General features: G+C 63.1%; 58 protein-coding genes and 1 tRNA gene (2 of these 59 only partly in view). 19 read left to right on the top strand and 40 right to left on the bottom strand.

The window, feature by feature from the left end; genetic code table 11:
* On the bottom strand, positions 1-1768 hold the 5' portion of the coding sequence (gene dnaK / locus SAB01S_RS06960; protein ID WP_062732337.1) for a molecular chaperone DnaK. The gene continues 131 nt to the left of window position 1, outside the view; 1768 of the gene's 1899 nt are visible here — the first part of the coding sequence; it begins with the start codon at positions 1766-1768; its stop codon lies beyond the left edge, outside the window.
* Between the two features lie 176 nt (positions 1769-1944).
* On the opposite strand from dnaK, the gene SAB01S_RS06955 reads away from it, so the two are divergent.
* Complete coding sequence (locus SAB01S_RS06955; RefSeq protein WP_062732336.1) at positions 1945-2418, top strand: copper chaperone PCu(A)C; 474 nt, start codon at positions 1945-1947, stop codon at positions 2416-2418.
* On the top strand, positions 2415-2879 hold the full coding sequence (locus tag SAB01S_RS06950) for a hypothetical protein (RefSeq protein ID WP_062732335.1): 465 nt from the start codon (positions 2415-2417) through the stop codon (positions 2877-2879). Before SAB01S_RS06955 ends, SAB01S_RS06950 begins: the two co-directional genes overlap by 4 nt.
* Positions 2880-4076: 1197 nt before the next feature.
* Here SAB01S_RS06950 and SAB01S_RS06945 read toward each other — a convergent pair.
* From SAB01S_RS06945 to sdhC, 4 genes are all read right to left on the bottom strand, one after another.
* Complete coding sequence (locus SAB01S_RS06945) at positions 4077-4568, bottom strand: nucleoside deaminase (RefSeq protein ID WP_062732334.1); 492 nt, start codon at positions 4566-4568, stop codon at positions 4077-4079.
* 177 nt (positions 4569-4745) lie between these two features.
* Positions 4746-6548, bottom strand: a complete 1803-nt coding sequence (gene sdhA / locus SAB01S_RS06940; RefSeq protein ID WP_062732333.1) for a succinate dehydrogenase flavoprotein subunit — start codon at positions 6546-6548, stop codon at positions 4746-4748.
* Complete coding sequence (sdhD, locus tag SAB01S_RS06935) at positions 6548-6937, bottom strand: succinate dehydrogenase, hydrophobic membrane anchor protein (RefSeq protein ID WP_021226366.1); 390 nt, start codon at positions 6935-6937, stop codon at positions 6548-6550. The genes sdhA and sdhD overlap by 1 nt, the downstream gene beginning before the upstream one ends.
* Positions 6937-7335 (bottom strand): succinate dehydrogenase, cytochrome b556 subunit, encoded by a 399-nt coding sequence (sdhC, locus tag SAB01S_RS06930; protein WP_021226367.1) that lies wholly within the window; start codon positions 7333-7335, stop codon positions 6937-6939. The genes sdhD and sdhC overlap by 1 nt, the downstream gene beginning before the upstream one ends.
* 187 nt (positions 7336-7522) lie before the next feature.
* Between sdhC and SAB01S_RS06925 the strand changes: the two genes are divergently transcribed.
* The 3 genes from SAB01S_RS06925 to SAB01S_RS06915 are packed head-to-tail and all read left to right on the top strand — an operon-like array spanning position 7523 to position 10633.
* A complete protein-coding gene (locus SAB01S_RS06925) occupies positions 7523-8857 on the top strand; it encodes a methyl-accepting chemotaxis protein (protein ID WP_174525624.1) in 1335 nt (444 codons plus the stop codon).
* Positions 8858-8896: 39 nt separating this feature from the next.
* The gene (locus tag SAB01S_RS06920; protein WP_062732332.1) at positions 8897-9898 is read left to right on the top strand and encodes a 50S ribosomal protein L11 methyltransferase; all 1002 of its coding nucleotides are present in this window, start codon (positions 8897-8899) and stop codon (positions 9896-9898) included.
* An 18-nt stretch (positions 9899-9916) separates the two neighbouring features.
* Positions 9917-10633, top strand: coding sequence for a dienelactone hydrolase family protein (locus SAB01S_RS06915; protein ID WP_062732331.1), 717 nt, complete (start codon positions 9917-9919; stop codon positions 10631-10633).
* Positions 10634-10651: 18 nt separating this feature from the next.
* Here SAB01S_RS06915 and SAB01S_RS06910 read toward each other — a convergent pair whose 3' ends face one another.
* Together SAB01S_RS06910 and SAB01S_RS06905 are read right to left on the bottom strand one after the other, a co-directional pair.
* Positions 10652-11782 (bottom strand): M14 family metallopeptidase, encoded by a 1131-nt coding sequence (locus tag SAB01S_RS06910; RefSeq protein ID WP_062732330.1) that lies wholly within the window; start codon positions 11780-11782, stop codon positions 10652-10654.
* On the bottom strand, positions 11779-12372 hold the full coding sequence (locus SAB01S_RS06905) for a DUF4136 domain-containing protein (protein WP_062732329.1): 594 nt from the start codon (positions 12370-12372) through the stop codon (positions 11779-11781). Before SAB01S_RS06905 ends, SAB01S_RS06910 begins: the two co-directional genes overlap by 4 nt.
* Before the next feature lie 201 nt (positions 12373-12573).
* On the opposite strand from SAB01S_RS06905, the gene ykgO reads away from it, so the two are divergent.
* Positions 12574-12699, top strand: coding sequence for a type B 50S ribosomal protein L36 (gene ykgO / locus SAB01S_RS06900; protein ID WP_004210176.1), 126 nt, complete (start codon positions 12574-12576; stop codon positions 12697-12699).
* A 143-nt stretch (positions 12700-12842) separates the two neighbouring features.
* On the opposite strand, the gene pyk is transcribed toward ykgO, so the two are convergent.
* Positions 12843-14309 (bottom strand): pyruvate kinase, encoded by a 1467-nt coding sequence (pyk, locus tag SAB01S_RS06895; RefSeq protein ID WP_083951203.1) that lies wholly within the window; start codon positions 14307-14309, stop codon positions 12843-12845.
* Between the two features lie 116 nt (positions 14310-14425).
* Between pyk and SAB01S_RS06890 the strand changes: the two genes are divergently transcribed.
* From SAB01S_RS06890 to ruvC, 4 genes are all read left to right on the top strand, one after another.
* Complete coding sequence (locus SAB01S_RS06890; protein ID WP_062732380.1) at positions 14426-14725, top strand: DUF1244 domain-containing protein; 300 nt, start codon at positions 14426-14428, stop codon at positions 14723-14725.
* Between the two features lie 56 nt (positions 14726-14781).
* The gene (locus SAB01S_RS06885) at positions 14782-15024 is read left to right on the top strand and encodes a DUF2312 domain-containing protein (protein WP_062732328.1); all 243 of its coding nucleotides are present in this window, start codon (positions 14782-14784) and stop codon (positions 15022-15024) included.
* Between the two features lie 112 nt (positions 15025-15136).
* Positions 15137-15880 carry a YebC/PmpR family DNA-binding transcriptional regulator gene (locus SAB01S_RS06880; RefSeq protein ID WP_062732327.1) on the top strand — a complete coding sequence of 248 codons (744 nt, stop codon included), beginning with the start codon at positions 15137-15139 and terminating at the stop codon, positions 15878-15880.
* 40 nt (positions 15881-15920) lie between these two features.
* Positions 15921-16412: a crossover junction endodeoxyribonuclease RuvC gene (gene ruvC, locus SAB01S_RS06875; RefSeq protein ID WP_062732326.1), complete on the top strand. Its 492-nt coding sequence runs from the start codon at positions 15921-15923 to the stop codon at positions 16410-16412.
* Between the two features lie 33 nt (positions 16413-16445).
* Here the strand turns inward: ruvC and SAB01S_RS06870 are convergent, their stop codons facing one another.
* On the bottom strand, positions 16446-16724 hold the full coding sequence (locus SAB01S_RS06870) for a DUF2218 domain-containing protein (protein ID WP_062732325.1): 279 nt from the start codon (positions 16722-16724) through the stop codon (positions 16446-16448).
* Between the two features lie 3 nt (positions 16725-16727).
* Positions 16728-17393, bottom strand: coding sequence for a PadR family transcriptional regulator (locus SAB01S_RS06865; protein WP_062732324.1), 666 nt, complete (start codon positions 17391-17393; stop codon positions 16728-16730).
* 272 nt (positions 17394-17665) lie between these two features.
* Here SAB01S_RS06865 and SAB01S_RS06860 point away from each other — a divergent pair, with 272 nt between their 5' ends.
* Positions 17666-18922 (top strand): HD-GYP domain-containing protein, encoded by a 1257-nt coding sequence (locus SAB01S_RS06860; RefSeq protein ID WP_062732323.1) that lies wholly within the window; start codon positions 17666-17668, stop codon positions 18920-18922.
* Positions 18923-18976: 54 nt separating this feature from the next.
* Here the strand turns inward: SAB01S_RS06860 and grpE are convergent, their stop codons facing one another.
* The 3 genes from grpE to SAB01S_RS06845 are packed head-to-tail and all read right to left on the bottom strand — an operon-like array spanning position 18977 to position 21121.
* Entirely contained in the window at positions 18977-19531 is a 555-nt protein-coding gene (grpE, locus tag SAB01S_RS06855; RefSeq protein ID WP_021226380.1) for a nucleotide exchange factor GrpE, read from the bottom strand.
* Complete coding sequence (hrcA, locus tag SAB01S_RS06850) at positions 19528-20571, bottom strand: heat-inducible transcriptional repressor HrcA (protein WP_062732322.1); 1044 nt, start codon at positions 20569-20571, stop codon at positions 19528-19530. The genes grpE and hrcA overlap by 4 nt, the downstream gene beginning before the upstream one ends.
* Positions 20572-20611: 40 nt before the next feature.
* A complete protein-coding gene (locus SAB01S_RS06845) occupies positions 20612-21121 on the bottom strand; it encodes a DUF6438 domain-containing protein (RefSeq protein ID WP_062732321.1) in 510 nt (169 codons plus the stop codon).
* Positions 21122-21267: 146 nt separating this feature from the next.
* Between SAB01S_RS06845 and rph the strand changes: the two genes are divergently transcribed.
* Both rph and rdgB read left to right on the top strand, forming a co-directional pair.
* Positions 21268-21984 (top strand): ribonuclease PH, encoded by a 717-nt coding sequence (rph, locus tag SAB01S_RS06840; RefSeq protein WP_062732320.1) that lies wholly within the window; start codon positions 21268-21270, stop codon positions 21982-21984.
* 91 nt (positions 21985-22075) lie between these two features.
* The gene (rdgB, locus tag SAB01S_RS06835) at positions 22076-22705 is read left to right on the top strand and encodes an RdgB/HAM1 family non-canonical purine NTP pyrophosphatase (protein WP_062732319.1); all 630 of its coding nucleotides are present in this window, start codon (positions 22076-22078) and stop codon (positions 22703-22705) included.
* 4 nt (positions 22706-22709) lie between these two features.
* Here the strand turns inward: rdgB and SAB01S_RS06830 are convergent, their stop codons facing one another.
* Positions 22710-23516, bottom strand: coding sequence for a hypothetical protein (locus tag SAB01S_RS06830; RefSeq protein WP_062732318.1), 807 nt, complete (start codon positions 23514-23516; stop codon positions 22710-22712).
* A gap of 144 nt (positions 23517-23660) precedes the next feature.
* Between SAB01S_RS06830 and hemW the strand changes: the two genes are divergently transcribed.
* The gene (hemW, locus tag SAB01S_RS06825) at positions 23661-24842 is read left to right on the top strand and encodes a radical SAM family heme chaperone HemW (protein ID WP_083951201.1); all 1182 of its coding nucleotides are present in this window, start codon (positions 23661-23663) and stop codon (positions 24840-24842) included.
* A gap of 9 nt (positions 24843-24851) precedes the next feature.
* On the opposite strand, the gene SAB01S_RS06820 is transcribed toward hemW, so the two are convergent.
* The 11 genes from SAB01S_RS06820 to SAB01S_RS06770 form a co-directional block, all read right to left on the bottom strand.
* The gene (locus SAB01S_RS06820) at positions 24852-25370 is read right to left on the bottom strand and encodes a tetratricopeptide repeat protein (RefSeq protein WP_062732378.1); all 519 of its coding nucleotides are present in this window, start codon (positions 25368-25370) and stop codon (positions 24852-24854) included.
* A 92-nt stretch (positions 25371-25462) separates the two neighbouring features.
* Positions 25463-26638 carry an RsmB/NOP family class I SAM-dependent RNA methyltransferase gene (locus SAB01S_RS06815; RefSeq protein WP_062732316.1) on the bottom strand — a complete coding sequence of 392 codons (1176 nt, stop codon included), beginning with the start codon at positions 26636-26638 and terminating at the stop codon, positions 25463-25465.
* A gap of 46 nt (positions 26639-26684) precedes the next feature.
* Positions 26685-28142, bottom strand: a complete 1458-nt coding sequence (guaB, locus tag SAB01S_RS06810) for an IMP dehydrogenase (RefSeq protein WP_062732315.1) — start codon at positions 28140-28142, stop codon at positions 26685-26687.
* 200 nt (positions 28143-28342) lie between these two features.
* Positions 28343-29743: a dihydrolipoyl dehydrogenase gene (gene lpdA / locus SAB01S_RS06805; RefSeq protein ID WP_062732314.1), complete on the bottom strand. Its 1401-nt coding sequence runs from the start codon at positions 29741-29743 to the stop codon at positions 28343-28345.
* 140 nt (positions 29744-29883) lie between these two features.
* Complete coding sequence (odhB, locus tag SAB01S_RS06800; RefSeq protein WP_062732313.1) at positions 29884-31143, bottom strand: 2-oxoglutarate dehydrogenase complex dihydrolipoyllysine-residue succinyltransferase; 1260 nt, start codon at positions 31141-31143, stop codon at positions 29884-29886.
* A gap of 8 nt (positions 31144-31151) precedes the next feature.
* On the bottom strand, positions 31152-33947 hold the full coding sequence (locus SAB01S_RS06795) for a 2-oxoglutarate dehydrogenase E1 component (protein ID WP_062732377.1): 2796 nt from the start codon (positions 33945-33947) through the stop codon (positions 31152-31154).
* A 91-nt stretch (positions 33948-34038) separates the two neighbouring features.
* On the bottom strand, positions 34039-34923 hold the full coding sequence (gene sucD / locus SAB01S_RS06790; protein ID WP_021226393.1) for a succinate--CoA ligase subunit alpha: 885 nt from the start codon (positions 34921-34923) through the stop codon (positions 34039-34041).
* A gap of 95 nt (positions 34924-35018) precedes the next feature.
* Positions 35019-35981: a malate dehydrogenase gene (mdh, locus tag SAB01S_RS06785; protein WP_062732312.1), complete on the bottom strand. Its 963-nt coding sequence runs from the start codon at positions 35979-35981 to the stop codon at positions 35019-35021.
* Between the two features lie 316 nt (positions 35982-36297).
* Positions 36298-37410 carry a cell division protein ZapE gene (gene zapE / locus SAB01S_RS06780; RefSeq protein WP_062732311.1) on the bottom strand — a complete coding sequence of 371 codons (1113 nt, stop codon included), beginning with the start codon at positions 37408-37410 and terminating at the stop codon, positions 36298-36300.
* Complete coding sequence (locus tag SAB01S_RS06775) at positions 37407-37868, bottom strand: PaaI family thioesterase (protein WP_062732310.1); 462 nt, start codon at positions 37866-37868, stop codon at positions 37407-37409. The genes zapE and SAB01S_RS06775 overlap by 4 nt, the downstream gene beginning before the upstream one ends.
* Position 37869: 1 nt before the next feature.
* Positions 37870-38658: a succinate dehydrogenase iron-sulfur subunit gene (locus tag SAB01S_RS06770; RefSeq protein WP_062732309.1), complete on the bottom strand. Its 789-nt coding sequence runs from the start codon at positions 38656-38658 to the stop codon at positions 37870-37872.
* A gap of 221 nt (positions 38659-38879) precedes the next feature.
* Between SAB01S_RS06770 and SAB01S_RS06765 the strand changes: the two genes are divergently transcribed.
* From SAB01S_RS06765 to SAB01S_RS06755, 3 genes are read left to right on the top strand one after another with little or no spacing between them, the layout of a single operon-like run.
* Entirely contained in the window at positions 38880-39953 is a 1074-nt protein-coding gene (locus SAB01S_RS06765) for a CDP-glycerol glycerophosphotransferase family protein (protein ID WP_062732308.1), read from the top strand.
* Positions 39950-41053 (top strand): CDP-alcohol phosphatidyltransferase family protein, encoded by a 1104-nt coding sequence (locus SAB01S_RS06760; RefSeq protein ID WP_062732307.1) that lies wholly within the window; start codon positions 39950-39952, stop codon positions 41051-41053. Before SAB01S_RS06765 ends, SAB01S_RS06760 begins: the two co-directional genes overlap by 4 nt.
* Positions 41050-41475 carry an HIT family protein gene (locus tag SAB01S_RS06755; protein ID WP_062732306.1) on the top strand — a complete coding sequence of 142 codons (426 nt, stop codon included), beginning with the start codon at positions 41050-41052 and terminating at the stop codon, positions 41473-41475. Before SAB01S_RS06760 ends, SAB01S_RS06755 begins: the two co-directional genes overlap by 4 nt.
* A 22-nt stretch (positions 41476-41497) precedes the next feature.
* Here the strand turns inward: SAB01S_RS06755 and SAB01S_RS06750 are convergent, their stop codons facing one another.
* The 7 genes from SAB01S_RS06750 to SAB01S_RS06720 form a co-directional block, all read right to left on the bottom strand.
* The gene (locus SAB01S_RS06750; protein ID WP_157078290.1) at positions 41498-42334 is read right to left on the bottom strand and encodes an acyltransferase; all 837 of its coding nucleotides are present in this window, start codon (positions 42332-42334) and stop codon (positions 41498-41500) included.
* Positions 42335-42423: 89 nt separating this feature from the next.
* Positions 42424-43197 (bottom strand): sialate O-acetylesterase, encoded by a 774-nt coding sequence (locus SAB01S_RS18045; RefSeq protein WP_157078289.1) that lies wholly within the window; start codon positions 43195-43197, stop codon positions 42424-42426.
* Positions 43198-43303: 106 nt separating this feature from the next.
* Positions 43304-43380, bottom strand: a tRNA-Arg gene (locus SAB01S_RS06740).
* A 34-nt stretch (positions 43381-43414) separates the two neighbouring features.
* On the bottom strand, positions 43415-43885 hold the full coding sequence (locus SAB01S_RS06735) for a DUF1178 family protein (protein WP_062732303.1): 471 nt from the start codon (positions 43883-43885) through the stop codon (positions 43415-43417).
* Entirely contained in the window at positions 43882-44721 is an 840-nt protein-coding gene (locus SAB01S_RS06730) for a carbon-nitrogen hydrolase family protein (protein ID WP_083951197.1), read from the bottom strand. The genes SAB01S_RS06735 and SAB01S_RS06730 overlap by 4 nt, the downstream gene beginning before the upstream one ends.
* Positions 44718-44975, bottom strand: coding sequence for a glutaredoxin 3 (grxC, locus tag SAB01S_RS06725; protein ID WP_062732301.1), 258 nt, complete (start codon positions 44973-44975; stop codon positions 44718-44720). Before grxC ends, SAB01S_RS06730 begins: the two co-directional genes overlap by 4 nt.
* 48 nt (positions 44976-45023) lie before the next feature.
* On the bottom strand, positions 45024-45794 hold the full coding sequence (locus tag SAB01S_RS06720; protein ID WP_062732300.1) for a ComF family protein: 771 nt from the start codon (positions 45792-45794) through the stop codon (positions 45024-45026).
* A gap of 41 nt (positions 45795-45835) precedes the next feature.
* Between SAB01S_RS06720 and SAB01S_RS06715 the strand changes: the two genes are divergently transcribed.
* On the top strand, positions 45836-46687 hold the full coding sequence (locus tag SAB01S_RS06715) for a class I SAM-dependent methyltransferase (RefSeq protein ID WP_062732299.1): 852 nt from the start codon (positions 45836-45838) through the stop codon (positions 46685-46687).
* Positions 46688-46690: 3 nt separating this feature from the next.
* Here SAB01S_RS06715 and SAB01S_RS06710 read toward each other — a convergent pair whose 3' ends face one another.
* Both SAB01S_RS06710 and SAB01S_RS06705 read right to left on the bottom strand, forming a co-directional pair.
* On the bottom strand, positions 46691-47470 hold the full coding sequence (locus SAB01S_RS06710; protein ID WP_062732298.1) for an SDR family NAD(P)-dependent oxidoreductase: 780 nt from the start codon (positions 47468-47470) through the stop codon (positions 46691-46693).
* A gap of 37 nt (positions 47471-47507) precedes the next feature.
* The gene (locus SAB01S_RS06705; RefSeq protein WP_062732297.1) at positions 47508-48398 is read right to left on the bottom strand and encodes a metallophosphoesterase family protein; all 891 of its coding nucleotides are present in this window, start codon (positions 48396-48398) and stop codon (positions 47508-47510) included.
* Positions 48399-48468: 70 nt separating this feature from the next.
* Here SAB01S_RS06705 and SAB01S_RS06700 point away from each other — a divergent pair, with 70 nt between their 5' ends.
* A complete protein-coding gene (locus tag SAB01S_RS06700; protein ID WP_062732296.1) occupies positions 48469-49365 on the top strand; it encodes a diacylglycerol/lipid kinase family protein in 897 nt (298 codons plus the stop codon).
* 71 nt (positions 49366-49436) lie between these two features.
* Here SAB01S_RS06700 and rpmE read toward each other — a convergent pair whose 3' ends face one another.
* The 6 genes from rpmE to SAB01S_RS06670 all read right to left on the bottom strand — a co-directional run.
* Positions 49437-49661, bottom strand: a complete 225-nt coding sequence (gene rpmE / locus SAB01S_RS06695) for a 50S ribosomal protein L31 (protein WP_009822308.1) — start codon at positions 49659-49661, stop codon at positions 49437-49439.
* A gap of 112 nt (positions 49662-49773) precedes the next feature.
* The gene (gene fabZ, locus SAB01S_RS06690) at positions 49774-50214 is read right to left on the bottom strand and encodes a 3-hydroxyacyl-ACP dehydratase FabZ (protein ID WP_021225284.1); all 441 of its coding nucleotides are present in this window, start codon (positions 50212-50214) and stop codon (positions 49774-49776) included.
* A gap of 43 nt (positions 50215-50257) precedes the next feature.
* Positions 50258-50908, bottom strand: a complete 651-nt coding sequence (locus SAB01S_RS06685; protein ID WP_062732295.1) for an OmpH/Skp family outer membrane protein — start codon at positions 50906-50908, stop codon at positions 50258-50260.
* The gene (gene bamA / locus SAB01S_RS06680; RefSeq protein ID WP_062732294.1) at positions 50908-53550 is read right to left on the bottom strand and encodes an outer membrane protein assembly factor BamA; all 2643 of its coding nucleotides are present in this window, start codon (positions 53548-53550) and stop codon (positions 50908-50910) included. The genes SAB01S_RS06685 and bamA overlap by 1 nt, the downstream gene beginning before the upstream one ends.
* 86 nt (positions 53551-53636) lie before the next feature.
* On the bottom strand, positions 53637-54770 hold the full coding sequence (rseP, locus tag SAB01S_RS06675) for an RIP metalloprotease RseP (RefSeq protein WP_062732293.1): 1134 nt from the start codon (positions 54768-54770) through the stop codon (positions 53637-53639).
* Positions 54767-55419 carry the 3' portion of a 1-deoxy-D-xylulose-5-phosphate reductoisomerase gene (locus tag SAB01S_RS06670; protein WP_062732292.1) on the bottom strand. The gene runs 505 nt beyond the window's last position, so the window shows 653 of its 1158 coding nt (coding positions 506-1158); the start codon falls outside the window, past its right edge; its stop codon occupies positions 54767-54769. The genes rseP and SAB01S_RS06670 overlap by 4 nt, the downstream gene beginning before the upstream one ends.

Raw genomic sequence — 55419 nt, 5'->3', positions numbered from 1 at the left:
CAACCGTGGCGAGTTCCTGCGCCTTGGTCTTCATGGCTTCAGCGTCGCCGCTTTCGATCGCGGACTTGGCAGCGGCAATCGCGGTTTCGATCTCGCCTTTCAGGCTCGCGTCCACCTTGTCGCCATGCTCGACCAGCTGCGCCTCGGTCGTATGGACCAGGCTTTCGGCGTTATTCTTGGCCTCGGCTGCCTCGCGACGCTTCTTGTCCTCTTCGGCAAAACGCTCGGCATCCTTGACCATTTGGTCGATGTCCGCGTCCGACAGGCCACCCGACGCTTGGATGCGGATCTGCTGTTCCTTGCCGGTGCCCTTGTCCTTGGCGGACACATTGACCAGGCCGTTGGCGTCGATGTCGAAGGTGACTTCGATCTGCGGCACGCCGCGCGGCGCGGGCGGAATGCCGACCAGGTCGAACTGGCCCAGCAGCTTGTTGTCCGCCGCCATTTCACGCTCGCCTTGGAACACGCGGATCGTCACGGCCTGCTGATTGTCGTCGGCCGTCGAATAGGTCTGCGATTTCTTGGCGGGAATGGTGGTGTTGCGGTCGATCATGCGGGTGAATACGCCACCCAGCGTCTCGATGCCCAGCGACAGCGGCGTCACGTCGAGCAGCAGCACGTCCTTGACGTCGCCCTGCAACACGCCTGCCTGAATGGCCGCGCCCATGGCGACGACTTCGTCCGGGTTGACGCCGGTGTGCGGTTCCTTGCCGAAAAAGTCCTTCACGGCTTCGCGCACCTTGGGCATGCGGGTCATGCCGCCGACCAGCACCACTTCGCTGATCTCGCTCGCCGAAACGCCCGCATCCGCCAGCGCCTTCTTGCACGGCTCCATCGTCCGCTTGATGAGGTCGGCGACAAGGCGTTCAAGATCGGCGCGCGTCACCGTCTTGACAAGGTGCTTGGGACCATTCTGGTCGGCAGTAATGAAGGGCAGGTTGACCTCGGTCGTCTGCGCGCTCGACAGCTCGATCTTCGCCTTCTCGGCCGCTTCCTTCAGACGCTGGAGCGCCAGCTTGTCCTTGGTGAGGTCGATGCCTTCCGCCTTCTGGAAGTCGGCCGCCAGATATTCGACCAGCTTGGCGTCGAAGTCCTCGCCGCCCAGGAAGGTGTCGCCGTTGGTCGACTTCACCTCGAACACGCCATCGCCGATCTCCAGGATCGAGATGTCGAAGGTGCCGCCGCCAAGGTCATAGACCGCGATCGTCTTGCCGTCCTGCTTGTCGAGACCGTAGGCGAGCGCAGCAGCCGTCGGCTCGTTGATGATGCGCAGCACTTCAAGGCCCGCAATCTGGCCGGCGTCCTTGGTCGCCTGACGCTGGGCGTCGTTGAAATAGGCCGGCACGGTGATGACCGCCTGCGTGACCGTCTCGCCCAGATAGCTCTCGGCGGTTTCCTTCATCTTCTGGAGCGTGAAGGCGCTGATCTGCGACGGGCTATAATCCTGGCCGCCGGCCTTGACCCAGGCGTCGCCGTTCGGGCCTTTGGCGATCGAATAGGGGACGAGTTCCATGTCCTTCTTGGTCATGGGATCATCGAAGCGGCGGCCGATGAGGCGCTTCACCGCGAAAATCGTGTTGTCCGGGTTGGTGACCGCCTGGCGCTTGGCCGGCTGACCGATCAGACGCTCGCCATCCTTGGCGAAGGCGACGATCGAGGGCGTGGTCCGCGCCCCTTCCGCATTTTCGATAACCTTGGGCTTGCCGCCATCCATCACAGCCACGCAGCTGTTGGTCGTGCCAAGGTCGATCCCGATAACTTTTGCCATTTTTTCCTCTTTTAACCCCAAATCATGCGTTCAGCGGTTGAAGGCCAAATACCCCACGAAAGCGCCAAGGCAAGGCCGGTTTGCACGGGGGATATAGGCGTGCTTTCGCTTGGCACAAGGCGCAGGGGCGATTAGCTATGCAACCGACCTGAAACAAGACAGACATGGAGTGAGAGATGCGTGGTCCCCTTGCCCTTATCGCGCTGGCAGCGCCACTGGCCCTGACCGCCTGCGGAGACCCCGCCCCCACCTACATCGATCAGGCCTGGGTGCGCCTGTCGCCGAACAAGGATCGCCCGTCGGCCGGCTATTTCGTCGCCCATGGCGGCGACAGTGCGACCCGGCTGCGCGGCGTGCTCACCGATTATGCGCTGAAGGTCGAGATGCACGAAAGCGTCGAGGAAAATGGCGTCATGACGATGAAGCCGATCAACAGCGTCGACATTCCGGCCAAGGGCACGGTGACGTTCGCGCCGGGCGGCAAGCATCTGATGCTCTGGGGCGTCAACGACACCGCGATCAGCCGGGGCAAGATGCAACTGACCTTCCTGCTCGACAATGGCGACCGGCTGCTGGTCGATGCCGTGATCCGCAAGCCGGAGGGTGCGACCACCGCCACGCCGGCCCCGTCGGACAATAGCGCCAATTGACCAGCCGGCCGCTGACGCCGGGCGAAGTCGCGCTCGCCCGCCCACTGTTCGGCGCCGCGATCGACTATGCGCGCGTGCGCGTCCATGACCGCGCTTGGTGGCCGCTCCAGCCCCGGCGCGTCACCATGGCGCCCGATGGCGACCTGTGGTTCCACCCGCAAGGCGGCCTGTTCTGCGCCGATTTTCGCGACCAGCCCCTCCTTCTCCAGGCGCATTTCATCCACGAAATGACCCATGTCTGGCAAGCGCAACGATCGGGCAGATGGTGGCTGCCACTGATGCGCCACCCCTTTTGCCGCTATGATTATGCGATCGTGCCGGGCAAGCCCTTCGCGCGTTACGGCATCGAGCAACAGGCCGAAATCGTGAAGCACGCCTTCCTGCTGCGACAGGGCCGGGCGGTTAAGGACAAGCCGGGGCTGGACGTCTATGAGGCGCTGCTGCCGTTCGAGGCCGGGTGACGGCTTTTTATCGGGAGTACGCTCCCACCCCTGTCGTCACCCCCACGCTGCCGCCGTCATCCCCGCATTTCCACCGTCATCCCCGCGCAGGCGGGGATCCATCCTCTCAGCACGGCACGCGGGCTATAGTCGAGAGCTGGGTTCCCGCGTTCGCGGGAATGACGAAGAAGGGTGGATTGCGGAAAGGCGGCTTCTAAGATGTTCATATGGCAAAGCAGGTAATCGTCATGTATCACCGCTAGATGCATTCATGCACCTCTAGACGAGATGACCCCTCGCATTGGCGGATTGCTGTCGCATTTTTGGTAGCTCCGGCGCTTGCTGCTCTCTCGATCGCAATCGTCATGCTTCTGTATAGCGGGCTTCAATCAATGACAGAGCGGATTTGGAGGTCTGCTCTAGCATATGGCGTTTTTGGAGCTTACCCTCCCACAATTATATTCGGCATTCCGGCCTATTTTGCTCTTCGCAAGCATCTCAAACCGCACCTCATCAATTGTGCGGTTGCGGGTGCTTTCGTGGCTGCTCTCCCATGGGCACTACTGACGCTTTACAACTCCAGATCAGGCAAGCATTGGCGATCGGCCTACCGTGATTGATGGGTCGAAAACAGCCTTTGGATGGCTGATGGATGCACAAGCATTAGCACAAATTGCTCTGTGCGGCGCGTTGGGTGGCTTTCTATTTTGGGCCATAGCAATCGCCGGAAGTGGTGTAAAAAAGGTCGACCACGGAGAAAAGTAATTTAGCGATGCATCGTCCGCTTCTGGGTTGAACGATCGGCCTCCTGGACGACAAAAAGGGTCGGACTCCAGACCATCCTCCCCTGCAAGGGGAGGTGGCAATCCGAAGGATTGACGGAGGGGTGTCCCGCTCTCGCCAGGGTGACACCCCTCCACCACTTCGCGGTCACCCTCCCCTTGCAGGGGAGGATTTCACCGCCGCTCTTGGTCGATACCGGACGGACCCACAGCCACCCGTCTCCCGGCAAATATCTGTCCTATTCCCGTCTTTTCCGCTTCATCCTTGGCGATGCGCCCGCAGCCCATTCCACCCGTCAATCCCCTACATCAACGCCCTGTTGGATGTGTCGCTTCCTGGTCGCCTCACAGGCGCTTGGTGGTCGCCTCATGGTCGCTTCGAGCTGAAAAGGCCCGACGACACTGTGAACTTCGCACCCGTCACGCGGCGCGCCGATCAGATATTGCCCTGAAGCTCTTCGGGCACGTCATCGTCGGGACCAAAATAGAGCGAAGCGCACGCGTCTTTCAGGCATCCGCCCTCCAGCGTCAGGTCGTCGCGCCAGGCGTCGGCGATGAAGTCCATCGTATCAAGATGGCGGTCCTCGAAATACATGGCGTGGACGTCGTCGCGCCCCGCGCCATAGACGATGCGGCCAATCTTGGTCCAGATCGACGCCATGGTGCACATGCCGCACGGCTGGAGCGTCGAATAAAGCGTCGCCCCGCGCAAATCCATGTCGCCATGGACCTGCCCCGCCGCGCGGAACGCCATCATTTCGGCATGCGCGGTCGCATCGCACCGTTCCTCGGTTTCGTTGACGCCCTGCGCCAGCACCGCGCCATTCAATATGATGATCGCGGCGATCGGTGTGTCCTCGGGCGAACTGCCCTTGCTGCGCGCAAGGTCGATCGCGCGTTGCATCCATTTGCTGTCGGTTTCGTCCATGCCGGTCCCTTCCGCCCTGTGGCGCATTCCCGGCATGGACGTTTGGGACCGGCACGCGTTCCCCGCTTGCGGCGACAAGGCAAGAACGCCGCCCGGATCAACCGGCCTGCGCTTCCCCCAAACAAAAAGGGCGGACCCGCCGGCCCGCCCTTTTGCTTCGACCTGTCTTCGCGGTCTTTAGTAAACCCGCGCCTTGGGCTTGATATAATCCGCTTCGTCGGTGAGCGTGTAGTCGTGGACCGGACGATAATCGAGGCTAACCTTGCCGCCCTGACCACCCCAGCCGTCGAACCAGCTGATCGTGTGCTTCATCCAGTTTTCATCGTCGCGGTTGGGGAAATCCTCATGCGCATGCGCGCCACGGCTTTCCTTGCGGTTTTCCGCGCTGACCATGGTGCAGACCGCCGACGACATCAGATTGTCGAGTTCCAGCGTCTCGATGAGGTCGGTGTTCCAGATCAGCGAGCGGTCGGCGACGGACACGTCCTCCATCCGCTTGTTGACCTGCGCCATTTTCTGGACGCCTTCGGCCAGCAATTCGCTGTCGCGGAACACGGCGGCATGCTTCTGCATGGTGTGCTGCATTTCCAGACGGATCGCGGCGGTGGGCGATCCGCCCTTGGCATTGCGATATGTGTCGAGGCGCGACAGCGCGAGGTCGGCCGCATCCTTGGGCAACGGCTTGTGGCTGCCATTGGGCTTCAATGTGTCCTTGAGGTGCAGGCCGGTCGCGCGGCCGAACACGACAAGGTCAATGAGGCTGTTGGAGCCGAGGCGGTTCGCGCCATGCACCGACACGCAGGCCGCCTCGCCGACGGCATAGAGGCCGGGCACCACGACTTCGGGATCGTCGCCGACCTTCGTCACGACTTGGCCATGATAGTTACAGGGGATGCCGCCCATATTGTAGTGCACGGTCGGCGTCACCGGCAGCGGCTGGCGGGTGAGGTCGACGCCCGCGAAAATCTTGCCGCTTTCGGTGATGCCCGGCAGGCGTTCGGCCAGCACCTTGGGGTCGATATGATCGAGGTGCAGGAAGATATGGTCCTTGTTGGGACCAACGCCGCGCCCTTCACGCATTTCCATCGCCATGGAGCGCGACACGACGTCGCGGCTCGCCAGGTCCTTGGCCGACGGGGCATAGCGTTCCATGAAACGCTCGCCTTCGCTGTTGGTCAGGTAACCGCCCTCGCCGCGCGCGCCTTCGGTGATGAGCACGCCCGCGCCGTAGATGCCGGTCGGGTGGAACTGCACGAACTCCAGATCCTGGAGCGGCAGGCCGGCGCGCAGCACCATGCCGCCGCCATCGCCGGTGCAGCTATGCGCCGACGTGGCCGAGAAATAGGCGCGGCCATAGCCGCCCGTCGCCAGCACGACCGCATGCGCGCGGAAACGGTGGATGGAGCCATCCTCCATGCAAATGGCGATGACACCCCGGCATTCGCCATTTTCCATGATCAGGTCGATGGCGAAATATTCGATGTAGAAGTCCGCGTCATATTTCAGCGACTGCTGATACAGCGCGTGCAGCATGGCGTGGCCGGTGCGGTCGGCCGCGGCGCAGGTGCGCTGCACCGGCGGGCCTTCGCCCATATTCTGCATATGGCCGCCGAAGGGACGCTGGTAGATCGTCCCATTCTCGTTGCGGCTGAACGGCACGCCGGCATGTTCCAGCTCGATGACCGCGGCAGGCGCTTCGCGCACCATATATTCGATCGCGTCCTGGTCACCCAGCCAGTCAGACCCCTTGACGGTGTCGTACATGTGCCAGGTCCAGTGGTCCGGGCTGTTGTTGCCAAGGCTCGCCGCGATGCCGCCTTGCGCCGCGACCGTGTGGCTGCGGGTCGGGAACAACTTGGTGATGCAGGCGGTCTTCAGGCCCGCTTCGGCGCTGCCCATGGTGGCGCGCAGGCCCGAACCGCCCGCGCCGACCACCACAGTGTCATAGGTGTGATCGATGATCTTATAGGCTTCGGTCATTATTCGGCAGTCCCCGTGAAGGCGATCTTGGCGATGGCGAAGATGCCGGCGGCCGCGCCGCCAATGGCATAGAAGTTGAGGAGCAGGATGCAGAGGAAATTGAGGCCCTTGTCATGGACATAATCCTCCAGCATCACCTGCATGCCCAAGCGCAGGTGCCAGAAAATGCTGACCAGCATCAGCATCATCGGCACCGCGACCAGCGGGTTCGCGATCCAGCCGACCACACTGTCATAATCCAGGCCCGGCAGGCTGATGAGGCTGAACAGCAGCCACAGCACCAGCAACAGATTGCCGACGGCGGTATAGCGCTGTGCCAGCCAGTGATGCGCGCCTTCCTTGGCGGAGCCGAGACCGCGAACGCGGCCGATACCAGTGCCCGTGCCCATCAGAACGCCTTTCCAAAGAAGATATAGGACCAGAAGAGGATGGTCAGGACCGCGCCAGCCAGGAACACGCCGATCGACCAGCTCTTGTTGGTGCGCAGTTCATAACCCGCCCCCATGTCGAGGACGAAATGCCGCAAGCCGGAGCAAAGATGCTGAAAGAAGAACCAGCTAAGCCCGATCATCACCAGATAGCCGATGGGGGATGTCGCGCAATTGACGAAGGTCGCATAGGCTTCCGGGCCGATCGCGGCGGCCATCAGCCACCAGACCAGGCCCAGCGCGCCGACCGTAGCGAGGCCATTGCCCGTCACGCGGTGCATGATGGAAACGGCCATGTGCGGGCCCCATTTCCAGATCGTCAAATGCGGCGAGAGCGGCCGGCTGGTGGTTCGCGCCATGTCTACCCTTGTCCCTGATCTTGTGCTCGAGTCCCGTCCCCTTAAGAGCGAAGCGCGACAAGGGCAAGCCGCGCCAGCGCGCGAAAGCCTGCACTTTGGGGGCGGTCTGTCATAAGAAGTGATTAACCAAAGGCGGCTAAGAGTGATGCCAGTTCATCCTTCACCAGACCAGCAAGGGCACTCATCCATGCCGTCGACCGTATCTGCTGCTACCCTGAACCCCGAACTGATGGCGGAAATCGACGCCAGCGGTGACGTGGCGCGCGCCGCGCAGGAAATCGGCCAGCTGATCGAGGCGGACATACCCAAGGTCGGTGCGGCCTTTTTCACCTCCTACATGCGCGACACCGGGCTGGATCAGCGACTGGGCAGCACGATCGTGGAGCGGATCCGGACCGAAGCGCGGCACTATGTCGAACAGAAGCTGCTGCATTTTCAGCAGGGCGACTGGGCGCGATCGGCCGCCAACTGCGTGCGCCATGCGCGCAAGCATGACGTGTCGGTTCGGGCGGTCATCACCGCAGTCGCCAGCGCCAACGAAACCATCCTGGATCTCCTGTGGGAGCGGTGCGCCGACGATCCGGCTCGCGCGCGCCGGTTGCAGCGGGCGATGTTGCAGATTGCGATGCTCGATTCGGGCGTCATGAGCAATGTGCTGGCCAATGATCAGGCCGAAGCGCAGAAATCCGAACGGCAACGCTATGGCCTGTTGTTCGAACAGCGGATCATGGGCGAAATCGACGGCGCGACGAAGCTGGGCGAATCGCTGCGCGAACAGGCCAAGGACGCGTCGGCCGCGACCCGTGGCATGCTCGGCAAGGCGTCGGAAGTCGCCGCCGCCGCCGAACAATCGGCGCTGGCGATGCGCGAAGCCGCGCGCACTTCCGCTGGCCTCATCCGCGCGATCGAGGACGCACGCACGGAGGTCGAGGGCGCCGCCGACGTGGCGCAGCGCGCCGCACGACAATCGGGCGACGCGGTCAGCATGTCGGCCACTTTGTCCGAACATGCCAAGTCGATCGAATCGATCCTGGGCCTCATCCGCGACATCGCCGGCCAGACCAACCTCCTGGCGCTCAACGCCACCATCGAAGCGGCGCGCGCCGGGGACGCCGGGCGCGGTTTTGCGGTCGTGGCGCAGGAGGTCAAGAGCCTCGCCAACCAGACCGCGCGCGCGACCGACGAGATCGCGAGCAAGATCGCCGACATCCAGAATTCGACGCGCCAGTCGGTCGAAACCAACGAGCGTATCCGCGACACGGTCGGCGAGGTTCAGGCCAGCGCCGATCGCATCCGTCACGCCATGGACGCGCAGGCGCAGACGGTGACGATGATCACCGCAGCGGTCGATGAAACCGCGCTCGCCGCCGACTCCATGTCCAGCACCATTTCGGCGATCCGCCAGGATACGGAAATCGTCGCCTCGGAAATTGACCAGCTGGAACGCGGCTTCATGAGCGTGGAGGGCAAATTGGCCGGGCTGCGCAATGCGTCGTCCGACTTTGGGCGGCAGGTCGCCTGACGCTTCCCCTGCCTTGGTTGCTGGAGTAAGGCCGGCGGCATGAATGATGCCGCCGCCGCGCCAGCCGGGCAAAGCTGGAAAGTCACCCTGCCCTGCACCCGCGCCGAAGCCGAGGCACTGGACGGCGACATCGCCGCCTTCGCCCTGATGGACCGCCCGCCGGTGCTGATGACCAGCGAGGCCAGCCCTGACGACGAGGATCAGTGGCAGCTGGACGCCTATTTCGAAGGCAAGCCCAGCGCCGCCGCCGTCAAGCTGCTGCAGACGCTGGTGCCCAGCGCCAGCCGGACCAAGCCGGTGATAGAGCAGCTGCCCGATGAGGATTGGGTGACGATCAGCCAGCAGGGGCTGGAGGCCGTCACCGCCGGCCGCTTCCACGTCCGCAATCTGGCCAGCGATCCCGAAGCACCGGGCCATGTCAATCTGCTGATCGAGGCCAGCCGCGCCTTTGGCACCGGCCAGCATGAAACCACCGCCGGATGCCTCGCCATGCTGGACCGGATGCGGCGGGTGGGCATGCGATACCGCAATGTCGCCGACATCGGCACCGGCACGGGGCTGCTTGCCTTCGCCGCGCTGAACCTCTGGCCGCGCGCCCATGCCATCGCTTCGGATATCGACCCGGTCGCGGTGGAAATCAGCGCCGACAATGCCCGCGCCAATGGCGTCATACTGGGCAGCGGCGCCGGGCAATTGGCGCTGGTGACGGCAGCCGGGGCGGATCATGCCGCGATCATCGGCCGCGCGCCCTATGACCTGCTCATCGCCAACATACTGGCAGGCCCGCTGATCGAACTTGCACCTTCCTTATGCGCCTTGGTCGAAGATGGCGGCACGATCGTTCTGGCAGGACTGCTGAACGGCCAGGCTGATGCTGTCCTGGCGGCCTATCGCGCGCAGGGCATGCGCCTCGCCGAGCGCAGCGACCGTGGCGACTGGCCGACATTGCGGCTGCGTAAGCGGCCCCGTATCGGCTGGAAGAGGCCGCAACGACTGCGAGCGAACGCGCGCGGCGAAGCCCCCGGTTTTGGCAGCATTTAGGCCCTCAAGGAGACGATCATGACAATCCTGCGCGAACCGCTGGTTAACCAGATTGACGGAGAGCCGTTCGAGCATATGGTCGTCGCCGATGCCAAGGCCGATCCGCGCCCGGGCATTCTGCTCTTTCCCAATGTACTGGGCACCAAGGAAGCGGATGTCGCCTATGCGCATAAACTGGCGGAGCTTGGCTACAGCCTGCTGGTGGTCGACCTGTATGGACAGGGCAAGCGCACCAGCCGGGCCGAGCCGGATGCGGCTCGCTACATGAATGCGCTGCGGGCCGACCGCGCCGTGCTGCGCGACCGGCTCAATGCGGCGCATATGGAGCTCAAGGGCCTGGACGTGGTGGACGCGGGCCGGACGGCGGCGATCGGCTTCTGCTTCGGCGGCCTGTGCGTCCTCGACCTGGCGCGCAGCGGCGCGGACATTGCCGGCGGGGTCAGCTTCCATGGCGTCTACGACCCGCCGCCCTTCCCCAATGCCGCCATTAGCGCAAAACTGCTCGTCTGCCATGGCTGGGACGATCCGATCGCCCCGCCCGATGCAACTGTGGGGCTTGCCCGTGAACTGACGGAAGCCGGATGCGACTGGCAGATCCATGCTTATGGCCAGACCGGGCATGCCTTCACAGACGAATCGGCCAACATGCCGGACAAGGGCCTGGCCTATAGCCCCGCCGCAGACCGGCGGAGCTTCCAGGCGATGACGAATTTCCTGTCGGAGCTGTTCGACTGACGCGCCAACGCGCATCCGTCACAGATCGTCGATCATCTCCGCCAGCACGGCCAGGCAATCCTTGGCCAATTGCATCGACCGGGCCGGCGACCAGCCATAATCGGCATCGGGCAGGTCGTCATTGTCCTTGAACGGCATTTCCAGCGTCATGGCGACCGCCCCGAACCGCTCGGCCACCTGATTGGTGGACATGGATAGATTGGCCTTGCCCGCACCGGCCACCGGATAGCCTAGCCGCGTCTGAAAATCGGGCGTGCGCTGCGCCAACGTGTCACGATAGCGATGATAAAGCTGCGACTGGCGCTCGGTGATGGAGGGAATGCCGTCAAAGCCCGCGATGAAAACGGCGGGTATCGCCTCGTCGCCATGAACGTCCATCGCGAAATGGACGCCGCTTTCATCCATGGCGTTGCGCACCAGCAGCACCTCCGGGCTTCGCTCCGCGCTGGGTTCGTGCCATTCGCGGTTGAGGTTGACGCCCGCCGCATTGGTGCGCAGATGCCCGCGGCGGCTGCCGTCTGGATTCATGTTCGGGACAAGATGGATCGTCGCCTTCTGCCGCAACAGGCGCGCGACGGCATCTTCTTCGTCGCACAATCGTTCCAGTGCGCCTTCCATCCACCATTGCGCCATGGTTTCACCCGGATGCTGGCGGGCATAGAGCCAGACCTGCTTGGGACCATCGCCCAGCGTCAGCATATCCATCGGTTGCCCGTCCAGCGTCAGCCCCAATTCACGGTGAACGACGCCCGGCTGCCCCGCCGCCCAGGCGATCAGGTCATGATGGCGCTCCATCGAATAGGGCGCGAAATAGGCTATCCACACGGCATTGCTATCGGGCGTCAGGCGGATGGTAAGCGTGCCGTCGGCATATCTGGTGTCGGCAAGAAACCAGTTTTCGCGATCCTCGCTGACGCGGGCGCTATAGCCGGACCAACCATCGGGATAGGCCGACCGCGCGCCATTGACGATGGCCAGTTCCACATCCTGCCCAGCCGCGTTGGCCAGGCGGAAATGAAACCATTGGTAGAAATCGCTCTGGTGATCGGTGACGATCTCCAGTTCGGCGCGCGGGCCTGACGCTGTGTCGGTGATGGAAAGGACGCGAATGTTGCCGCTATCGAAAGCGCTGGAAATGCTGATGCTCATTTGACCGTTATAGTGCGGCCGGATTCACCGGGATAGCCCCTGATCAATGCACTGGCGAGCTTCTGCGCGGCGGCGGCAGGTTGCGCTTCGGGCGAACCCTGTTTGCCTTCGGTGTAGGCGCGCCCTTCCCAGATGGTTGTCGAATCGGAACGCCGACGCAATTGCACCTGCAGTTCGGTCGTCACGATATCCTTGGGCTTGCCGGACAGGTTGATGCCCACGCCCAGCCCCAGGCCGGAATAGCCGCCGCTGCCGATTCCGCCGCCGACGCCAACCGACACAGGACGGCCGCTGCGGTCTACGCCGCCCGGCCGGAAGCTGCGGCGAAAGTTGACGAGCGCGACATAATCGCTGCTGGCACCGGCCGGAACGGGCGAGAATCCGACCTGCGCGAACTGCTGCTGCACCGACGCGGCATAGGCGCGAAATTCCAGGCTGACGTCGGGATTACCCGGCATTTCCTCGACCGCGATCGTGCCGGATCGCGCCGGATTGTCGATGTGAAAACGCGTCACCTCCACTGGCGGTACGGTCGCGCAGGCTGCAAGTGGCAGCGCCAGGATGACGGCGATCAGGGGACGCTTCGACATGACTTCACTCCAACGGGCATTTGCCGGATAGACGGCGCGAGGGGTATAATCCCCTCCCAACGCGTGAAGGCACGAAGTTGCTGCATGGGCGATGAACAGGGGTAAAAATGGGCGTATCGCGCTTGACTTTGCGCCTTGCGGCCCATAGGGGCTGCGCTTCGAAATTCAGACCGAAACCAGATTCATCGAAGGCCGATTGCCATGAAGATCCGCAACTCGCTCAAGTCGCTCAAGGGCCGCCACCGGGATAACCGCGTGATCCGTCGTCGCGGCCGCACCTATGTCATCAACAAGACCAACCGTCGTTTCAAGGCTCGCCAAGGCTGAACGACGACCGCCGCTTCGTCAAGGAAGCAGCGTAGCCAAATATGAAAGGCGCCCGGTCGATGACCGGGCGCCTTTTCGCGTAGGCAAAGCGTATGGCAAGGTCGGCCCGGCAAGAGGGATTCCCTCTCGCCGAACCCCGCGCCTCAGAACGATGGCGATTCGTCACGCCCCTTAAGCTCGTCGCCGCGAATGGCTGCGACATGCAGAACATTGGTCGATCCCGGCGTGCCAAAGGGAACGCCCGCCAGAACGACGATCTTGCCGCCTTTTTCAGACATGCCATGGCGCAGAGCCATGCGCCGGGCCTTGCCGATCATCTCCTCGAAATTGCCGATATCCTTGGTGCGGACGGCGTGGACGCCCCAGGTCAGGCCCAGCTTGCGCGCCGTGTCCGATCGCGGCGTCAGCGCCAGGATGGATGCCGATGGTCGTTCGCGTGCGACCCGGCGCACGGTGCTGCCCGATGAGGTGAAGCAGGTGATGGCGCTCGCGCCCATGACCGACACGATGCTGCTCGCCGCTTCCGCCAGCGCATCGGCCGTCGTCGGATCGGGCCGCGTCTCGGTGAAATGCAGCCGCGCCAGATAGCCCGGATCGCGCTCGACGCTATGGGCGATGCTGTCCATCATCGTCACCGCTTCGACCGGCCAGTCGCCCGCTGCCGTTTCGGCCGACAACATGATCGCGTCCGCGCCGTCATAGACTGCGGTGGCGACGTCGGAAACTTCGGCGCGGGTCGGCGATGGCGACTTGATCATCGATTCGAGCATCTGGGTCGCGACGACCACCGGCCGCCCCAGCATGCGCGCGGTGGCGACGATCTGCTTCTGCAGCGGCGGCACGGCCTGGGGCGGCAATTCGACACCCAAGTCGCCGCGCGCCACCATCACGCCATCGGCCAGTTCGATAATCTCCTCCAGCCGCTGCACGGCGGAGGGCTTTTCGATCTTGGCCATCAGCGCGCCATGACCGCCCATCAGCTTGCGCGCTTCGGCCAGATCCTCCGGCCGCTGCACGAAGCTGAGCGCGATCCAGTCGCAGCCTTGCTCCACTGCAAAGCTGAGGTCGCGGCGGTCCTTGTCCGTCAGCGCGGGCACCGGCACGACGACGTCGGGCACATTGACGCCCTTGCGATTGGACAGGGTGCCGCCGACTTCGACGATCGTGTCGATGCGATCGTCGCTGACCGCCTTCACCCGCAGGACCAGCTTGCCATCATCGAGCAGCAGCCGCGTCTCCGGGACCAAGGCCGCATAGATTTCGGGATGCGGCAGATTGACGCGGCGCGCGTCGCCGGGCGTTTCGTCCCGGTCGAGGATGAAGGTCGCGCCCTTTTCCAGGATCGCGAGCCCCTTTTCGAAGGTGCCGACGCGCAGCTTTGGCCCCTGAAGATCGCCCAGGATGGTGGTCGGCCGGTTGAATTCCTTTTCCAGCGCGCGGATCGCGGCGATGCGGGCCGCATGATCCTCATGCGCGCCATGGCTCATATTGATGCGGAAGGCGTCGGCCCCGGCGACGAACAGTGCCCGGATCATTTCGGGCGTATCGCTCGCGGGGCCAAGGGTCGCCAGAATGCGCACCTTTCGCGAGCGGGGCGGTAACTTAGTCATGTCTTCTCCTGACCGTCATGATCGCGCCGGGCCTGACCCTTGGCCTTGCCAGCGCGTCGTTATGGGTTATCCGTGCTGCACGACAGGATGATGTAGTTTCAGCGAAAGGATCGCCGATGGCCGACACCATACTCACCGATGCGGTTGCCGCAACCGCCTTCCGTCGCTTGGTTGCGCATTTGCAGCATCGGACCGACGTACAGAATATCGACCTGATGGGGACGGCGGGCTTCTGCCGCAACTGCCTGGCCGACTGGGTGGCGCAGGCGCATGGCGACCTGACCCGCGATCAGGCGCGCGAGATCATCCACGGCATGCCCTTTGACCAGTGGAAGGCGCAGCATCAGACCGACGCGACGCCCGACCAGATCGCAAAGATGCAGGAGAGTGTGGCGAAGAACGCCGACACCCATTAGAGGCGGGCGCCAATCCGATTCTATCGGCCGATTCACACTCACATACGGAGAACCCCATGAGCGAGGGCAACGTCGCCGCCGACCAGCTACGCCTTTTCATCGAGCGCATCGAGCGGCTGGAAGAGGAAAAGAAAGGCATCGGCGACGACATCAAGGATGTCTATCTGGAGGCGAAGGCCAACGGATATGACAGCAAGATCATGCGCCAGATCATCCGCCTGCGGAAGATGCAGCCGCACGATCGGCAGGAAATGGAAGCCATTCTCCAGACCTATCTGGCCGCGCTCGGCATGGAATGACGTGTCGATTGGCGTTGGTGCTTGACGGCGCGAGCGCCTGCGACATTGCAGGATTGGGGCGCGATCGTTAGAGAGCGCGCTTTGGATCACAGATAATATCGGGAGAAAGGCCGTGGCCGGCCATTCCAAATTCAAGAACATCATGCATCGCAAGGGCGCGCAGGACAAGAAACGGTCCTCGATGTTCTCCAAGCTGAGCCGCGAGATCACCGTCGCGGCCAAGATGGGCATGCCCGACCCGGACATGAACCCGCGTCTGCGCCTGGCCGTCAACGCCGCCAAGGCCCAGTCCATGCCCAAGGACAATATTCAGCGCGCGATCGACAAGGCGTCGGGCGGCGACATGGAGAATTACGAGGAAGTGCGCTACGAGGGCTATGGCCCCGGCGGCGTCGCCATCATCGTCGAGGCGCTGACCGACAACCGCAATCGCACCGCGACCAACGTCCGCACCGCTTTCTCCAAAAATGGCGGCAACCTCGGCGCATCGGGCGCGGTAAGCCACGGCTTTGAACGGCTTGGCCTCATCACCTATCCTGCCAGCGCGGGCGATGCCGACGCGGTGTTCGAAGCCGCACTGGAAGCGGGCGCGGACGATGTGTCCTCCAACGAGGACGAGCATGAAATCTGGACCGCGATGGACGCGCTGCATGAAGTCGCCAAGGCGCTGGAAGCGAAGCTGGGCGAAGCGGACAGCGCCAAGCTCGCCTGGCGGCCCACGACCACCGTCGAAGTCGATGAAAGCAATGCCGGCACGCTGATGAAGCTTGTCGACACGCTGGAAGATGACGACGACGTCCAGACCGTCTGGGGCAATTATGAAGTGTCGGATGACGTAATGGAGAAGCTGGGCTGAGACGCCCGGCTACCGTCCTTATCCGACCACTTCTGACATCATGATCCTGCTCGGCCTTGATCCCGGCCTGGGCACCACGGGATGGGGCCTGATCGCGGCTGACGGCAATCGCCTCACCCATATCGGCAATGGTCAGATCAAGACCGATGCCGATATGGCGCTGGCGACCCGATTGCTGGCGATCGACCTGGCGCTGACCGACCTGATTCTGGAGCACCGTCCCGACGGCGCGGCGGTCGAGGAAGTGTTCGTCAACGTCAATCCGCAATCGACGTTAAAGCTTGGCCAGGCGCGCGGCGTGGTCCTGCTCGCCGCATCGCGATCGGGCATGGAGGTGGGGGAATATGCCGCACGGCTGGTCAAGAAGTCGGTCGTGGGTGTAGGCAATGCATCCAAGGATCAGGTCCATGCGATGGTGCAACGGCTATTGCCCGGCGCCAAGATCGCAGGACCCGATGCAGCCGATGCGCTGGCCGTCGCCATCACCCACGCCCATCATCTGGCGAGCGGGCGGCGGATTCCCAAGGGATGAGGCATGGGCGGAGCAACGGCCCCGCCCCAGTTTTTATTGCCATTTGAAAGGCAGCGGCGCTTCGCGGAAGGCGAAACGGTCGAGATGATCGGCGACGACCTGCTTGAAGCGGTCGACATCGGCATCGGGATTGGGCGCCAAGGACACGAGCAGTGCTTCAGGCTGCGCTTCCATGTGGATCGATCCCATCGGAAAGGCGATATCGCCCTTTTCCGCGTCAAACTGAACCTCGAACTTGTGGCTCCAATGTTTGCACAGTTGCTGAAGATAGAGGCTGGCGCTGGTGGTGGGGACAGTTGCGGTAATGGTCATGGGTCAGAGCCTTTCGATCTTGCTGGCGGCTTCGTCGATCAGGGCGGCGACATCGAACATGGTCTGATTGTCGGCCCCTTCCTTTTCCAGTCGTTGCTGGATGGCAAAACGCAGATTGTGCATGGCGCGGCGAACGGGCGCCGGGTCGACGCGCTCGGCCTTTCGAGCCAGATGGGCCAGCCGCTCCATCGCCCGATCCAGCGCAGCCCTATCTTCCGCAATCTTGGCGCGGCCAGCGTCGGTGATGGCAAAGCGCTTGCGGCTGCCCTCGCTCGGTTGCTCCGAAATAAGCTCCATGTCAGACAGCAGGGTCAGCGTCGGGTAGACGACCCCAGGACTGGGCGCATAGACCTCGCCCGACAGCGCCTCGATCGCACGGATTAGTTCATAACCGTGGCGCGGTTCGTCGGCGATCAGCTTGAGCAGGATCAGCCGCAGCGCGTCATTGTCGAACAGGCGGCGGCCACGGCCGCCACGGCCGCCACGGCCGCCACGGCCGCCACGGCCGCCGCCGCGCGGGCTGTCATCGCCGAAGGGATCAGGGCCAAACGCGTCGCCGCCGAACCCTCCGCGCGCGGCGCTAAGTCCAGCAGCGAAAGCGACAGCTGCGCGAGGATGATGGAAACCGCCGCCATGACGGCGGTGAGAGTGGGATGTTGGAAAACGCATCAAGAACCTTTCATGTTTCCAGATATTCTAAGATATATCTCGATACATGTCATGGTCAAGATTGCATTGCAAATTTGCCAGCGCAAGGTCGTTCTGGCTGGGTCATTAAAGAAATTTTGATCGGTCATGCGCCAAGATAAGAGGGAGGGGGGAGAGATGATTATTGTTTGCGCAGCCCCATGGATGGCGGATGATGCGTGGGATACGCCACCCGTTCGCGCGTTGATTAGATTTATCCCCGCGCGCCATAATTCGCATCGGAGCCGTCGCTGATGCGCAAATCCATCCGGCGCGACCAGCTGCGGCTCGGCATGTTCATCCACAGTTTCAAAGGATCCTGGTTCAAGCATCCCTTCTGGCGGGCGCGTTTCCTGCTGGAGAATGACGAGGACCTGGCGACCGTACTGGATAGCGAAATCGAGCAGTTGATCATCGACACCGACAGGGGCGTCGATGTGGAGGAGCGCCAAGCGTCCGCCCCGCCCCGGTCTGGTTCAGCACCTGTGCCCGAGCGTTCAGAAAAAGCGCCGCAGCGCGTGCTCGCGACGCCGTTTCGGCAGTACGACGGCCATGAAGTGGCGCGGATCGAAGCGACGCGTGTCACGAATCGGTCGAAAAAGGTGATGCGCGAGATTTTCGATTCGGCGCGGCTCGGCAAGGCGGTGCAATGCGCGTCGGTGACGGCCGTAGTCGCGGACGTCACCAACATGATCGAGAAGAATCGCCAGGCTTTCCTAAAGGTGCTGCGCCTCAAGTCGAAGGACGAATACACCTATCTCCATTCGGTCGCCGTATGTGCGTTGATGATTAACCTCGGCAGGCAGCTGAAGCTGGACGAGGCCGCCATCGCGGACCTTGGCACGGCCGGCCTGTTGCACGACATCGGCAAGATGCTGGTGCCAGCCGATGTGCTGAACAAGCCCGGCCGGCTGACGGCTGAGGAGTTCGCGATCATCCAGACCCATGCCGAACGCGGGTCACAGCTGCTGGAGGAGATCGGCGCCGTGCCCGCCCTGGCGCAGGACGTATGCCGTCATCATCATGAGAAGATGGACGGGACCGGCTATCCATCGCGTCTGCCCGGCGCGCAGATCAGCCTGGCGGCGCGCATGGGCGCGATTTGTGACGTCTATGACGCGCTTACATCCAATCGCATTTACAAGGAGGCTTGGACCCCAGTCGAGGCGATCACCCGGATGCGGAACTGGGAGGGGCATTTCGACCCTGCCCTGATGTTCCGCTTCATGCAGAGCATCGACACCTTTCCCGTAGGCATGGTCGTGCGGCTGCGATCGAACCGGCTGGGGGTGGTGCTGGACAATGGCCGGCGCGCATCGCGGCCCAAGGTGCTCGCCTTCTATTCGACTCGCGACCAGGAATGGATCGACAAGGACATCGTCGTCATCGGCGAAAGCCTGTCCCGCGACGCAATCCTGGAGGAGGTCGATCCGGCCCATTGGGGTATCGAACGCGCTGCGATCGATCGGATAATGGAGGCGGAAGCGCCTCGGCCCAAGCTGGCGGGTTGAGTCGCCGACGACAAAAGGGCCTCCCCTAACCTGCGAAATGGAAGACCCATCGCGTCAGTCAGGCTTTTTGGCGACGCTGACCATAGCCGGGCGCAGCAGGCGATCCTTGATCATATAGCCCGCCTGCATTTCGACGAGGATGGTGCCAGGCTCCGCATCAGCAGAGGGTACTTCCATCATCGCCTGATGCTTGTTGGGATCGAGCGGCTGGCCCACGGATTCCAGCTTGGTGATGCCATTGCGGCCGAACACGCTTTCAAGCTCGCGTCCAGTCGCTTCCAGGCCGACGACCAGACCCTTGAACTTTTCATCTTCGCGCAGGTCGGCGGGAATGGCCGCAAGGGCGCGGGTCAGGTTATCGGCCACCGACAGCATGTCGCGGGCAAAGGCCGTGGCGGCATAGGCGCGCGCGTCCGCCAGTTCCTTTTCGAGCCGGCGCCGCACATTCTGCGTGTCGGCATGGGCGTAGAGAATATCCTGCTTGGCGGTCGCCAGCTCCGCTTCCAGCGCGGCGATGCGATCGGCCGTGGCGTCGCCGGCAGGCGCGCCGTCTTCGGGCAGGGCATCGACGACTTCGGTATTTTCCAAATTCTGATTATCTTCGCTCATCTCATCAATCTCGATAGCGTCTGTGCAGTGAAGTCCACCATGGGGATCACCCGCGCATAGTTCAAGCGCGTGGGGCCGATCACGCCGACCACGCCGACGACCCGGCCATCCGCGCCGCGATAGGGTGCGGCTATGACGGAAGACCCCGACAGGGAAAAGAGCTTGTTTTCCGAACCGATGAAGATTTTGGTCGCGCTGCCGGCCAGCGCGCCGCGCAGCAGGTCCATGATTTCCTGCTTGCCTTCCAACTGCTCCAGCAATTGGCGCGCACGCTCCAGGTCGGCGGCGGTGCTTTCATCGAGCAAGCGGGACTGGCCGCGTACGATCAGCACCGGACGATCGTCGGCGTCGTGCGACCAGGTGGCGATACCCCGCTCTACCAGATCCCGCGCCGCGCGGTCGAGCGCACCGCGCTCCGCCTCCATCTCGCGACTAAGCGCATCGCCTGCCTCGCGCAGGGTGAGGCCGACGAAACGCGCGGACATGAAATTGGCGGCTTCGTTGAGCATGACCGGGCTGACGCCTTCGGGCAAGTCGAGCACCCGGTTTTCCACCGACCCATCCTGTCCGACCAGCACAGCGAGCGCCTGACGGGCGTTCAGCGGCACAAAGCCGAACTGGCGCAGCACCGGTTCGCGTTTCGGCACCATGACGATGCCCGCGCAGGCGGACAGGCCGCTCAAGGTCGCAGTGGCGGCGGACAAGGCCTCTTCGATTGGGCCGTTTTCCGTGATGCCCGCCTCGATCGCGCGGCGTTCCTCGATGGAGGGCTCGGCCGCCTGCATCATGCCATCGACGAACAGGCGAAGACCTGTCTCGGTGGGCATCCGCCCGGCCGAAGTGTGCGGCGCGGCGAGCAGCCCCAATTCCTCCAGATCCTGCATGACATTGCGGATGGAGGCCGGCGACAGGCTCAAGGACGCCATCTTGCTGATCGTACGCGATCCAACGGGCAGGCCCGTGCCGAGATAGCTTTCCACCACCAGGCGAAAAACATCGCGCGCGCGATCATTCAATTCAGGGATCGGGATGACCGACATGACCCTTATCTAAGCAAGGCGGTAGCGTCGCTCAAGATCGTCACGGCGTTACCGCGCGCGGATTGAGCATGCGTTCCACGTCCAATATTTTGGGCACGGACGCGATGGCGACGCGCAACTTGCCATAGCGCGCGTCCATGCAGCCCGACTGGAATTCCAATTCCGTCGATTCTTGGCCAGGCCGACTCCACTCGACCTTATAGGCTGGCAGGTCGGTGGCGAAGGTATCGCAATTTTCACCATGGGCGATGCGCTGCGTCGTGCCGGTCGCGGGGCGATGCGGCGCAAGCGTGGAAACCAGCCGGCGATATTGCGCGCTGGACAAAGTGAAGCGGGTCGCGCCGGGGACCGAGGTATTCCGCTCCGGCTCCAGCAGGCCCGACCCATCGGGCGACACTTGGACGGTATAGGTCGGGCACGCGCCGAAACAGCGACCGGCGGTGAAGCGGATCACATCGCCGGGTGTCTTTGGCGGTTCCAGCCCTTCCCTCTCCATCGTGCAGCCCGCCAACAGAATCAGACCGGCGGCCATCATGTTTTTCGTCGTCATGCCCCCTCATATCGTCCAAATGACGCGCTGGACACTGGCAAGTCGCGCTGTCGGGCGCTAAGCGGCGCTGCAAGTGCGCTTTCTGGCGCATCGGCGGCGTCGCCCCGGCTGGGCGCGCCGACCTGATCCTAGCAAGGAGATTATCTATGCGTCCTTCCGGCCGCGCACCCGACCAGATGCGCGACATCACCATGGAGCCAGGCTTCACCATCCATGCCGAAGGCAGCTGCCTCGTCAGCTTCGGCGATACGCGCGTGCTGTGCACCGCGTCGGTCGAGGAAAAGGTGCCGCCCTTCCTGCGTGGCAAGGGTTCGGGCTGGGTCACGGCCGAATATGGCATGCTGCCCCGCGCCACCCATACGCGCGGCAGCCGTGAGGCGGCCAAGGGCAAGCAGTCGGGGCGGACGCAGGAAATCCAGCGCCTGATCGGCCGATCGCTGCGCACCGTGGTTGACCTCAAGGCACTGGGCGAACGGCAGATCGTGGTCGATTGCGACGTGATCCAGGCCGATGGCGGCACGCGCACTGCAGCGATTTCGGGCAGCTGGGTCGCGCTGCGCATCGCGGTGGACAAGCTGCTGGCCAGCGGCGCGCTGAGCCAGGACCCGATCATCCAGAAGGTCGCGGCCATCAGCTGTGGCATCTACAATGGCACGCCGGTGCTGGACCTCGACTATGCCGAGGACAGCAATGCCGAAACCGACGCGAACCTGATCCTGACCGGTGACGGCAAGTTTGCCGAAGTACAGGCGACGGCCGAAGGCGCGGCCTATGACGAGGAAGAACTGCTCCGCCTGCTCCGGCTTGCCCGCATCGGCTGCGCCAAGATCTTCGCGGCACAGGACGCGGCCACGGGGCGGTAAGCGCGTTCCCACGTTCGGTTCGAGCCTGTCGAGAACCAATGTCTTATACCGCTTCTCGACAAGCTCGAAGTGAACGGAGATAGTAAAATTCATGAGCGACGATTTCGGACAGGAACAGGCGATCCGCAAACTTGCCTCCGGCAAGCTGGTGATCGCCAGCCATAATGCGGGCAAGGTCCGGGAGATTGCGGCGCTGCTCGGCCTCTATGGCATTGAACCGATTTCCGCTGGAAGCCTGGACCTGCCCGAACCGGAGGAGACCGGCACCACCTTTATCGCCAATGCCGAGCTGAAGGCCATGCAGGCGGCGGACCTCTCCGGCCTGCCCGCTCTCGCCGACGACAGTGGCCTGTGCGTCGAGGCACTGGGCGGCGACCCGGGGCTGTTTTCGGCGCGCTGGGCTGGACCAGACAAGGATTTTGGCCTTGCTATGAAAAAGGTCTGGGACGGGATCGAGGCCAAGGGGCCGGAGGCGGGGCATGACGCGCATTTCGTTTGCGCACTGGCACTCGCCTGGCCGGACGGTCATGTCGAAGCGTTCGAGGGCCGGGTCGATGGCACGATCATCTGGCCGCCGCGCGGAGACAAGGGCTTTGGCTATGACCCGATGTTCCAGCCCCACGGGTATGACATCAGCTTTGGCGAAATGGACCCGGACGCCAAGCACGCCATGAGCCACCGCGCCCATGCCTTCGCCCAACTGGTGAAGGCAGTGTTCTAACGCCTCATTGCGTGGCCTTAAGGCGCGCGGAATCGATATGCCAGCGTCGCTGATCGGCGCTCGAGCCATCGATATCATTGACGCGGCGCACCACATAACTGCCAGCGAAACGCTGATGAGAGCCATCAGCCGAGACGGCCTCCACCTGCACGGGAACGGTTTGATAGACCGAGCCCGCGCCTGCATCCCCGGGCGTGAGGCGGCCAACCGTCACCTGTGTCGATCGCGTGTCGGCAAAGCCTGCGCGAAAACGATCCAGCGTCTGGTTGGGGGGGCCATCATTGCCCCATTGCCGCCAGGCGGTATCATAATCTCGGGCGTTCAGGGCGGCGTAATAGCGTTTGACGACGTCCGCGGCCGCCTCCATGGATTTTGGATCAGGACCGCAGCCGTCCATCGGCTCGCCCTTCCCGTCAAACAGGGCGCAACTGCGCGCGATTTCATCCTGCATGATGGCGCAGCTATTGGCGACGTTGCACGGCGGCCGAGTAGCGGGCGACACATTGCGGCAGATCTTCGCCAGTCGATCCGCCGCAGCCCCGCCGATGTCGGCCGCGCAGGATAAAAGTGTGCGATCTGCCGATGCAGCCGAAGTGATGGGAGACGATGCGGCTTTGGCCGATGCCGGATCGGGCGAGGCGTCCGGCACAGGCGCGCCGCCGCCCGCCGACACGACCCCCGCGTCCACCGGGTCGGATGCGGCGTTATCTGGTCCCCTCGCCTGCGGATCGCCGGGCGCGCTGCATCCCGCCAAGGTGATTGCCATCACGACCAGAAGGGTTTGGGACGGACGCATCGCGGATCGGACCATGACTGACTCTCCTTTGTCGCGATCAATGCGCGCGCCGCCAATAAGGTTCGGTTGGCAGGTGCGATGGTGGCAAAGGCAGGATAGGCCGAACGGAAGCAGGCCCACGCTGGCATTGACGGGTCTTCCCGGTTAAGGGCGGCGGCAATGCCCGACACCCAATTTCCTTCCCCTGTCGTCTCCCCAACGACCGAGCCCTTGGCTCTCTACATCCACTGGCCCTTCTGCGTGTCAAAATGCCCTTATTGCGACTTCAACAGCCATGTGCGCGAGGGCGTTGATGTCGATGCCTGGCGCGGGGCGCTGCTGGCGGATATGGCGCATGAGGCGGCGCTGACCGGCGAGCGTGCGCTGACGTCGATCTTCTTTGGCGGCGGGACGCCATCGCTGATGCCGCCCGCTCTGGTCGCCGACCTGATCTCGGGCGCGGACCGCCACTGGGGCCTGGCGCCCGACATTGAGATCACGTTGGAGGCCAATCCTAACTCGGTCGAAGCGGCGCGCTTTGCCGATCTGGCAGCCACCGGCGTGAACCGCGCTTCCCTGGGGCTTCAGGCGCTCGATAATCAGGCTCTGCATTTTCTGGGCCGCGCGCATGATGTCGACGAAGGGCTGGCCGCGCTCGCAACCGCGCAGCGCGTGTTCGATCGGGTGAGCTTTGACCTCATCTATGCGCGGCCGGGCCAGAGCGAGGCGGATTGGGAGGCAGAGCTGACGCGTGCGCTGGGCTATGGCACCGGGCATTTGTCGCTCTATCAGCTGACGATCGAGCCGGGCACGCGCTTTGCGACGCTGGTGGCGCAGGGCAAGCTCACTCCGGCCGACCCGGACCATGGCGCGACCCTCTATGAGCTGACCCAGGCGATGACGGGCGCGGCGGGCATTCCGGCCTATGAAATCAGCAATCATGCCCGACCCGGGCAGGAAAGCCGGCACAACCTCACCTATTGGCGCTATGGCGACTATGCCGGCATCGGCCCGGGTGCGCATGGCCGGCGGACCGGCCAGGCGACGGTGCGCCACAAGAAGCCGGAAAACTGGATGAACGCCGTCGCGCGTAACGGCCATGGCGCACAGAACGAAGACCCGCTGGCGGGCGAGGATCGGGCGCGCGAGGCGCTGCTGATGGGGCTGCGGCTGCGCGAAGGCGTCGACCTTGACCGCATCGTGGCACTGTCGGGAATTGCGCGCTCGCGGCTGATGGATGACCGGGCGATGGCGCGACTGATCGGCCTGGGGCTGATCGACCGACAGGACAGCCGGATACAGGTCACGCCCGCCGGCATGTTGCTGCTGGATGCGATCCTGCCGGAGATCGTGACGGTCTGACCCGCCTGATCAGGGCTGTTCGGTCGTATTTGCCTCGGGCGAGGGCACTGCATCCTTGCTGGTCATGGCGACGGCAGGCGGCCCCTTCTGGATGGCGGCGGCCAAGTCCCCGACGGGTGCGCAATCGGCCTTGCAGAGCTTTTGCGCCTGCGCCAGCACTTCCTTGGCGCGTGCGACCGCACCCTTTTCCATCATCGCCTCGCCTTGCCCCGCGAGGGCAACGACATCGGTCGGGTCGAGCAATAAGGCTTCCTTGTACAGCCGGATCGCCTTGCCCTGCAGCCCCTGCGCCCGTGCGACTTCAGCAAGTGCGACATAAGCAGCGCGGTTGCGCGGATCGACCGCCAGCGCGCTCTCCAGCGCGTCGGTCGCCCCTTCCAGATTGCCAGCCTTGCGCGCCGCCTCTCCCGCTTTCTGCCACTCGATCGACTGAGGACTGATCTGGTTGTCCGGCCGTTGGCTGAAGCCCACGCTGGACACAGTGGTCAGCAGGGCGGCAAGCGCGATCGAGGCGGGGGTGAAACGCATTATCTTCTCCAGCCATGTTTCAGGCGATGATTGCAGGCTCTGGTCCAAGGGCCAAGTGTCGCGAACTTGCACGGCTTTGTCCATGGGATGATTTATGCCGATCGGCGAAGCCGCGCGAAGAAGAAGCCGTCACTGCCATCATGCCCAGGCGTCAGCAGTACGCCCCCGCCATGCGCCCGCCCGACCGGCACGTCGATCGGTTCGGCGATCCAGCCTTCATGACGAGCCAGAAATGCCGCCACCTGATCGCGTCCCTCGCGATCGACCAGCGCGCAGGTGGCGTAGATCAGCAGCCCGCCCGGCCGCACCAGCGGCGCAGCAAAATCGAGGATACGCGCCTGTTCCGCCACCAGCCGCTCCAGCCGCGCCGAGGTCAGCCGCCAGCGCGCCTCGGGATTGCGCCGCCAAGTTCCGGTGCCCGAACAGGGCGCATCCACCAGCACCACATCCGCCTGCCCCTGCAAATGCGCAAGCCCGCGTGCCTCATGCGTTTGATCGAGCAGCACTGTGTCGATGAATGTCACACCAGCGCGCTGCGCCCTGGGTTCCAGCCGCGCCAGGCGCGATCGGATGGTGTCGGCGGCGATCAGCCTGCCCTGCCCCGCCATCGCAGCGGCCAGCGCCAGCGTCTTGCCGCCTGCCCCGGCGCACAGATCAAGGACGGTCATGCCGGGCCGGGCGTCGCACGCCGCCGCAATCCACTGGCTGCCGGCATCCTGCACTTCGACACGGCCGTCCTTCCACGCTGGATGCTGCTCGACCGGCGAGCCTTCGGGCAGGCGCAGCGCGTCGGGCAGTCCGGGAATGGCCGTGGCGTCGGGGAATAGAGGCGCGACCTGAACGGGCGCGGCCTTGAGGCGATTGACGCGCAGGTCGACCGGGGCGCGGCCCAGCAGCGCGTCCTGCTCGACCGGCGCGGCGAGCAATGGCTGGAGCCAGCCGGGAACGGCGCTCGCAGGCGCGCCCGGTTCGCCAGGCTCGATCGGCAGCGGGGCATGTGTCGATCCATCGAACAGGACTGCAAGGGCCGGCTGGTCCTGCGCCAGGCCGATCATCGCCGCACGGCCCGACTCCGGCCGTTCGGCCGCGCGGCGGATCGCGTCATAAACATGGTCGCGCACGGCGCGGCGATCACGCGACCCGGCATAACGCCGTTCCTTGAAATAGCGGGCGATCAGCGTATCGGCGGCCGGACCGCCATCGCGCGCGGAGGCGATGATCGCGTCCAGCAGGTCCATTGCGGCCCGTACGCGGGCGGACGGGGTCACAGGTGCCTGGCCTTTCCCTTGAGGTTGGCCGTCGGCCTTTCAGCCATCAGCGCGTCGGATAATTGGGGGCTTCGCGGGTGATTGTGACGTCATGGACATGGCTTTCCGACAGCCCTGCATTAGTGATCTGCACGAAGCGGGCACGCTGCTGCAAATCCTTGATCGTGCGGCTGCCGGTATAGCCCATCGCCGCCTTGACGCCGCCAACCAGCTGGTGGATCACATCCTTCGCCGGCCCCTTGAACGGCACCTGGCCTTCAATTCCTTCGGGCACCAGCTTCATCTGGTCCTTGATGTCCGCTTGGAAATAGCGGTCGGCGCTGCCGCGCGCCATGGCGCCGACGCTGCCCATGCCGCGATAGCTTTTATAGGCGCGCCCCTGATAGAGGAAGGTTTCGCCCGGCGCTTCGGCCGTGCCAGCGAGCAGCGATCCCACCATGACACAGCCCGCCCCCGCCGCCAACGCCTTGGCGACGTCACCGGACGTGCGCAGTCCGCCGTCGGCGATCACCGGAACGCCGTGCCTGGCGGCCTCCTCCGCCGAGTCCATGACGGCCGTGAGTTGGGGCACGCCGACCCCGGCGACGACGCGGGTGGTGCAGATGGAGCCGGGACCAATGCCGACCTTCACGCAATCCGCACCCGCGCCAATCAGCGCCTTGGTCGCTTCGGCTGTGGCGACATTGCCGGCGACCACCTGAACATGGTTGGACAGTTTCTTTACCGCTTCGACGGCGGCCGACACCTGCTTGCTGTGACCATGCGCGGTGTCGATGACGATGAGGTCGCACTCCGCGTCGATCAGCGCCTTGCTGCGCTCCAGCCCCGTGTCCCCGACGGTCGAGGCGGCGGCGACGCGCAGGCGGCCCGAACCATCCTTCGTCGCCTGCGGATAGGTCACGGCCTTTTCGATATCCTTGACGGTGATGAGGCCCACGCAATGATAGGCCTCATCCACGACGAGCAGCTTTTCGATCCGGCGCTGGTGCAGCAACCGTTGCGCCTCATCCTGGCTGACGCCCGCCTTGACCGTGGCGAGATTGTCCTTGGTCATGAGTTCGCTCACCGGCTGCGCGGGATTTTCGGCGAAGCGCACATCGCGATGGGTCAGAATGCCGACCAGCTTGCCCGAATTCTCGACCACCGGAATGCCGCTGATCTTGTGCCGCTGCATCAGCATCTGCGCGTCGGCCAGCGTGGCGGTCGGCAGGATGGTGATGGGATTGACGACCATGCCGCTTTCGAACCGCTTGACCGCGCGGACAGCATCCGCCTGCTCCTCGACCGTCAGATTGCGGTGCAGCACGCCGATGCCGCCCAGTTGCGCCATGACGATCGCCATGTCGGCTTCCGTCACGGTGTCCATGGCCGACGAGAGGATCGGGATATTGAGCTTGATGCCGCGCGTGACCTGCGTGCTGGTATCGGCCTGGCTGGGCAACACATCGGACTCGGCGGGCTGCAACAGCACGTCGTCAAAGGTGAGGCCAAGGCGGATGTCCATTTGAAAGCCACTTTCTGCTGGGGGACGGCGGGCGCGTCCCATTGGGATTCGTGGCGGCCCATGTAACCACTTCCCCTTTGAACGGCCAGACCCTTTGGCAGATTATTGCACTGCAAAAGGCACGGGTGCCTCGCCATGGGCAAAAAGAAAAGGCCCCCGGATGGAGGCCTTTTCGCTTGGTCGACGGGATGTAGGACCGATTACATGTGGATCGGCTTGCCAGTGACGGCCATAGCCGCTTCCTTGATGGCCTCGCTGTGCGTGGGATGCGCATGGCAGGTATAGGCAATGTCTTCGCTCGACGCGCCGAACTCCATCGCCTGGGCGACCTGCGCGATCATCGTGCCGGCGGGCACCGCGATGATCCATACGCCCAGAACCTTGTCGGTTTCGGCATCGGCGATGATCTTCACAAAGCCTTCAGGCTCATGATTGGTCTTTGCGCGGCTGTTTGCCATCATCGGGAATTTGCCGACCTTGACCGCGCCCTTCTCCTTGGCTGCTTCCTCGGTCAGACCCACGCCGGCGATTTCCGGCTTGGTGTAGACAACCGACGGGATGAGGTCATGGTTCACGATGCCGGTCAGGCCCGCGATATTTTCGGCCACGGCAATGCCTTCGTCCTCGGCCTTGTGCGCCAGCATGGGACCGGGAATGACGTCGCCGATCGCCCACACGCCGGGCACCTTGGTCGCGAAGTCATGATCGGTTTCGATCTGGCCGCGCTGGTTGACCTCCAACCCGATCTTGTCGAGGCCAAGGCCCTCCGTATTGGGCCGACGACCGATGGACACAAGGACGACATCGGCCTCGACCGTTTCCGCGTCGCCGCCCGCAGCCGGTTCAACGGTCAGCTTGACGCCATCGCCGACGACTTCCGCCCCCGTGACCTTCGTGCCGAGCTTATAGTCGAAGCCCTGCTTCTTGAAAATCTTGTTGGCTTCCTTGCGGACTTCGCCGTCCATGCCGGGCAGGATCTGGTCGAGATATTCGACCACCGTCACCTTGGCGCCCAGGCGGCGCCACACGCTGCCCATTTCCAGGCCGATGACACCGCCGCCCACGACCACCAGATGACCGGGCACCTTGTCCAGTTCCAGCGCGCCGGTGGAATCAACAATCTTGCCGCCAGCATTATCGATCGTCACGCCGGGCAGCGGCGTGACCGACGAACCGGTGGCGATCACGATATTCTTCGCCGTCACCTTTTCGCCGCCGACTTCGACGCTGTTCGCGCCGGTGAAGGTGGCAAGCCCCTTGAGCCAGGTGACCTTGTTCTTCTTGAACAGGAATTCGATGCCGCCGGTCAGCCCCTTGACCGCGTCGGTACGCTGCCCCTGCATGGTGGGCAGGTCCAGGCTCATCGCGTCGATCTTGACGCCCAGCTTGGCGAGCATGCCGTTGGCTGCCTCGTCATAGAGCTCGGATGCGTGCAGCATCGCCTTGGACGGAATGCAGCCGACATTGAGGCACGTGCCGCCCAGTGTTTCCCGGCTTTCAGCGCACGCCGTCTTGAGCCCGAGCTGCGCCGCACGGATCGCCGCGACATAGCCGCCCGGCCCGGCGCCGATCACCAGAACGTCATAATCGAACTCTGCCATACCAATCTCCGTTCGCCCTCGGAGCGAGCCGCATGTCTCGCTCCAACCTGTCGAAGGGCATTACTTATTCTTTTGTTCTTCTGAAACAGAAAGAACGGGGCTTCGACAGGCTCAGCCCGAACGGTAGGAAAGGGATGACCTTACAGGTCGATCAGCAGGCGGGTGGGATCCTCGATCGCGTTCTTGACCGCGACGAGGAAGGTCACCGCCTCGCGACCATCGATCAGGCGATGGTCGTAGCTCAACGCCAGATACATCATCGGGCGCACGACGACCTGGCCATCACGGACGACCGGGCGATCCTCGATGCGGTGAAGACCCAGCACCGCCGACTGGGGCGGGTTGATGATCGGGGTCGACATCAGCGATCCGAACACGCCGCCGTTGGAGATGGTGAAGGTGCCGCCCTTCATATCTTCCATCGTCAGCTTGCCTTCCTTGGCCTTCTTGCCAAAGTCGCCAATCGTCTTTTCGATCTTCGCCACGCTCATGCTTTCCGCGTTGCGAATGACAGGCACGACGAGGCCGGTCGGAGCGGACACCGCGACCGAAATGTCGGCGAAGTCGTTATAGACGATCTCATCGCCCTCGATCTGCGCGTTGACGCCCGGAATGTCCTTGAGCGCCATGCACACGGCCTTCGTAAAGAAGCCCATGAAGCCCAGGCGCACGCCGTGCTTCTTTTCGAACAGGTCCTTATATTTCGCGCGCGCCTCGATGACGTTGGTCATGTCGACATCGTTGAAGGTGGTGAGCAGAGCGGCGTTGTTCTGCGCTTCCTTCAGGCGCTTGGCGACCGTCTGGCGCAGGCGGGTCATCTTGACCCGTTCCTGCTTGCGCGACGGACCGGACGAAGGCGCGTCGGCGGCAGGCGCGGCTGTCGGGGCGGACGCCGCAGCCTTCGCAGTGCCAGCGGCGGCGGCGGCCACCACATCGTCCTTGGTCAGGCGGCCGTCCTTACCTGTGCCCTTGATCTTGCTGGGATCAAGACCATGCTCCAGCACCAGGCGGCGGACAGCGGGCGACAGAGTGAGGTTGCTGCCTTCGCCGTCGCCGTCATCATCCGCGGCGGGCGCCGACGCGGCGGGCGCAGGCGTTGCGGCCTCGGCCTTCGCCGCGGGGGCGGCCGCCGGCGCCGGAGATGGCGAAGCGGACGCGGCGGCGCCTTCGTTCACATAGCCCAGCAGCGCGCCAACTTCGACCGTATCGCCTTCCTTCGCGACAATGTCGCCCATGGTGCCGGCGGCCGGCGCGGGCACGTCGACCGCGACCTTGTCGGTTTCCAGGCTGACAATGGGTTCGTCAGCGGCGACGGCCTCACCCGGCTTCTTCAGCCACTGGCCCACGGTTGCTTCGGTAACGGATTCGCCCAGGGTTGGGACTTTGACTTCGGTAGCCATGCGCTTTCTCAGCCTTTCTTCTGGCGACGGATTTCTTCACGCACGCTGTGACCCAGCGCATCGGCGACAAGAGCGGCCTGTTCGGCGACATGGCGCTTGGCCAGACCCGTGGCGGGAGACGCGGACGGCTTGCGGCCCGCATAACGCGCCCGCATCGGCGCCTGACCGGCCATCGCCAGCGCTTCCTCGACATAGGGTTCGACGAAGAACCACGCGCCATTGTTGCGCGGCTCTTCCTGGCACCAGACGACTTCCTCCAAATTGGTCATGCGCGCGATGCGCTTGGCCAATGCGTCGGTTGCGAACGGATAAATCTGTTCGATGCGCACGATCTGGGTATTCTGGTCACCAGCGGCGTCGCGCGCTTCGGCCAGATCGTAGAAGACCTTGCCCGAACAAAGCACCAACCGCTTCGTGTCCGTGTCGGCGGACCCGTTGGGATCTGACAGGATGCGCTTGAAATGCGTGTCGCCCAGGAAATCCTCGGCCTTGCTCACCGCAGCCTTGTGTCGCAGCAGCGACTTGGGGGCCATGATGATAAGCGGCTTGCGGAAGGGACGCAGCATCTGCCGGCGCAGGGCGTGGAAATAATTGGCCGGGGTGGTGATGTTGGCGACCTGGATATTGCCTTCGGCGCACAGCTGAAGGAAGCGCTCCAGACGGGCCGAGCTATGTTCCGGCCCCTGCCCTTCATAGCCGTGCGGCAGCAGGCAGACGAGGCCGTTGGACCGCAGCCACTTGGTTTCGGACGAGGCGATATACTGATCGAAGATGATCTGCGCGCCATTGGCGAAATCGCCGAACTGCGCTTCCCAGATGACCAAGCTCTTGGGGTCCGCCAGCGCGAAGCCATATTCGAAGCCCAGCACGCCATATTCGGACAGCGGGCTGTCGAGCACTTCGAAGCGGCCATGCGGCACCGTCGAAAGCGGGATATATTTATTCTCACTTTCCTGATCGACCCAGACAGCGTGACGCTGGCTGAACGTGCCGCGACCCGAATCCTGACCGGACAGACGTACGCCATAGCCTTCCGACAAGAGCGAGCCGAAGGCCAAGGCCTCGCCGGTCGCCCAGTCGAAATTCTCGCCCGACTTGAACATTTCGGCCTTGGCGTCGAGAACCCGCTTCAACGTCTTGTGGACGTTATGGCCCTCGGGCACCGTCGTAAGCGTGCGGCCAAGGCTGTCGAACAGCTTTTGCGACACGCCGCTTTCGACCGTCTGGCGCGCGGTTTCGGCGTCGGCGGGCTTGTGGAGGCCAGACCAGCGACCCGCAAACCAGTCGGCCTTGTTGGCCTTGTAGCTCTTTGCCGCCTCGAACTCGTCCTCCAGATGGCTGACAAATTCAGACGTCGCCTTGCCGACGAACTCATCGTCGACCAGACCTTCGGCCTTCAACCGGGCGGAATAAATGTCGCTGACCGGCGGATGCTGGCGGATCTTCGCGTACATCTGCGGCTGCGTGAAGGACGGTTCATCGCCTTCATTATGACCGAAGCGCCGGTAGCACCACATGTCGATCACGATGTCGCGATGGAATTTCTGGCGATATTCCATCGCCAGCTTGCAGGCGAAGGTCACAGCTTCCGGATCGTCGCCATTGACGTGCAGGATCGGGGCCTGAACGCCCTTGGCCACGTCGCTGGGATAGGGCGAACCGCGCGAAAATTGCGGGCTGGTGGTGAAGCCGATCTGGTTGTTGACGACGAAGTGGACACAACCGCCGGTATTATATCCCGGCACGCCGGAAAAGCCGAAGCATTCCCAGACAATGCCCTGCCCGGCAAAGGCAGCGTCGCCGTGGATCAGGACCGGCAATACCTGTTCGTGATTGGAGAGGTCATCGCGGAAAGTCTGTTGCGCGCGGACCTTGCCAAGCACCACCGGATCGACCGTTTCCAGGTGTGAGGGGTTGGGGACCAGCGACATATGGACCTTGATCCCGTCAAATTCACGGTCGGTCGAAGTGCCGAGGTGATATTTGACGTCGCCCGATCCACCGACATCTTCCGGATTGGCGGTGCCGCCGGAAAATTCGTGGAAGATGACGCGGAAGCCCTTGGCCATCACGTTGGCGAGCACGTTGAGGCGGCCGCGATGCGCCATGCCGAACACGATTTCGCGCACGCCGCTCGACCCGCCATATTTGATGACGGCTTCGAGCGCGGGGATCATGGATTCGCCGCCGTCGAGGCCAAAGCGCTTGGTGCCGACATATTTGCGACCCAGGAACTTCTCATATTGTTCGGCCTGAATGACCTTGGCCAGGATCGCCTTCTTGCCTTCGGGCGTGAAGTGGATTTCCTTGTCCTTGCCTTCCATCCGGTCCTGAAGGAAGCGGCGCTCCTCCACGTCCGAGATATGCATATATTCAAGGCCGACATTGCCGCAGTAATTCTGCCGCAGGATCGCCACCAGCTCGCTGACGGTCGCATATTGCAGGCCGAGCGCGCCACCCAGATAGATTTTCTTGGAGAGGTCGGTGAGGCCGTGATATTCCGGCGACAGGTCGGCGGGCGCCTCGCGCTTGGCCAGGCCCAGCGGGTCCAGATTGGCGGCCAGATGGCCGCGCACGCGATAGGTCCGGATCAGCATCATCGCGCGGATGCTGTCTTCGGCCGCGGCGGTGATATCGGCGTCGGATACAGCCTTGCCCTGCGCCTTGGCGGCGGCCTTGACGGCCACCTGCATCTGCGTGGGATCCAGTGCGCCGGTCAGATCATCGGTATCCGTCAGCGGCCAATTGTCGCGCGCCCAGCTTGGTCCGCGCTCGATTTCGAAATCCTGGTTCTCGTAACCCATCGTCTGTCCCATCTGCGCCGCGTGCAGTCGCGGAAGCGGGAGAACATGCGGTCGGGGTGCAGCCCGACCGCATCTATATGTAGGAGTTATCTTACCCCTTCAAGACCTCGACCAGCGTCGAGCCGAGCTCCGACGGGCTGGCAGCAACCTTGATGCCGGCCGCTTCCATCGCCGCGATCTTGCTTTCCGCGTCGCCCTTGCCGCCCGACACGATCGCGCCGGCATGGCCCATGCGACGGCCCGGAGGCGCCGTGCGGCCGGCAATGAAACCGGCCATCGGCTTCTTGCGGCCCTTCTTCGCTTCGTCGATCAGGAACTGCGCGGCCTGTTCTTCGGCGTCGCCGCCGATCTCACCGATCATGATGATCGATTCGGTCGCGTCGTCAGCCAGGAACAGTTCCAGCACGTCGATGAAGTTGGTGCCATTGACCGGATCGCCGCCGATGCCGACGGCGGTCGTCTGACCAAGGCCCGCGTTCGAGGTCTGGAACACGGCTTCGTAGGTCAGCGTGCCAGAGCGCGACACGACGCCGACGCTGCCCTTCTTGAAGATGCTGCCGGGCATGATGCCGATCTTGCACTCGTCGGGCGTCAGTACGCCGGGGCAGTTGGGGCCGATGAGGCGCGACTTGCTGCCCGAGAGCGCACGCTTGACGCGCACCATGTCGAGAACGGGGATGCCTTCGGTTATGCAGACGATCAGCGGGATTTCCGCGTCGATCGCTTCGAGGATCGAGTCTGCGGCGAATGGCGGCGGAACATAGATGACCGAAGCGTCGGCGCCGGTCTTCGACTTGGCTTCGGCGACAGTGTCATACATGGGCAGACCGATATGGGTCGTGCCGCCCTTGCCCGGGGTCACGCCTGCGACCATCTGCGTGCCATAGGCCAGCGCCTGTTCGGTGTGGAAGGTCCCGGTTGCACCGGTCATACCCTGGGTGATGACCTTGGTATTCTTGTTCACCAGAATGGACATGCGTGTCCCTTTTCGTCTGTGACGTGGCAGTTCATGAAAAGCAGCCCGCCGCCGGCTGCACACTTACCGGGGCGGGCTGGAAAAATCTCGGTCGATCAGGCAAGCGTGTTGTCGATGCCCTTGCACGCGGTCAGCAGGTCCTTGACCGCATCGATCGACACCTGAAGGCCGGCCTTGGCCTGGTCATTGAGTTCGATTTCGATCACTTCCTCGACGCCATCCTTGCCGATCTTGACCGGCACGCCGACATAAAGGCCATCGACGCCATATTGACCTTCGAGATAGGCAGCGCAGGGCAGGACGCGCTTCTGGTCACCCAGATAGGATTCCGCCATGGCGATGGCCGATGCAGCGGGCGCATAGAAGGCGGAACCGGTCTTGAGCAGGCCGACGACTTCGCCGCCGCCATTGGCGGTGCGCTTGACGATGGCGTCGATGCGCTCCTGCGTCGACTTGCCCATCTTGATGAGATCGGGAACGGGGATGCCCTTGACGGTCGAATATTCGACCACGGGGACCATCGTGTCGCCATGGCCGCCCAGCACGAAGCTGGTGACGTCGCGAACCGAAACGCCAAATTCCCAGGCGAGGAAGGTCGAGAAGCGCGCGGAATCGAGGACGCCGGCCATGCCGACGACCTTGTTGTGGGGCAGGCCGGAAAATTCGCGCAGCGCCCACACCATCGCGTCGAGCGGGTTGGTGATGCAGATGACAAAGGCGTCGGGGGCATATTGCTTGATGCCCTCGCCCACGGCCTTCATGACCTTGAGGTTGATGCCGAGGAGATCGTCGCGGCTCATGCCGGGCTTGCGCGGCACGCCGGCGGTGACGATGATGACGTCGGCGCCTTCGATGTCCTTGTAATCATTGGTGCCCGTGATAGCCGCGTCGAAGCCCTGCACCGGCCCGCATTGCGACAGATCCAGCGCCTTGCCCTGGGGAATGCCCTCGGCGATGTCGAAGAGGACGATGTCGCCCAGTTCCTTCTGCGCCGCCAGATGGGCGAGCGTACCGCCGATATTGCCAGCGCCGATCAGCGCTATCTTCTTACGGGCCATAAGCTGTCATCCTCCAAGTCATGATTACTGGAATTGCCGGTTCGCCTACGCCCTTCCCGCAGGGGTTTCAACCTACGAAAACCGTGCATGCCAAATTATCTTTGCAATTGGTTCGCAATTGCATTAGGCAAGCGTCACAGCCTGTTGCTCGCTGGCTCCTACCCTGGCCGCGAGCGCTCCCTGCAGAGCTACCCTGCCGGGCGCCCTTTCTCCTCGGAGGGCGCCCGGCCTGTTTGCCGCAATGACGTTGCGCGTCGATGAAGAGTTCCAGCCCGCTGCGACGGACCGAGATAGCGGCCGCGATAGGCCGTGCAGACTATTTGGGGCCGTGGCCCAGCGCCAGATAATCGTCCGACTGCATCTCCAGCAGACGCGACACGGTGCGCTCAAATTCAAAGGCTCCGTCGCCCGTAGGATAGAGACGCTCAGGCGAAGCATCGGCCGATGCCAGCAGCTTCACCTTATATTCGTAGAGCGAGTCGATCAGCGTGACGAAACGCGCCGCCTCATTGCGCTTTTCCGGTCCCAGCACCGGGATGCCAACGATGATCACGCTATGATATTTGCGCGCAATCGCCAGATAATCCGGCGCCCCCCGCGCCTCCACGCAAAGCCGTTTGAACGAAAAGACAGCGACGCCTTTGAGGCTTTTGGGCACATGCAGGGTGCGGCCGCCCTGGACGGGAATATCCTCGGCCGGGACCTTGGCGCGATCCTCCACCGAAAAATCGGTCAGTCGGAAAAAGGCCTCGGACAGGGCGCGGGTCGCCTCCGGTCCATTGGGACAATGCCAAAGCTGCGCATCCCCCAACCGGTCGCGCCGATAATCGGTGGGACCGTTGAGGCTCATGACATCCAGCTTCGCCTTGATAAGGTCGATGAAGGGCAGGAAAAGCTGGCGATTGAGGCCATCTTTGTAAAGATCATCAGGGACGCGGTTCGACGTCGTGACAATGGTCACGCGCTTGTCGAGCAACCCAGTGAACAGGCGCGACATGATCGCCGCGTCGGCCATATTGTTGACCACCATTTCGTCGAAGCAGAGCAGTCGCGCCTCTTCCGCCAGCGACTCGACCACCGGCGGGATCGGGTCACCCGTTTCCGACTTGCGTGCTTCGGCGAGACGGGCATGAACGTCGAGCATGAATTCGTGGAAATGCGCGCGCTTCTTGCGCTTGACCTGTACCGTATCGAAGAACAGGTCCATCAGCATGGATTTGCCCCGTCCGACGCCGCCCCACATGTAGAGGCCGCGCGGCGGCTCCGGCGCCTTGCGCAGCAATTTCCACAGCGTCGACCCCCGCGCCGGCGTTGCTTCCAGTTCCTGCTGCATCTGGCCCAACCGCTCGGCAGCGGCTCGCTGATCGGGGTCGGGCCTGAGCTCGCCGGACGTCACCAGCGCATCATAGCGGGCGAGAATGGCGGTCACTGCGGCTTTGGCGCCTTGCGAATGGTGGCCGTAGAGGCGGCCACCGCCTCGCCATTCTGCGTCATCAGCATCCGCAGGAAGAAAAGACGCCCGGTTTCCCGCAATATCTTGACTTCAGCGACCAAGTCAGGCCCCACCTTTCCTGCGCCCAGATATTGCATGCTAAGGTCAATGGTAACGCCGTTTACCTGCGCCTGATGCCCCATGATCCACAGACCGCCGAAATAGGCGTGATCGGCAAAGGCAGCAAGAAAGCCGCCGTGCAGTGCATCGAGCCGGTTGCGGTGGCTGGAGCGCGTTTCCAGGGCGACGCGAGCGAGCGTTGGCCCGTCCGCCTGCATATATCCCCGCCCGATCGCCTGCAAAAAGGTGTCGGGGTGCGGATCCGACCAGGCCGCCCAACCCGCCCATTTGCCTTCGCTCAGCGGTCGACCGCCGGCTACTCCGTCACTTGCCAACTTAAAGCTGCCGTTCGACCATCATCTTCTTGGTTTCCGCGATCGCCTTGGCCGGGCTCAGACCCTTGGGGCAGACATTCGCGCAGTTCATGATGGTGTGGCAGCGATAGAGGCGGAAGGGATCCTCCAGTTCGTCCAGGCGCTCACCGGTATATTCGTCCCGGCTGTCGGCCAGCCAGCGATAGGCCTGAAGCAGGATCGCGGGACCAAGGAACTTGTCGCTGTTCCACCAGTAGCTGGGGCAGCTCGTCGAGCAGCAGGCGCATAGGATGCATTCGTAAAGGCCATCCAGCTTCTCGCGGTCTTGCGGAGACTGGAGCCGTTCCTTGCCGCTGGGCGGCGGACTGACGGTTTGCAGCCACGGCTTGATGCTGTTGTACTGCGCATAAAAGTGCGTGAAGTCGGGCACCAGATCCTTGATGACGTCCATGTGCGGCAGCGGCGTGATCTGCACCTGCTTGCCCGCGCATTCGTCGATCGCGGTGGTGCAGGCGAGGCCGTTCTTGCCGTTCATGTTCATCGAGCAGGAACCGCAAATGCCTTCGCGGCACGAGCGGCGGAAGGTCAGCGTGGGATCATATTCATTCTTGATCTTGAGCAGCGCGTCGAGGACCATCGGGCCGCACTGGTCCAGATCCACCTCGAACGTGTCGTAGCGCGGATTTTGGCCGGAGTCGGGATCGTAGCGATAGACCTTGAAGCTGCGCACATTGGTGGCGCCTTCGGGCGCTTTATAGGTTACGCCCTTGCCGTTGATCTTGCTGTTCTTAGGCAACGCAAATTCGGCCATCGCTCGTCGAGCCTCTTCGGGAATGTGTGTCGTGTCGCCGCCCGAATAGCAAAAAATCCGCAAAGGTCCAGCGTTGAGGGCGATGTTTCTGCCCGAAGCCCTTGTTGCAACAGGCTTGCAAAACCCGCCGTGACGACTTGCTTCCTGTCTCTGTCGCGCTAGGGCGAACGACATGCGCGCATGCTGCGCCTATTGGCCCCTGCCCTCCATGGATCGTCCGCTTGCCGACCGACATCGCCTTCCTCGCTATCGCAGAAGCGCACCAAATCTATCATTGGCTGCCCGCCGCGCTGGAACTGGCACGGCGTTCGGGCGTGCGGGTCAGCGTGCTGTCGCCATCCGACACCATGCTGGACCTGATCGGCAGCTATGATCCGGAGGGGCGACTGGAGCCGGTGCGCCTGACGCGTCCGCCGCTACAACCCGACTCGCTGTTCCGCCAGCCCTCCCGCTTCGCCACCCTGCTGCTCAACCACCGGAGGATCGCGCGATATCCCGTGATCGTCACGACTGAAATCAGCAGCGCCCGGCTGCGACACATGCCCGGCTTTTCATCCCGCATGATTCACATCAAACATGGCGCCGGCGACCGCGAGGGCGGCTATAAGAAAGGCCATGCTGCGTTCGACCTGACGATAGTGGGCGGCGAAAAGGACAGGCGCCGGCTGATCGCGCGTGGCCTTGGGACGCAAGACAATGTGCGCGTGGGCGGCTACCCCAAATTCGAACTGAAGGCGAACAGGCAGCGCTTCTTTTCGGACGACAAGCCGGTGCTGCTCTACAACCCCCATTTCGACGCCAAATTGTCCTCCTGGATCAACCATGGCCCGTCGGTCATGGCGGCGCTGGAGTCGCTGACGGACTGGAACGTCATCATCGCGCCGCATGTCAAATTGGCACAGCGCGTGCCCCCGATCGTCAGTGCCGCTCCGCATATCCGGGTGGACATGGGCAGTCGCCATTCGATCGACATGAGCTATACGATGAGCGCGGACCTCTATCTGGGCGACGTGTCGAGCCAGGTGTATGAATTTCTGATCGCACCGCGCCCCTGCGTCTTCCTGAACCTCGATCATCATGATGCGGCGGGCGCGGCCTTTTCGCACTGGCGGCTGGGACAGGTGATCGACAACATGGACGCGCTGGCGCCTGCGCTAGCGCGTGCGAATGGCTTGCAAGAAGGGTTCCGTGACGTGCAGGAAGCAGCGATGCGTGATTCCATCGACCAGTCTCCTATCCCCGCCTCGCAGCGCCAGGCCGACATCATCCTCGATTTTCTGAAGGGCGCCGCATGAGTCAGTCTCTCTCCACTTCTCTGGGGCCGGTCCGGCTGATCGGCGAAAATGCGACGCCAATCTGGGGCATGCCAAATGCCGAGCGGAACCGGCGCATGGCGGAAAGCGCGGCGAAGAACGGCCGCCAGTTGGCGAGCGGGCACGAACTGCTGTTCAACCTGACCTATGCGTTCGACCCGTTGCTGCTGACGCTCGTGCTCGAAACGCCCGGCACATTGTTCACCTGGGGCGGCGCGCCGATTGTGGGTCAGGTCGCGCAAGGCGCCGATCCCCTTACCGCCGCGCATGTCATCGATCTGTCGGATGGGCGGCGCCTTTATAATCGCCAGCTGCGCAAGCTGGAGCAGCCGATGGTGCGCGAACTGACGCCAGCCAGTCGGCGCGAAATCGAGCGCCGCAGCTATTTCGGCGCTTATAAGGGCGTGACCGATCTGCTGACCAAATATCTCTGGCCCGAACTGGCGCTGGTGCTGACCCGGATCGCCGCGCAATTGCGCATGACGCCTAACATGGTGTCGGTGATCGGCGTCAGCCTGTGCCTGCTTGCGACCTTCCTCTTCGCCAAGGGACTTTATTGGACAGGGTTCCTGTCCGGATTCATCTTCATGGTGCTGGACACGGTGGATGGAAAGCTCGCCCGCTGCACCATCACTTCGTCCAAATGGGGCAATGTCATCGACCATGGCGTCGACCTCGTCCACCCACCCTTCTGGTGGTATTTTTGGGGAACGGGCCTTGCCTATTGGGGCCTGCAACTGCCCGGCGCGACCTTCGCCTTCGTCATGACGGCGGTCGTTGCCGGCTACGTCCTGCAACGGGTGATCGAGGGTTTGTTCCTCAAGGACTTCAAGATGGACATCCATGTCTGGCACCGGTTCGACAGCCAGTTTCGGCTCATCACGGCGCGGCGGAACCCCAATATGGTGATCCTCTTCGTCGCCCTGCTGTTCGGGCGACCGGACATCGGCCTGGTCGCGCTGGCGTGGTGGACCGTCATTTCGTTGATCGTCCATGCCATACGCCTCGCCCAGGCCTACGCGGTCGCGCGGTCGGGACGGCCGATCATCAGTTGGATGGACGAGGCGGAGGGACAGGCATGAACGCGACGATCGAGAAATTCGGCTATCCCGCCACGCTGGTGGCGCAGTTCGATCATTGGCTGGTGTTGCTGAGGCCGAGCCAGCCGACGCTCGGATCACTGGTGCTTGCCGCGCGAAGCGACGCCACGGCGTTCGGCGACCTGCCCGCAGAGGCGCATGCAGAACTAAAGACCGCCACCGCCACGATCGAGGCGGCGCTGACCCAGGCAGTGGGCTATGACAAGATCAACTATCTGATGCTGATGATGGTCGATCCCCACGTCCATTTCCACGTCATCCCCCGCTACGAAGGCAGTCGCACCGCGGCAGGCCTGACGATCCCGGACGCAGGATGGCCGGGCCAGCCTGACCTCAGTTCAGCGATCAAGCTGGACGGCGAGATGCAAGATTTACGCAGTCAGATACAAAATTATTTCAGGTGAAAAATAGACTTACGCCAAGCCTTCATTTTGCGTTACGAGAGCCGAACCATCTGTCTAAAAAGCCGCGAGCAGGGATGACCGCTTCTTCCGGTTCATTATATCGATACCGTTCAGGAATATCCTGATAATCCGTTGTTCTGGACCATTCCACGCGATCTCTTATCTTGCGCGCCGGTACGCCTGCATAGGCCGCATAAGGTTCCATGTGGCCGCTCAAAAAGGATCGCTGGCCCAAAACGGCGCCGTTGCCGATTGTGCTACCCTTGGCGATCCTGGACCCATTACCAAGCCACACATGATGGCCGACTATGATATTGCCGGCTCGGTCGATACGATCTGATCCCCCCGCGTCCCACAGCGAATGCCCATCCGCGGTACGCAAGTTGACGTCGTTGGAAATCATACAGTCGTTACCGATGACAATTGCGCGTGCCAATTCGTCGTCCGCGCTATTGAGCATCATGCCACCTTCCCAAGTCGTTCCGGCGCCAATGACAATCAGCTTGTCACGGCCGCCAACTCGAATCTTGATATCAAGCAGCTTACAGTTCGGACCAATTATGATGGTGTTATTTTCGCCTTCAATCGATATGATGCTAAATCGAATCTTCAAATCATCGCCAATGAATATCTTCGACCCATTACCAATGCATTGAATCTTTGCAAATCGATTAGGCGGAAGATAAGGACGTATTCCCACGCATCCAAATATTTGACCACCTTGTTCTTCCGATATTGCAATTTCAGACGGAATATGGCCGCCAACCGGATCATATTCTCGTTGCAGATCTATATCTTTTTCGGAACCCAACTGCGCTGCAATATTAAGTTCTTGATCAATGCGTTCGGAAAAATTCATTTGGCACCCTTTAACGAGGGCTTAGCTTTCAACGCATCCTTTCAGCAAGCATTTTCAGCAAATTGACTGCTCAATTTGCGCCGCAGCAATCATTTGTCTAAAAGCGAGAGATAAGCATTGGCATAGCGCCGACCAAGCTCGCGCTGACTGAGTGCATCAAAGTGGAGGCCATCTCCAGTATCGCGCAAGCCTTTGGACGATACCACGACGACATTATCGAGCAAGGTTGGGAGGCGTTCCAACTGGCTGTTGATGATCTTGGCCTGCGGTCGTCGGACAAAGTCACCGAGCTTCCCCACTATGATAGGGACGTGCGGGCAACCAGCATCCCGACGCAGACTGCGCATCAAAGCCACCCAGCGAATGGCATAGGTCTTAGCACGATCCGTCGTTCCTGCTGCATCCGACTCACCCTGATGCCAAAGAATGGCGCGCAAGTGGCCGGACTTTTCCCCTTGCCTGAGCATCCGCACGGCGCGCTTGTAAAAACGTCCTTTCGGACCCCATTGATTCAGAGTCGTTCCTCCAACAGCGGCAGACATCAACCCGATTTTTTCAAAGGGCCTTTCTTGCAGGATAGTTCGAGCGAATGCTCTCCCGGGACCGACACCGACCTTTTTGGGACCATCGGAATTGAGCGGGTCCACAGCTGCGATCCATCGGCTTCCCGAATTGAGCTTGAAGGCACCTGGAATCGGTTCCCGGTCCTGGGCCTCGATTACACCACGGCCCGACATATTGGACTGACCCATTAGGAGGAAAAGAGCGAAATCTTCCTTTTCAGCAGGCGCAGCTGGAAGAGGTGCAGGAACTGCCAAGGATGCCAAGATGATAGCCCAGAACGTTTGGAGGTCCGCCTTCAATGTTTGCCGCCTTCCCGGATAGCCCAAGTTGACCAGTCTGATCCTAGAGCAATGAGCGACCTAACATGCCAATGGTCAGGGACAGAACTCCACGGTCAAAGGCAATTGGTGCACCCAACTGGATTCGAACCAGTGGCCCCCAGATTAGGAATCTGATGCTCTATCCTGCTGAGCTATGGGTGCCCGGTGCCGGCTCTATTGCGCGGGAGCGCCGGGGTCAATTCTTCGCGTGCGGCGGGACGATGGGAAGTGGCAGGGGCGCGACCTCTACGCCTTCGGCGATCAGGGCCTTGGCTTCGGCGGGGGCGACTTCGCCGTGGATGCTGGCGCGGTCCTGTTCGCCATAATGCATGGCGCGGGCCTGATCGGCAAAGTCGCGGCCGACCCAGGTGGAATCGGCCAGCAGCTTCTGCTGCGCCTGCGCCACTGCTTCGACCATTGCCTGCATCTTGGCCATATCCGCGCCGCTCGCAGCCGGAGCGGCCTTGTCGGGCGCCGATGTTACTGGGCGCTGGTTGCCCTTGGCCACGACAGCCGGCGCCATGACGGCCTTCATCACCGACACGTCGCCGCAGATCGGACAGGCGATGAGGCCGCGGGCCTGCTGTGCGTCATAATCGCTGCTTGAGCCGAACCAGGCTTCGAAAACATGGCCCTGACCACTGCATTTAAGGTCGAACACGATCACGAAATTGTCACGTCCTTCGGGATAAGCTGCCGATTGGCGAGCGCGGGCACCCGCGCGCGCACATCCTCTATGCGCGACAGGTCGATATCCGCAAGCCCCAGACCTGCCGCCTCGCCCATGTCGAGCAGCACATCGCCCCAGGGATCGACCACCAGGCTATGCCCATAGGTGGTGCGCCCGTCCGCATGCGCGCCGACCTGCGCCGCCGCGATGACGACGCATCCCGCCTCGATCGCGCGGGCGCGCAGCAGCACATGCCAGTGCGCTTGGCCCGTCGGCACGGTGAAGGCGGCGGGCGCCAGCAGGATTGTCGCGCCGGCATCGGTCAGCGCCCGATACAGATCGGGAAACCGCATGTCATAGCAGATGGAAAGGCCCATCAATCCCCACGGCGTCTTTACCGCGACCGCCTGCTCCCCCGGCCCGTAGACCGAGGATTCGCGCCAGCTTTCCCCGCTCGCCAGATCGACGTCGAACAGGTGTATCTTGTCGTAGCGGGCGCGAATGTCACCATTGGCGTCAATCATCAGGCTGCGATTGACCCAGCGCCCATCCGATCGTTCATCCTTGAAAGGCAACGACCCGAGATGAACCCAAAGCCCTTCGCGCGCGGCTGCTTCACGAGCGGCGGCCAGGACATCGTCATCCGCTTCACTGCGCAGCGTGCCTGCCGCGCGGGCCCGATCGCGATCCAGATAGCCAGCCATTTCGGGGGTGAAGAGCATGTCCGCCCCTTCCCGCTTGGCGCGGCCCGCCATGTCGATGATCGCGGCGGCGTTGGAAGCGGGATCAATCCCGCTCGTCATCTGGAAAAGGGCAGCGCGAAAATGGCTCACTGGCTAAGCATCGCATCCAGCTTGCCGGCGCGGTTCAGGGCGGCAAGGTCGTCGCTGCCGCCGATATGCTGGCCGTCGATGAAGATTTGCGGCACGGTCGTCTGGCCGGGCGCGCGCTCCAGCATTTCGTCGCGCTTGGGGCCGCCCATGCTGATGTCATATTCCTCGAACGCCACGCCCTTGTCGCCGAGCAGCGCCTTGGCCCGCGCGCAATAGCCGCACCAGGCCTTGGTATAGATTTCCACTTTTGCCATGAAGAATATCGCTCCTTTGCCACAAAGATGGGGCAAGGCCCGCCAATGTCAATCAGCGGCGTCGGTTGGCGCGGCATCGCGGTCGGGCAGCGCGCGCGCCCAACACAGCAGCCGGACGGTGGTGGCGCCGCCACGCTTCAGCGTCCGCGCGCATGCCCCGGCGGTCGCGCCGCTGGTGTGAACATCATCGATAAGCAGCACGCGCCGCCCGGCAAATCCATGGTCCGCGGCCAGAGTGAAAGCCCCGCGCACCGCCCTGGCCCGCTGCGCCGGGTTCATGCCGCGCAATGGCTGTGTCCGCCGCGCGCGTATCAGCCCGTGCCGGTCGACCGGCCAACCCGTTAACGTGCCCAGATGGTCCGCGATCAGCGCGGACTGGTTGAACCCGCGATGCCACAGGCGCCAGCGATGCAAGGGCACTGGCACGATCACGGGCGGATCGCCCTCCCCCGCCGCCCCCACATGACGCAGCATCTGCCGGGCGATCAGCCGCGCCAACCCGATGCGCCGCCCATATTTGAGCCGCAGCGCCACCGTGCGCGCGACATCGCCATAGGCCAGCACGGCGCGCGCGCTGTCCCAGGGCGGCGGAGCAGCCAGGCACGCGCCGCACGCGGCACCATCGCCCATGTCGTGCGGGAAAGGCAGGCCGCAACGGGCACAACAGGGGTCGCCCAGAAACTCCATGCCGCCCCAGCAATCGAGGCAGAAGGCATGATCTTCCCCGACGATGCCGCCGCAACCCGGGCAGCGCGGCGGCAGCGCATAATCGAGCGCCGGACGCAGCGCGGTCTTGAGAAGCGGGGCAAGAGGCATCATCTGCCTTGTTCCCGCTTCACCGCCTCTGCACAAGGCCCGCCATGGATTCCCGCCCCGACATATTCGATTCGGCCCTGCGCGCCCGGCGGCGTGACCGGATGCTGCCCGCTTATGCGGACCATGATTTCCTGCATCAGGCGATGCTCGACGAATTGCTCGACCGACTGAGAGATGTGCAGCGCGACCTGCCCGAAGCGCTGGTGATCGGATGCCCCGACGGCCGCGCGCGCGCTGCGCTGGAGGCGATGGGCAAACGCGTCGCCTGCGTCGATCCGTCCTTTCTGGCCGCCCGCGCCGCCAGTGGCGTGCAGGCGGATGAGGACGCCCTGCCCTTTGCCGACGATAGTTTCGACCTGGTGCTGGCATGCGGCACGCTGGACAGCGTCAATGACCTGCCTGGCGCGCTGATCCTGATGCGACGGGTGCTGCGGCCCGACGGGCTGATGCTGGCCGCCCTTGCCGGCGCGGGCAGCCTGCCGCGCCTGAAAGCGGCTCTGCTTGCCGCTGAAGGGGATCGAGCGGGCCAGCATATCCATCCGCAGGTGGACGTGCGCGCCGCGGGCGATCTGCTCAGCCGCGCCGGATTCGCCATGCCGGTGGCCGATGGCGAGACGCTGACGATCCGCTATGGCGACATCGTGCGACTGATGCACGACCTGCGCGGCATGGGGGCGGGCAATGTCCTGACCCACCGTCCGCCTGCGCTCACCCGCAACGTGCTGATGCGGGCGGCGGCGCATTTCGCCGACGGAGCCGATCCCGACGGGCGCGTCGCCGAGCAAATGACGCTCATCTATCTGTCCGGCTGGAAACCCGATCCCAGCCAGGCGAAGCCGGCCCGACGCGGCAGCGCGACGGTATCGCTCGCGCAAGCGCTTAAGCAACCGGATTGATCATCAGCCCGGCGATGCGGCTGAGCCAGCCAATAGTCCGCCGTCAATGTCGATTTCCGTGCCGGTGATATAGGTTGCTTCGTCGGAGGCCAGCAGCACTGCGACCGCAGCGACCTCTTCGACCCGGCCAAAGCGTTTGAGCGGCGTGTCGGCCACCAGCGCCGCCATTCGGGCCTGCCGGTCGGGACCGCCCCCTATCATCGCATCCCAAATCGGCGTCATGATCGCGGCGGGATGGATAGAGTTGCAACGGATTTTCCATCCCTGCTGCGCGCAATAGAGCGCTACGCTCTTGCTATGGTTGCGGATCGCCGCCTTTGATGACGCATAAGCGGCTGCGCCCGGAATGCCGACCAGCCCGGATCGGGACGACATGTTGATGATCGCCCCCTCGCCCTTTCGCTTCATCGCGCGAATGGCGTAGCGACAGCCCAGGAAGGTGCCGTCGAGGTTCACGCGGTGCACCGCATGCCATTCGGACAGACCGGCATGTTCGGGGTCATGGCGAGTGCCGGCCTCCTCCAGACCAGTGATGCCCGCATTATTGACCAGCACGTCGATCTCGGGATGCATTTCGAGCAATCGTTCCCAGTCGGCTTCTTCGCCAACATCCAGCCGTTCGAAGCGACAGCCAATCGCGCTCGCGCTTTCACGGCCCGCCGGTGCGTCGATGTCCGTCAAAAGCACATCGGCGCCTTCCCGATGAAAGGCCTCGACGATTGCGCGCCCGATGCCACGCGCACCGCCTGTCACGACGCATGTTTTTCCCGCCAGCCGCGCCATATCGCCTCCATTTACCCAGATGCGGCAAGAGAAACCGTCAGTTTGCCGCCGACGTCAAGCCCGCAGGGACCGTCATGGCCCCTACCCGCGCCGGCTCTATCACCTCCTTCGCGGTCCATTCCTCGTTATCGCGGACATATTCCACATGGCTGGCGCGGCGGAAGCTGGCGCCGTCCCAGACGATCACTTGCAGGTCCATCTCATTATTGCGACGGACATGCAGCCAGTTGAAGCTTTGCGGTTCGTCATTGCGCAGGCGGGTGGAGGTGGCTGTCCCGGCCTGGATGACCAGCGCGCCGCCGCTGTGGGCGACCATCTTGTCGGCGGCTTCCGCATAGGTGCGATGGAAATGGCCGGCCAGCGCCACATGGACGCCCGCCTCGCACGCGGCCTGCACGGCATCATCATGCCGCCCGACCGCTTCGCTCAGTTCATTGCCCCGGCCGATCGGCATGGAAAAAAGCGGGTGATGCGTCACCAGGATGCGCGTCTTGTCGCGGGCGACCCGGCCGAAGCGATCGCGTATCATATCCATCTGGTCATGATTGATCCGCCCATCCTTGATCGTCAGCGATCGGGCCGTGTTGATGCCCAGGATCGCGACTTCATCGTCTTCGTAGAATGGGCAGAGGTCGTGGCTGATATAGCGGCGGTAGCGGCGCAGCGGAGCCAGGAAACGGCGCACAATGTCATAGAGCGGCACGTCGTGATTGCCCGGTATGACAAGCGTTTTGAGGCCAGCGGCGCGCAACTTGCCCAGCCAGGCAGCGGCCTGTCGGAACTGGTCGACCCGGGCGCGCTGCGTGAAATCGCCGCTGATGACGACCAGGTCGGGGCGACGCGCCTCGAGCCAGGCGGTGGCGGCGTCAACGATCCTGGGATCGTTCGCGCCGAAATGAATGTCGGACAGGTGAGCGATGCGGGCCATGCCAAGGTAACGAATCGCGCGCAAAGGGTTTCCGGCCGGAGCCGAATCCATCGGGCGGAGTTATTGCGGCATGGAAACGACGGACTTGCCCAAGGACGCGATACTGGTCGTGAACGCCCATAGCCGGCGCGGCCAGGACAATTTCGATCAGGCGCGCGAGAAGTTGGAATCTGCCGGCGTCAGGCTGCTGGCCGCCCATGCGGTGAAAGACCCCGAGCAGATGGCCGCCACCGTGCGTCAGGCGATAGCCAGCGGCGCGCCCATGGTCATCGTGGGCGGCGGCGATGGGTCGATGTCGGGCACGGTCGACGAATTTGTGGGGAAGGATTGCGTGTTCGGCGTGCTGCCTCTGGGCACCGCGAACAGCTTTGCGCGCACGCTTGGACTGCCGCTGGATCTGGACGGCGCGGTGCAGGCCATTGCCACCGGGCGGCGGCGGCGCGTTGATCTGGGGATGGTGGATGGCGACTATTTCGTCAACGCCGCCTCCCTGGGCCTGTCACCCATGATTGGGCGCACGGTGCCGCATAAGTTGAAACGCTATCTCGGCCGGATCGGATATCTGGCGTGGGCCGCAAAATGCTCGGTCGGCTTTCGCGCCTTTCGCCTGACGATCGATGACGGGACGCAGGAACATCGCATGTGGTCGACGGAGGTGCGGGTGCTGAACGGCCCCTATCATGGCGGGGTCGAACTGTCCGATCATGCCGACGTCGATACCGGCGAGATCGTCATCCAGGCCGTGGTCGGCCGCAGCAAGCCGCGCCTCGCCTGGGACTGGTATGCCAAATTCTTCAAGCTGCGGGATCGCGACGCGCACACCCGCGAATTTCACGGCAAGTCGTTCCGTATCGAAACCCGGCCGCGCCAGCGCATCTCCATCGATGGGGAGGTGCTGGCGCGTACACCCGTCACGGTTAGGATCGCCCCCGGCGCTGTCGATGTCGCGGTGGCGCGCGATGAGTAGCCACCGGATCGCAAGCAACAAAAAAGGGCGCCGATCGCGGCGCCCTTCTCTATTCGTGCCGTGTCGGCCGATTACTTCTTCAGCGTCAGACCACCAAAACGCTTGTTGAAGCGCGCCACCTGGCCGCCGGTGTCGAGCTGGCGGTTGCCGCCCGTCCAGGCCGGGTGCGACTTGGGGTCGATGTCGAGCGCCAGCGTGTCGCCTTCCTTGCCCCAGGTCGAGCGGGTCTGGAACGTGGTGCCGTCGGTCATCTGGACGGTGATCATGTGATAATCGGGGTGGGTATCGGCCTTCATGGCAATATGCTCCTTTGGTGGCCGGTTTCCGACCGGCCGGATGCGAAAATAAGCGAAGGCGCGCCGTTAGCGGTTTCGGCGCGCCAAAGCAAGCATGGTAATAAGCGGGCGGTCAGTCCTGCGGCGGATCGGTGATCATCGCGACGAAATTCGCCTCCGACGCCAGCTTGCCGTCGATCGTCGCCTTGCCGCTGAACTTGCAGATCGCGCCCCGGTTCTGCGTCACTTCGACATGCAGGTCGAGCAGGCAGCCCGGTTCCACCGGCGATCGGAACTTCGCGCCGTCGATGCTCATGAAATAGACGAGCTTGCCGGAATCGGCGAGGTTCATCGATTCCACCGCCAGCACGCCGGCCGCCTGGGCCATCGCCTCGACGATCAGCACGCCCGGCATGATCGGACGGGTGGGGAAATGCCCCTGGAAAAAGGGTTCGTTGACCGACACCGCCTTGATCGCGTGGATCGACTGGTTGGGCACCAGCGACACCACGCGGTCGATCAGCAGCATCGGGTAACGATGCGGCAGCGCAGCCATGACCCGACGGACATCCATCGGGCCACGCGCGTTCGTTTCAACCTCTCCGTTCATTCTTGTATCAGCGCGACTTGGGCGCCTGCGCCGGGGTTGCGGGCGCTGCGGCGGCCGCGCCCTGCGCCTGGCCCGGCTGCCAGCCGGCCGGCGGGGTGATGCCGACGCTGGGGACCAGCGCATTGAGTTCGGTGATGACGGCCGGCGTGATGTCCGCGTTCGCGCCAAAGCTTTCGGTCGCTGCCTTCTTGAAGACGATTTCCGATTTGGTCTTGGCGGTTGCGGCCTTCAGCGCGTCGTCCAGCTTGGCGACGATCTGCTGTTCGACATAAGCGCGGGCCAGCGCTACCGGCTGGGTCAGGCGCTGCAATTCGGCCTGGCCGGTCTGCTGCGCCTGCTGCAACTGCTGGAACTGGGTTTCCAGCGCCGGTGTCGACTTGTTGCCGGCGGCCTTGTAAGCGGCCTGCAGCGCGTCATTCTTGGTCTTGAGATCGGTTTCGATCGCGCTGCGACGCGAAGCGATCTGGTCCAGCTGCGGCTTGTAGGTGGTCTGCATCTGGGTCATCGCGGTGGTGAAGGCCGTGCTCTTGGCGACGGCTTCCTCCAGATCGACGACGGCGATGCCGGACTTGGTCTGGGCTGCGGCCGGGACAGCAGTCAGCGCTATGGCGGTCATGGGCGCGAACACCAGTGCCGCGGCTTTAACGAGTGTCTTCATCAGAATTGAGTCCCCACATTGAAGGTGATGAGCTTGTTGTCGTCCCCTGGTTCCTTGAGCAGGGCCTTGGCGATGTCGATGCGGAACGGACCAAAGGGCGAGTTCCAGTTGACGCCAAAGCCCACCGACAGACGCGGCTTGAGCGTGTCGCCGAGATATTCTTCTTCGAAATTGCCGCCCGAGAAAGTGTAGTTGGCAGGGCATATCGGCGCTCGGGCCGTACCGTCTGCGCGCACGGTGGTCGAGCCGGTGGGCGCGCCCGTGCCCGGCGCACAATAGCCGGCAAAGTTGATCGTATCTGGATCCTTGATGCCTGCGACCGCGCCCGCGTCCACGAACACGGATGGCCGCAGTCCCATTTCGCGCGCTGCCGAACCCAATGGAATTTGGACCTCAGCCCGCGCCAGATAATAAATCTTGCCGCCCAGCGCGTCGTCGGAGATATTATTATTGCTGTTGGTGCGGATATAATTGCCCGTGGACGCACCATCCTCATCCGTTTCTGCGGTCAGATAATAGCGCTTCACGCGCGGGCCTACGCCGCGAATATCGAAGCCACGGAATTGCGGTTCGCCCAGGAAGAAGCGATCGACCAGCCGCACCTTTTCGACCAACGCGCCCGACGCATCGCGCCGTTCGCCTTCCAGGCTGTGGATATAGCCGCCCTCGCCCGACAGGGAGAAGATGAAACCACCGCCCAGCGGCCAGAACTTGGACGCCGACAGGCGCGTCTTCACATATTTGACGTCACCGCCAAGGCCCGCAAAATCCTGGCTCAACACAACATTGTTGCCGCGCGTCGGGCGAATGCGATTGTCGCGCGTGTCGTAGATCAGCGAATAGCCCACCGACGATGTCGTCCGCTTGCCGATCGCATCGCAGAGATAGCGGCCCGCCAGCAATGGGTCGCACTGGCCATCCGTGTAATAAGTGTCCTCGTCCAGCGTCACATCGTCGAAGTTGAGGCTGTAGCGCAGCGCCAGCGACATATATTCGGTGATCGGCACGCCCGCACGGATCTGGAAACCCGTGGTGGTCTGCTCGTAGGTGGTGTCGCGATCATTATTGGTCAGATAACGGAAGCTGTTGAGGTCGCGGCGATAGATGTCGCCACCCAGCGCGATATTCTTGTCCATGAAATAGGGTTCGGTGAACCCGACCTCGATCGACTTGGAATAGGCGGAATAATTGACCGACGTGCGCAGTTCCTGGCCCTTGCCTCGGAAATTGCGCTGGGTGATCGATGCTGCGACGATGAAGCGCTCCAGCGAGGAGAAACCGGCCGACAGCGACAATTCGCCAGTCGATTTTTCCTGCACATTGGTTTCCAGCACGATGCGGTCGGGCGCAGAGCCGGGCTTCTGCTCGATATCCAGCTTTTCCTGGAAGAAGCCGAGCGAATTGATCCGGTCCTTCGACCGCTTGACCAGGAAGCTGTTGAACGCATCCCCTTCGGCCAGGCGGAATTCGCGGCGGATGACCTTGTCCTGCGTCAGCGTGTTGCCGTTAATGTCGACCCGTTCGACATAGACGCGCGGCGCATTGGCGATGCGGAAATTAATCCCCATCGTCAGGTCTTCCTTGTTGCGGTTGAAGTCGGGCTGCACGTCAGCAAAAGCATAGCCGAACAGGCCGGCGGTTTCGCTAAGCGTATCGACCGTATCCTCGACCAGCTTGGCGTTGTACCAGTCGCCCGTCTTCATCGGCAACCGCTTGGTCAGGCTTTCGCCCGACAGGTCGCGAATGTCCGATTCGACCTTCACATCGCCGAACTTGTAGCGATCGCCCTCCTCCACCACATAGGTGATGATGAAGTCCTGCTTGTCCGGCGTCAGTTCCGCCACGGCGGAAATGACGCGGAAATCGGCATAGCCTTCGGTCAGATAGAATTGGCGCAGCTTCTGCTGGTCATAGGCCAGGCGATCGGGGTCATAGCTGGTGCCCGATGAGAAAATGCGGAACCAGCGCGACTGCTTCGTCACCATCTCGCTGCGCAGTTCGCCATCGCTGAACTTGTCATTGCCGATGATGTTGATCTGGCGGACCTTGGACTTAGGCCCTTCGGAAATTTCAAAGACGATATCGACGCGATTCTGGTCGAGCTGCACCATCTTGGGCTCGATGGTCGCGGCGAAGCGACCCTGGCGGCGATACAATTCGACGATGCGGGCGACGTCGGCGCGGACCTTCGACCGGGTATAGATCTGGCGCGGGGCGAGCTTGATTTCCGGACGGATCTTGTCGTCCTTCAACCGCTTATTGCCTTCCAGCACGATGCGGTTGATGACCGGATTTTCCTTCACCTCAACCGTCAGCGCGCCATTGTCGTTGCGGATCTGGACGTCGGCGAACAACTCGGTTTCGTACAGGTCGCGCAGCCCCTGATCGAGGCTTTCCTGACTGTAGGGCTGGCCGATGCGGAGCTTGGTGTAGGACAGCACCGTGTCCGGCTCCAGCCGCTGCGTGCCGGTGACGGTGATCGACCGGATCGTCCCCTGCGCGGCTGGCGCTGCGGTCGTCGCAGGCGCGGCCAGCGGCGCGGCGGCATCCTGCGCCACCGCCGGAACCGCCGTGAGGCCCGCGATCATGGTCGTCGCCAACAGGGCGGCCACGATCGGGCGCTGCCTCATGCTGCTGTTCATCGCTGTCACCCGCTCCACCTCAAACGCAAAAAAATGTTTCCGTCGCAACAGACGACGCCAAGCCGCGCTTCCCTGCCCGAAGCGCGTCAGCCGATCAAGCCGGACAGGCTTTTCCAAAGCCCGAAAGACGACAAATCGTTGAAAGTCACCAGCAGCATCATCGCCATCAGCACTGCAAGGCCGGACCTGTAGGCCCATTCCTGCGCCTGCGCACTGACCGGGCGCCGCTGCACCGCCTCAATCCCGTAAAAGAGCAGATGCCCGCCATCGAGCATGGGGATTGGCAACAGGTTGATGAACCCCAAGTTAATCGAGATGAGCGCGACGAAGAAGATAAAGCTTTCCAACCCCAGCGTCGCGGCCTGCCCAGACACCTGCGCGATCTTGAGAGGCCCGCCCAGTTCCTTGACGGATCGGCCGCCGCTGACGATCTGACCCAGCGTTTCGACCATGGTGCGCACGATCTGCCCGGTGCGCTCTACCGCCACGACCGGCGCGCGCAGCAGGCTGACGCGCTCGACCACGGGTTCGCCAGCGCCGATGCCCAGCCGGCCGACGCGGAATTTCTGGCCGAAACCGTCATCCTCCATCACCGCGCCGATCGTTGTGCGCACGTCAAGCCGCCGACCGTTCCGCTCGATCGCCACATCGACCGGCTCGCCCGGACGGATGCGCGTATACATCACCATGTCGGTGTAAGTGTCCATCGCCCGCCCGTTGAAGGACAGGATGCGATCGCCCACCTTGATACCGGCGGCGTCCGCTGCGCTGCCCTGTTCGACGATTCCCGCAACCGCCGGCGTACGGCTTTCGCCATGGACCACGGCGAAGGTCGCGATAATCAGCATGGCAAACAGGAAATTGATCGCCGGCCCTGCCGCCACGATGGCGGCGCGTTGCCACAAGGGTTTGGCGGGGAAGCTTTCCGCCCGATCCTTCGCCGACATTTCCAGCCAGGCCGGATCGGTCATGCTGGCGGCGTTCATGTCGCCCTTGAAGCGGACATAGCCGCCCAAGGGCAAAGCCGCGACACGCCAGCGCGTGCCGCGCCTGTCCACCCAGGCGAAGAGTTCGGTACCAAAGCCGATCGAAAAGGCCTCCGCCTTCACCCCGAACCAGCGGCCGACCAGATAATGGCCGAGCTCATGGACGAAGACCAGCGGTCCGATGACCGCCACAAAGGCCAGCACTGTCAGCAGGAAGCCGGGATTCTGGATCAAACCGTCAATCTTTCCATCGTCTGACCCGCAAAGAGGCGGGCCTGCGCGTCGGCCGCCAGCACGTCCCCGATCGTGCTGGGCCGCCCCGCGCTATAGCGGTCCAACACATCCTCCACAATCATGGCAATATCAAGGAAGCCGATGCGCCCCGCCAGAAAAGCGGCCACCGCGACTTCGTTGGCGGCATTGAGGATTGCGGGGGTCGCCCCCCCTTCCGCAGCCGCCGCGCGGGCTAGGCGGAGCGCAGGAAAGCGTTCAGCATCAGGCGCTTCAAAGTCGAGCCTGCCAATGGTCGCGAGATCCAGCTTCTGGCACGGCGTGACGATACGGTCCGGCCAGGCCAGCGCATGGGCGATGGGAATACGCATATCCGGCGAACCCAATTGCGCCAGCGTCGAACAATCGCGATATTCGACCATCGAATGGATCACCGATTGGGGGTGGACGAGTATCTCTATGCGATCAAGGCCCACCGGGAACAGGTGATCGGCCTCGATCAATTCCAGTCCCTTGTTCATCATCGTCGCGCTGTCGACGCTGATCTTCGCGCCCATCGACCAGTTGGGATGCGCCACCGCCTGCGCCGGGGTGATGCCGACCATCTCGGCGCGGCTGCGCGATCGGAACGGGCCGCCGCTCGCCGTCAGGA

The sequence above is a fragment of the Sphingobium abikonense NBRC 16140 genome, assembly GCF_001598335.1.
GTDB classification, from domain to species: Bacteria; Pseudomonadota; Alphaproteobacteria; order Sphingomonadales; family Sphingomonadaceae; genus Sphingobium; species Sphingobium abikonense.
The sequence above is the reverse complement of the archived record's forward strand: the minus strand, read 5'-3'. Positions and strand labels throughout refer to the sequence as shown.

Excerpts from the sequence above, each read along its gene's own strand:
- SAB01S_RS06955 (WP_062732336.1), top strand. The coding sequence starts at position 1,945 with ATGCGTGGTCCCCTTGCCCTTATCGCGCTGGCAGCGCCACTGGCCCTG.
- SAB01S_RS06945 (WP_062732334.1), bottom strand. The coding sequence starts at position 4,568 with ATGGACGAAACCGACAGCAAATGGATGCAACGCGCGATCGACCTTGCG.
- sdhA (WP_062732333.1), bottom strand. The coding sequence starts at position 6,548 with ATGACCGAAGCCTATAAGATCATCGATCACACCTATGACACTGTGGTG.
- sdhD (WP_021226366.1), bottom strand. The coding sequence starts at position 6,937 with ATGGGCACGGGCACTGGTATCGGCCGCGTTCGCGGTCTCGGCTCCGCC.
- sdhC (WP_021226367.1), bottom strand. The coding sequence starts at position 7,335 with ATGGCGCGAACCACCAGCCGGCCGCTCTCGCCGCATTTGACGATCTGG.
- SAB01S_RS06925 (WP_174525624.1), top strand. The coding sequence starts at position 7,523 with ATGCCGTCGACCGTATCTGCTGCTACCCTGAACCCCGAACTGATGGCG.
- SAB01S_RS06920 (WP_062732332.1), top strand. The coding sequence starts at position 8,897 with ATGAATGATGCCGCCGCCGCGCCAGCCGGGCAAAGCTGGAAAGTCACC.
- SAB01S_RS06915 (WP_062732331.1), top strand. The coding sequence starts at position 9,917 with ATGACAATCCTGCGCGAACCGCTGGTTAACCAGATTGACGGAGAGCCG.
- SAB01S_RS06910 (WP_062732330.1), bottom strand. The coding sequence starts at position 11,782 with ATGAGCATCAGCATTTCCAGCGCTTTCGATAGCGGCAACATTCGCGTC.
- SAB01S_RS06905 (WP_062732329.1), bottom strand. The coding sequence starts at position 12,372 with ATGTCGAAGCGTCCCCTGATCGCCGTCATCCTGGCGCTGCCACTTGCA.
- ykgO (WP_004210176.1), top strand. The coding sequence starts at position 12,574 with ATGAAGATCCGCAACTCGCTCAAGTCGCTCAAGGGCCGCCACCGGGAT.
- pyk (WP_083951203.1), bottom strand. The coding sequence starts at position 14,309 with ATGACTAAGTTACCGCCCCGCTCGCGAAAGGTGCGCATTCTGGCGACC.
- SAB01S_RS06890 (WP_062732380.1), top strand. The coding sequence starts at position 14,426 with ATGGCCGACACCATACTCACCGATGCGGTTGCCGCAACCGCCTTCCGT.
- SAB01S_RS06885 (WP_062732328.1), top strand. The coding sequence starts at position 14,782 with ATGAGCGAGGGCAACGTCGCCGCCGACCAGCTACGCCTTTTCATCGAG.
- ruvC (WP_062732326.1), top strand. The coding sequence starts at position 15,921 with ATGATCCTGCTCGGCCTTGATCCCGGCCTGGGCACCACGGGATGGGGC.
- SAB01S_RS06870 (WP_062732325.1), bottom strand. The coding sequence starts at position 16,724 with ATGACCATTACCGCAACTGTCCCCACCACCAGCGCCAGCCTCTATCTT.
- SAB01S_RS06865 (WP_062732324.1), bottom strand. The coding sequence starts at position 17,393 with ATGCGTTTTCCAACATCCCACTCTCACCGCCGTCATGGCGGCGGTTTC.
- SAB01S_RS06860 (WP_062732323.1), top strand. The coding sequence starts at position 17,666 with ATGCGCAAATCCATCCGGCGCGACCAGCTGCGGCTCGGCATGTTCATC.
- grpE (WP_021226380.1), bottom strand. The coding sequence starts at position 19,531 with ATGAGCGAAGATAATCAGAATTTGGAAAATACCGAAGTCGTCGATGCC.
- hrcA (WP_062732322.1), bottom strand. The coding sequence starts at position 20,571 with ATGTCGGTCATCCCGATCCCTGAATTGAATGATCGCGCGCGCGATGTT.
- SAB01S_RS06845 (WP_062732321.1), bottom strand. The coding sequence starts at position 21,121 with ATGACGACGAAAAACATGATGGCCGCCGGTCTGATTCTGTTGGCGGGC.
- rph (WP_062732320.1), top strand. The coding sequence starts at position 21,268 with ATGCGTCCTTCCGGCCGCGCACCCGACCAGATGCGCGACATCACCATG.
- rdgB (WP_062732319.1), top strand. The coding sequence starts at position 22,076 with ATGAGCGACGATTTCGGACAGGAACAGGCGATCCGCAAACTTGCCTCC.
- SAB01S_RS06830 (WP_062732318.1), bottom strand. The coding sequence starts at position 23,516 with ATGGTCCGATCCGCGATGCGTCCGTCCCAAACCCTTCTGGTCGTGATG.
- hemW (WP_083951201.1), top strand. The coding sequence starts at position 23,661 with ATGCCCGACACCCAATTTCCTTCCCCTGTCGTCTCCCCAACGACCGAG.
- SAB01S_RS06820 (WP_062732378.1), bottom strand. The coding sequence starts at position 25,370 with ATGCGTTTCACCCCCGCCTCGATCGCGCTTGCCGCCCTGCTGACCACT.
- guaB (WP_062732315.1), bottom strand. The coding sequence starts at position 28,142 with ATGGACATCCGCCTTGGCCTCACCTTTGACGACGTGCTGTTGCAGCCC.
- lpdA (WP_062732314.1), bottom strand. The coding sequence starts at position 29,743 with ATGGCAGAGTTCGATTATGACGTTCTGGTGATCGGCGCCGGGCCGGGC.
- odhB (WP_062732313.1), bottom strand. The coding sequence starts at position 31,143 with ATGGCTACCGAAGTCAAAGTCCCAACCCTGGGCGAATCCGTTACCGAA.
- SAB01S_RS06795 (WP_062732377.1), bottom strand. The coding sequence starts at position 33,947 with ATGGGTTACGAGAACCAGGATTTCGAAATCGAGCGCGGACCAAGCTGG.
- sucD (WP_021226393.1), bottom strand. The coding sequence starts at position 34,923 with ATGTCCATTCTGGTGAACAAGAATACCAAGGTCATCACCCAGGGTATG.
- mdh (WP_062732312.1), bottom strand. The coding sequence starts at position 35,981 with ATGGCCCGTAAGAAGATAGCGCTGATCGGCGCTGGCAATATCGGCGGT.
- SAB01S_RS06770 (WP_062732309.1), bottom strand. The coding sequence starts at position 38,658 with ATGGCCGAATTTGCGTTGCCTAAGAACAGCAAGATCAACGGCAAGGGC.
- SAB01S_RS06760 (WP_062732307.1), top strand. The coding sequence starts at position 39,950 with ATGAGTCAGTCTCTCTCCACTTCTCTGGGGCCGGTCCGGCTGATCGGC.
- SAB01S_RS06755 (WP_062732306.1), top strand. The coding sequence starts at position 41,050 with ATGAACGCGACGATCGAGAAATTCGGCTATCCCGCCACGCTGGTGGCG.
- SAB01S_RS06750 (WP_157078290.1), bottom strand. The coding sequence starts at position 42,334 with ATGAATTTTTCCGAACGCATTGATCAAGAACTTAATATTGCAGCGCAG.
- grxC (WP_062732301.1), bottom strand. The coding sequence starts at position 44,975 with ATGGCAAAAGTGGAAATCTATACCAAGGCCTGGTGCGGCTATTGCGCG.
- SAB01S_RS06720 (WP_062732300.1), bottom strand. The coding sequence starts at position 45,794 with ATGATGCCTCTTGCCCCGCTTCTCAAGACCGCGCTGCGTCCGGCGCTC.
- SAB01S_RS06715 (WP_062732299.1), top strand. The coding sequence starts at position 45,836 with ATGGATTCCCGCCCCGACATATTCGATTCGGCCCTGCGCGCCCGGCGG.
- SAB01S_RS06710 (WP_062732298.1), bottom strand. The coding sequence starts at position 47,470 with ATGGCGCGGCTGGCGGGAAAAACATGCGTCGTGACAGGCGGTGCGCGT.
- SAB01S_RS06705 (WP_062732297.1), bottom strand. The coding sequence starts at position 48,398 with ATGGCCCGCATCGCTCACCTGTCCGACATTCATTTCGGCGCGAACGAT.
- SAB01S_RS06700 (WP_062732296.1), top strand. The coding sequence starts at position 48,469 with ATGGAAACGACGGACTTGCCCAAGGACGCGATACTGGTCGTGAACGCC.
- rpmE (WP_009822308.1), bottom strand. The coding sequence starts at position 49,661 with ATGAAGGCCGATACCCACCCCGATTATCACATGATCACCGTCCAGATG.
- fabZ (WP_021225284.1), bottom strand. The coding sequence starts at position 50,214 with ATGGATGTCCGTCGGGTCATGGCTGCGCTGCCGCATCGTTACCCGATG.
- SAB01S_RS06685 (WP_062732295.1), bottom strand. The coding sequence starts at position 50,908 with ATGAAGACACTCGTTAAAGCCGCGGCACTGGTGTTCGCGCCCATGACC.
- bamA (WP_062732294.1), bottom strand. The coding sequence starts at position 53,550 with ATGAACAGCAGCATGAGGCAGCGCCCGATCGTGGCCGCCCTGTTGGCG.